Raw genomic sequence first — 57671 nt, forward strand, 5'->3', positions numbered from 1 at the left:
GCTCTGCCGCCGGATTTCTTCGCCAAACTGACGCCCCACTGGCAGCGCCACAACGCTCTGCGCAGCGACTACGCCCGCCGCCAGGCCCTGGTGGAGATCGACGTTCTGGTGGCCCAGGCCCTGGGCCTCACCCTGGAAGAGTTGCTCACCATCTACCGCGTCCAGTTCCCCGTCATGCGCCAGTACGAAGCCGAAACCTTCTACGACCAGAACGGCCGCATCGTATTCACCCCCAGCAAGGGTCTCACCGGCGTCGGCTTGCCCCGCAAAGCCCGCCCGGCGGATTTGAAGGCGGACATTCACTACGCTATTGACAGTCCAACCCGTCAAGAAAAGGGTATTGCCCTCGGTTGGGAGGATATACAGCATTTGCAGCACGGTTGTGTCAGTAAAACGTATATGGATGACACCCTGCCGCCTGCCAACGGCGCACCTGAAGGCCCGGTTGAACGTACAGTGGAATACCAAGCCCCGTTCTTCAAACCCGACAGAGAAGAAGACTATCGGATAGCGTGGGAAGTGTTTGCGAAATAATGGTTTCGATATCGTAAAAAGTACATGGTTAGACCCCGTTAGGGTTTATAAACAGATAAGGATATTTTAAATGAAGAAGGTCGTGTTTATTGAAGACCACGTTGTGCCGCAGCTCTTTACCAGTGCCTTGGAAGCCTACTCTTTCGAGCATAAGGTGAGTAAAGGTGGGAAATCATATAAAAATTTAGAAACGTTTGGTCTTTTGTGGGGCTATGTCATTCCAGAAAAATTGGATAGTCCTGCTAAGGTGATTGCAACCATGTGCACAGTTGAAACTTCAGCGACACGTCATAAGGAATGGGTGAGTCCGAACTTTGAATCTCTTGCTGCGAAGAAAAAATTCTTTCAATCATATTGGCCAAACATCGAGTTGGTAGGCACCTTTCATTCACATCCCTATGCCAGCTTCAGTGAAGTAAAAGAGCTTAAAGGTTGGCGAGCCTCCGATGCTGATGAACAATTTTTTCCCTATATTCATGAAGTCATCGCTCCGGAGCAGGATGCCTTGGCTCACCTGATTGTTACGGTTACTGAACTTCAAAAACGAGGCTGGGCCTACCCTGATCGTTTGTCTGGTAGTGAGCGTAATAAAGGATTCGCGCTGACGGCTGATGATTACAAGATTTGGATACGCGGTTATACCAGTGACCGTATTTTAGACGAAGAGTCAGAGGATTTTTCTTATAGCTTTGCTGACGACAGTGATCTTGATATTCCGTCACTACAAAATCGGTTTATATGATCATCTTTAATCATCGCGAAGATGAAGTCGATAGGATGTATTTTGAGCCGCCATGGTTAGCTATAACTCACTAGGTATGAATACAGGCCTTGAACTTAGAAATCCCCTCTTGATGAGAGGCCTACTGATTGGTTTTCTCGCTTGGATAAGTTGGCCGTGAGCATTAACTCAAACGCTATTGAGAGGCCAATTGTCCTTGCACTGAGATCTCGCCGCTGAGTGTTTTAGAAAAATACCTGGATGCTTGCTACGGCGAGTTTTATGTTGAATTTTTGTTTTTTAAAGGTGGTATACCTATGTTCTCAGCTCCTTTGGAGAACGCTGTAGCCTCAGTTGAAATTGGTATGGTAACTGATGGTTTTATTGCGTTGTTGTTGTTTGTTTTTTTATTGGCGTGTTTATTGAAAAGAACCAATAAGCTGCATGCTTTTACTCAGTATGCGCCGACGCTGCTGACAACTCTGGGTATTTTGGGCACCTTTTTTGGCATTGTTTCAGGTTTGCTTGCATTCGATGTGACAAATATTGATAGCAGTATCGAGGGGCTGCTGGGAGGGATGAAAACAGCGTTTATCACTAGCCTTGTCGGTATGTTCCTCTCGATTTTATATAAGGTATTAGTCTCTATCGGTATTCTTTATGTCGTTGATAGTAAAGCGATCGATGAAGACCAAATTGGAGCAGCGGACTTATATCGCGTGTTGCAGGAACAGCGGGATGGCATAAGTACCCTAAACCAAGCGATTGGCAGTGGCGATGAGTCAAGCCTTACCGGTCAGCTTAAGTTGTTGCGCTCCGATATGAATGATGCTCAAAAACAGTCACGCAGAGAGTTTGAAGAGTTTCAGGAGAAGCTTTGGATCAAGTTGCAGGACTTCGCCGATATGCTTTCTAAATCGGCCACCGAAGCGGTGATTGATGCACTTCGGCAGGTGATTACCGATTTCAATAACAACTTAACTGAGCAGTTTGGTGAGAACTTTAAGGAACTCAATAAAGCGGTTGAGAAGCTGGTCCAATGGCAGGATAACTATAAAGGCCAAATCGACGATATGACACAGCAATATGCTCAGGGCGTGACGGCGATTACAGAAACTCAGATGGCGGTGTCTAAAATTCAGGAACATACCCATCAAATTCCAGAGTCGATGAACAAGTTGGGCGATGTGATGACGGTTAATCAGCATCAGATTGATGAGTTGGGCCGTCACTTAGAAGCTTTCCAAGATGTTCGCGATAAGGCTGTTGAAGCCGTACCACAGCTGAAAGAGCAGATTGGTTTAACGGTTGAAAGTGTTAATGATGCTTCTAAACAGCTCGTTGAGGGAATAGGAAAGGTTAGTGAAACATTGCAGACATCTATCTCTCAGAGTGCCACTGAGTTTCAAGAAAGTGCGTTTAGTGCCAACCAGTCGTTGGTCGGTGCGTCGGATGTCATACAGAAAAGTACCGAAGAGACAGGTGTATTGCTAAAAGATCTCAGTGAGGAGTTGAACAGCACTTTCCGAACCCTTGCCGCCGATATGAATGAGCAAAATAAATCGATCAGTGATGCGTTGCGAGAATCCGGGAAAGCGGTTGTTGAAGAGGCGGCCACTAGCCGTCAATTATTTGAATCTGGTTTAGAGTCAATGCGCAATCAACTGACAAATAGTCTCGAACAGATGGCTGATCAACAGTCTACCCAGGTTCAAGGACTGATTGCGGGCCTTAAGGAATCAATGGAAGAGGCGATGCGTAAGAGTGCAGAGTCTGTGGAAGGCGGTGTTGAGATCCTTGATCAGGCGTTACAGTCTGAAATTAATCGAGCGATGGAGCAGATGGGGGCTGCACTGGTGTCTATCACTGGTAAATTTACCGACGATTATCAAGCTCTGGTGAATCAGATGGATCGTGTGATTCGTACTTCAGTTGAATAAGGAAATAACATGGCTGATTTCTTGAAATCACGTGCGTCAGAGCAGGAAGAAACCCATTGGCTGTCCGTCTCTGATTTGATGGCGGGGCTAATGGTGGTGTTTCTGTTTATCGCCATTGCACTAATGCGCGATGCATTGGAAGAGAGTCGCAGAGCCGAATATCAACGAGATCGTATCAAGGAGGTAGCTGTCGCTTATCAGGAGACTCAGGTTGATATCTATAATGCCTTGGTGAGTGAATTCTCTGCTGACCTTCAAAAGTGGGATGCGGAGATTGATAAGGATACTTTGACTTTCACCTTTAACTCTCCAGAGGTGCTCTTTGCACAAGGTAAACAGGAGTTGAAAGATGAGTATCGCGAGTTGCTAGCTGATTTTTTTCCAAGGTATATGGATGTCTTGGATCAGTATCGTGACTCCATTAACGAAGTCCGTATAGAAGGGCACACCAGTAGCCGGTGGAATAATACGACAACACCGACTGAGGCTTATTTTCTTAATATGCAGCTGTCGCAAGGGCGCACACGCAGTGTGTTGGAATATGTTTACAGCTTAGCGGAGGTGACTCCTTACCAAGGCTGGATTAAATCGCATATTGCCGCCGTCGGTTTCTCTTCATCCAAACCGGTGCTTGATGAGTATAACAATGAAGATTTCGGTAAAAGCCGCCGTGTGACATTTAGAGTGATCTCCAATGCGGATATTCGCATCAAACAGATTTTGGAGATTGATGGATGAGGCTGCATTTTCCCGTTGATGCCATTTGGCGGCAAGTTAGCCGGATGGGGGCTTCAAAACGTGAATATACACTGGATAGCGTGATTCAGGAGCCTTTGCCACCGATTGTAACATCGACGGGCGGGGTTGATGTCACCATTGATGAAGTGGATACCGCTGGCGGCTTGTTGAGTTGTCACGGAGCACAAGTTGTTCTGTATATACCAGATCATGGAAAAAATGTAGATCGTGTGCTGCACAAGGGTAGCGATGGTCGGCGAGTTCATATTGCTGACTGTATGACTTTAGAGCAAATGCGCCAGAAAAACCGTTTTCAACGCTACCGTGCGGTGGTTAATGTGACTGGTGATTTTGATGTCTTTGGCTATTCGGCGGAACAGGGTAAGAAAGTTGAGAGTACTGCTCGATTGCAAGTGTGCATTAATTGCTTGAAGCATCTCAATTATAAAGGCTATATGACAGAGCCTAGACGTCAGTTAGAGATACGTAAGAACTTTAATTTAAAAGGTTTTTTTGCTGAAAGCAGTACGCTCTTTCGTTATCTTCCAACATCGTTTATTGAAAAAAAGAGTGGCTATACCGACGATTGGAAATTGATCTCGGATAAGTATCGAGCGAGTAAAAATTTTCAATGTGAAAGCTGCCATGTTGATCTTAATGCGCATAAAAATTTACTGCATACCCATCATATTGATGGTGTTAAACGTAATAACCAAAGCAGCAACCTGATGGCGGTTTGTGCCGATTGCCATCGAAAGCAGCCGCTACATGATCATATGTTTATTAAAGCTAAAGATATGGCGCTGCTACAAAGGTTAAGACGATCACAGGGGATTATTGGTAGTAAAGCGCAGTGGTCTGATCTGTTTGAGTTAATTGACCCACCTTATAGTGGTCTTTTGCGTCTATATCAAAAAGATGGTGCTGCCAGGCCCGAAATTGGGTATGAACTTGCGGGCGCTCATGGTGAAGTGGTGGCCGAAATCGAAATCGCTTGGCCTGATGCCAAATTTGCCGTGGTGGGGGATGATAATGTGAAAACACTTTTATTTGGCATGGGTTGGAAAGCCGTAACGCTAGAAGATGCTTTACGCAAATTTAGGGATAAGCGGTAATGACGTAAATAACATCCCTAAACTAATAGGATTAACCCGTTACAAGGACAAGCAGAAATGCATACAAAAAATCTAGAAATTCTAAAAAATGAAGCTTCCAGACTGATTGAGTTGGAAAGCCGCTTACTAACAAGTATCAGAGATACTCCAGGGTTGGTTTCGGGGGAGCGTCATTCGGTACAAACATTCGATTCTAAATCAATTCTGCAAGGTCTAGAGGTTCTATCTGGAGAGCGTCATAAACTCGAAACGATGGACATGGTAGTTGCTGTTGTTGGCACAATGAAAGCAGGGAAGTCCACGACAATTAATGCGATAGTTGGTAATGAGATTTTACCTAACCGCAATGGTCCGATGACCTCTATACCCACACTGATTCGTCATACTAAAGGCAATATTACACCTACGGTCAGTTTCAAGAATAATGCGCCGATTAATGATCTTTGTATGGCATTATTCGATGTTTTTGGAAATAAACCAGATGTTGTGGCGCGGCTCTATGAAGAGTCTACTGATATGGCCGATGTCATCGATTTTGTTAAAAGTAGGGAGAAAGTTAAAACGAATTACCAAGGTCGAGAAGGTATTTTTGAACTTCTTAAAATGGTTAATGACTTGGTCCGAATTTGTCGTGAACTTGGGCAGGAGTTCCCATTTTCTGATTACGATGAGATGCATGAGTTGCCGGTTATTGAAGTAGAGTTTACCTCTTTGTCCGAAAAGGAAAGTGGTCTAGGTAATCTAACCCTTCTTGATACCCCAGGACCAAATGAGGCCGGTCAGCAACACCTTAAAGCTATGATGCGCGATCAATTACGTAAAGCTTCTGCTGTTATTGCAGTATTGAACTATACCCAACTAAAGTCTGAAAGTGATGAGGATCTACGTAATGAAGTCAATGCTATCGCTGACATGGCAAAGGGGCGGATGTACGCCTTCGTAAATAAGTTTGATCAACGCTCCTACAACGATCCGGATGAAGAGGGCGTAAAAAAAATGGTTAATAATCTATTAGCAGGCTCAATTCCAGAGGACAGTGTTTTTGCTGTCTCTGCTCAGCAAGCGTTCTTGGGCGAGGTGATTCAGAAGTTTATTCGTGACAACGGAACATTACCTGATCCTGATGAGTATCCTTGGGTCGAGGAGTTTGCCAGGGATTGTTTTGGTCGTAATTGGCAAACTAATCTCAATAATATTGACGAGGTTCTAAAGGAAGCTAGAAGTTATTGGATAGATTCAGGTTTCGAATTGCCATTGGAAAAGGTAGTACATGCTGCACATCAGAGTGCCGCCTATTATGCCCTTGACTCAACCGCATCCAAGTTAGTCTTCTTATCGGAAAGGATATCTAACTTCGTCAATGGCCGCGAAACTGCATTACAGAAGACAACTCTCGAACTTCAGGAGTGTATAGCTGCTTTAAAGTCAGATGTTGATCGTATTTCTGCATTGAGAGAAAGCAAAGAAAAACAATCAACTGAACTTTTTAATAACCTTAAGGCTTATATTGAAACTTGTTTAACTGAGGCTATCAGAGAGGCTACTAAAATAGTAAATCAGCTATTTACTGATGGTGTTATAGAGCACAAGAAGGAAAAGGAAAAGACAGATAGTGCCTCCGCTGCTAAACGTGCAAAAGCTGGGAAAAACAGTACTCATAGCCAAGTAAAAAGAACACTTGGGATGGCTGAACTTTTTGAGCCTATGCGCAATCTTAAAAACAATGAAAGAATAAAGCAAAGTAATGGAAGTAATGGAAGTAATAAGGAAAAACTTGATATAGGAAAAAGAAAAATTGAGTTCCCAACTAGGGAGGAAGCGAAGAAATTCGTGTCGAATTTTGAAAAGGCATTACAGCCACCAACCTTGAAGCTTAATGAAAATATGTCAGTTGCTGTTGATAACGCATTAGGGCGCTTTGAGCACGAACTTAAGTCTGAAATCGTAGTACAAGCAGGTGAAATATTAAATGAAGTGAGCGACCGCCTTGGTCGGGAAGGTTTCGATATTTCCTTGAAAATACCGTCAGATGTCCAGGCTAAATCTTTGGGGCTAGCCATTTTTTCAATGGGCAGTGGTATTCGTGAAGATACTAAGACAGTTACCCGTCTTAAGGAGCAAGGTAGTGCTTTTGGAGGAGTGAAACGATTCTTTGGTGATTTTTTTGGTGCTGATTGGGGATACGATGAAGTTAAAGAAGTTATCGACGTCTACAAGGTTTCTTTGGATGACCTTAACACACAAACTCAGAAGACTATTAAAAAGCAGGGTAATAATTGGCGTTATGAAATAGAGAAAGAGGTTGAAGAACCGGTGAGAGCGGTACTGGGTAGTTTCTTTGATGAGCTTGAGAAAAAGGTCGAAGTAGTAAGAGGTGATCTCCTTCAGGGAATTCATGATAAAGAAAAGAGTCAAAGTGAACAGGACGAGTTACTGAGTGGACTCAAAGCTATTGCTAAGAATGTACCAGGTATAATAGAAGATTCTGAGGAGTTAAAGGGGGATGCCCTTCAGAATCTTGAGGAGAAGTCTGTATGACCAAGGGGGTCGCTACAGCAATCGAACTATTTCCTGCGTTAAAGGATAAATGCGCAGTTAGGCTAATTGGTCGACTGAATAATGTTAAGGAGCAAAGTCGGGTACAGCAGGAAAAACAGGGTTTCATTAATGAGGTCGTGAGTTTTTTTACGGGAGAAACGCGTCGCCGACAAGACTACATTAATAAACAGTTGGTAGATGTAGTTGAAGATACTTTAGACCAGTTAACTGATGTGATGGGTTCTGTAGCCCTGAATAGTCGCGTTCTGTGTATGGTGCTTGATGAACTGAAGAATCTTCAGTCACACACTGAAGCCATCGCGAATGAAGTCATTGACTTGAGAAGCAAGTTTGCTGAACTGGAGGATACATTAAATTTACGTTATAGCTTATTGAAAGATGCTGTTGAGGAAATGGATAGTCGTATGAAAGCTCATCAACAGTTGGATATGGTGATTCATCGCTGGAAATCTAATGCACTGAATACTTTGCCATGCAGTTTACGTGGATATAGCGTGCTTGATCAGTTGTGGTGGGGAGATCTGGGCTTTTATATACAACAGTATCCAGGAGGGGAAGCAGATAAACTGATCCAATATTTGCATGATCAAGTGGTTGCTTGCTTTGCCAATGACCTGCAGGTTGAGGCTAGAACTAGAATATCTAGGGATGTTTGGATGGAGGAACCTTCAGGTTCTGTAATGGCTATGCCAAGTGTTATTCAGAGTATTAATTTACTGTCAGACTGGGCTGTTGAAGATAGCGCTCCTTTTGTTACTTTGATGTGTGGTCAGTTTACAGATAGTCAGCAGATTTTGACGGTGCCACATCTCATGAGCGCTGAACGATTAGGTCGAGCGCTTGTTGGCGAATTTTTTGTAACGAGAGTAACGGCATGAAAGTTGGATTAGTTCTTTCTGGTGGTGGGGCTAAAGGAGCTTATCAAGCGGGTATCATTGAAGCATTTGCTGAATACAATCTTGAAGTGACAATGATTTCAGGGGCGAGCATCGGTGCTTTGAACGGAGCCCTTGTTTCTGCTTCGGGAAATATTGCTATAGCAGCAGAACGTTTGGCGATAGTTTGGGACCTCATCGCTACTAAAGATATACTAAAAATAAACTCGGAGCTTTACCCTCGATATTTAACTATGCTGGCTGCCGCAGGGCTTACAGGGGTGGGACAGTTAGGTCTTGGTCTTTTAGCTGGATGGGCCGAGGGAAGTAAAGCTGATATTGGTTTTGTGGATACATCACCTCTGACTGATGTTCTTAACCACTATATAAATCCTCAAGAACTTTCCCAAGGAACCCCTCTTTATGTTGCGTTATACCCTTATCGTGGTCGCTTGCACGCGATAAAAGAATTTATAACGGGCGAGGTGATGAAACGATTTGACACCCAAAATTCAGTATTCAAGCATGTTCAGTCTCTGAGTTTTGAGGAACAAAAAGAAGCCCTTTTGGCTTCTGCTGCTATTCCCGTTTTGTTCTCACCTCGTAAGGTCGGAGGTAGGCTGTATTCTGATGGTGGACAAGGTAATTATAAAAAAGCACAAGGTAATACACCGATAACACCGTTACTTGATCAAGGTTTGGATGTGATTTTAGTTTCTCATTTGGAGAATGGTTCACTCTGGAATATAGATGATTTTCCTAATGAAAATATTATTGAATTGAGACCGTCAAAGAAGATAGCAGAGAAAGGTATTAGGGATACATTGGGTTTTGATGCTGGGTCGATTACTCGATGGCGAGCGCAAGGAAAAGCCGACACGGTTCAGTTGCTAGAAAAGCTTGTTCGTTTTGCAAGAAATCGGACTCATCTTATAGAGTCGCGAACAGTATTACAGGATAAAGTTGGACTATCGAATGGCAGCTTGCAGAGCCGATCTTTAGAGCAAACTATGGCGAAGTTGAAAAAAAAGGAATAACTTTAATGCATCTTTAATGTGCTCTTAAGTTAATGTAGGTCTTTGATAGATGATTTTTTAATCGAAAGGGACTACCGAGTATAGTTAACAGCATATTTGAGATAGGAAATATGTAATAACTTGGGGAACTAGGTTGGGTTTGATGAAGGTTTTGTAAACAGCTTGAAGGCAATGACGGTATTTATTGTCGTATTTAGATGTATTAATTTTTAACAATCAGTTTGTAGAAGGATCTCAAATGATTCCAGGCCTATTAGCCAGTGAAGTATCCGCCGCACTGAAAGAGTTTATTGTTACCGGTTATGAAACGGAAACTGCTCCTTTTAAAGGGGAGTTTGGTCGTTTGGTACAAGAGCAGCAAGATGGAGAGGCGTTTATTAAGGGACCTTATGTGTCCATTGGTCTGCCTTTTATTACTGGTACAGCAGGGCGAAACTTCTTCGCCAATATCGAGACTGAATATCCTCCGTTTGTCCATCAGGAACAGGCATGGCAGCGCTTAGCTTCTGATCGACAAGCAGCAAACACCTTGGTGGCTACAGGCACGGGATCGGGTAAGACTGAGTGTTTTCTTTATCCGGTATTAGATCATTGCCAAAGAATTGCAGGATCAGGCATCAAAGCTATTGTTATTTATCCCATGAATGCGTTGGCGACCGATCAAGCGAAGCGCTTTGCTGAGATTATTCATGGGCAGCCTTCTCTAAAAGGGTTGCGCGTAGGATTGTTTGTGGGTGGTGATGGTCACGGTAGTAAAGTGATGAGTGCCGAGCAGGTGATTACCGATAAGGAAACTTTACGTAAGAATCCACCTGACATACTGCTCACAAACTACAAGATGCTCGATTACCTATTGATGCGCCCTCAGGATCAGAAGCTATGGGCACATAATGGACCCGACACATTACGTTATCTAGTCGTTGATGAATTACATACTTTCGATGGGGCTCAGGGAACAGATCTTTCGTTATTAATCCGTCGCTTGCGCGCTCGTTTTGATATGTCTGCTGATCAACTTATCTGTGCAGGTACCTCTGCTACTTTGGGGGGAGATGACAGTGTTAAAGGGTTATTAGGCTATGCCTCGGATATTTTCTCGAGCCCCTTTCGGACAGATTCAGTGATCATGGAGCAACGTGAAACGGATACTGAGTTTCTCGATAACATTGCCTTTCTTAATTTGAATCAGCAAATCGGTACGCAAGAGCTGAATCAGGCTTTGCAACAAGGATTGGATGTTTATTTAGAGCAAGCTTATGCGCTCTTTTTTAGTAAAGAGGCTATAGAGCCATTACATACGGCTGCTGGCCGTAGGTTGTTAGGCTCTGAACTTAAACAGCATGGACAGTTGGCTAATCTATTAAGGCAACTGAAATTAGGGCAGGGCACGCCAACGTTTAAAGAACTTGCACAGCGACTAGCAGGTCAAATCCCGAAACGTTTTGAACGCCAACCGGAACAGGTTCTCGTTGCACTTTTGTCCTTGATGGCCCATGCACGTGATGAGGTAGGACAGCCTTTTGTTCAGTTACGGTTGCAACTATGGTCTCGAGAGTTACGTCGTATTGTGGGTACTCTGCGTGAACCTAGCTTATCGCTCGATGATGTGGATGCTAGCGACGATACTGCTCATGCTATTCATTTACCGCCTTTACTATCGTTTGGCGATGATCAGGCGCCTAAAGATCAGCAACAGATTCGCTTACCTCTAGTGCAATGTCGAGAGTGTCATGGCACTGCTTGGCTGACTCGGATGGAGCAAAGCCATGTAACGGATCAAGTGATTGAAACCGACTTAGGGCAGATCTATCCTGCGTTTTTTGGCAATCATGCAGAAACGTCATTGTTGCTGCCTTGGCAGGAGGGGATGCAGCAGTCACCAGCAGGAAAAGTATTGGAGCACTTTAAAGTCTGTCGACAGTGCGGCAAGACGGCCACTGCTGATTATCTAGGTGAATGCAAAGGCTGTCAGGCAAGTAGTGAGGCATTCGTTAGGGTTAGCAAACCCTACCAACTAAAAGAGGTGAAGCAGGGGCATGTTAATCGGATCGTGCACGAACATGACTGCCCTTGGTGTGCGGCTAAATCGGCGTTAGTTGTATTCGGTGCACGTGCCGCTAGTTTGAGTGCCGTAGCTATACATCAACTGTTTAGTAGTCGTGATAATGATGATCGTAAGCTGTTGGCTTTTAGTGATTCGGTACAGGATGCAACCCATCGTGCCGGCTTCTTTGCCGCACGGACTTGGCAAAATAATGTCCGTATGGCGTTAACTCAGTTGTTTGAAGCACAGCAGCAGCCGATAGAACTATTACAGCTACCTGACCTGTTTGAGCAGTATTGGTTGAATCATGGTGCCCATCAAGGGCGTTTGGGTCTGCTGCATTACCTTCGTGAGTTTATGCCTCCCGATAAACGTTATCGGAGTGATTTTGAATCTTTCGAACAGTGGGGTGAAGTAAAAGCTCCTGCATCACTACTTAAATTGATTCGCCAACGGATGTTGTGGCAGGCGTTGGAAGATCTTGGCTGGCGTTCTCAGGTGGGACGCTCACTGAACCGGCTGGGTCTTGCCGCTCTGGATTGGCCTCAAAGCCTAGTGGAACAGGCTGCATCAAGTTGGGCCGAAAGTGTGGATAACTCCTTGGGTTATCGTATCGAGGTGCTCACTGCAAAGGGGTTTATGACAGGGTTGGTGCAGCATCTCTCAGCACTAGGCGCTATTGGGCTCGATGATCTGCAAGGGTACCGTGAAAAATCAGGTAAGGCCTATCAATTGAGTTTTTTGCCTTACGTGCCACCTCTCGGCCCCAGTTCTCCACGGCCTAAATATCCAGCTATGGTCAAAGGGGAAGGATATGAAGCGCTGAGTCACACGAGTGGAACTCAATCTTGGTATGAACGCTGGCTGGCCTGTTTAAACCCAGATGTAGTGGTTGATAAAAAGCAGCTAGAGGAAGTGTTAATAGAGGCCTTTGAAGCACTATCGCAAACGGGGTTGTTGAATGAAGAGATCAATGATCGAGGTGTGACGCTTTGGGCGTTAAATCCGCAGCAGCTCACGATTACCTCGAAAGTCGCGGCTGTAGAATCACCCGGCTATCGACCTTTGCATTTGCCGTTAACGCATGCGGATAGCTGGTTGGGATTACCTTTATTGAGTGCTTCGGACCTTGATTTACGTTATGAGGATCGTGTACCTGTTCGTGATTCACTTTACCGTAATCTTTTCCGTAAAGGAGAAATTCATCGTGTTATTGCCCATGAGCATACAGGTCTTCTGGGTGCCCAAGATCGAATTCGAGTCGAAGATAGCTTTATCAAGGGTGAGAAGCCTTGGGAATATAACCTGCTGTCGGCAACGCCGACGTTAGAGATGGGTATCGATATCGGCAGTCTGTCCAGTGTACTGCTATGTTCGGTTCCGCCTGCACAGGCCAATTATTTGCAGAGGGTGGGGCGCGGTGGTCGTCGTGATGGTAATTCTTTCGTGCTTACCGTGGCGAATGGTCGCCCCCATGATTTGGTTTTTTATGCCGACCCGAGCCGAATGTTGGATACTCCAGTAGAGCCACCGGCTGTTTTTCTTAAGGCTAGACATGTGTTGCGACGCCAACTGCTGGCTTATGCGATGGATTGTTGGACGCGTACAGCTAAAGGGGATAATCGTATCCCCTCATCTATGCAGCCAGTGTTAGATGCCGTAGAGAAAACTCAAGAAGACCGCTTCCCATATACTCTGCTTAACTTCCTTAAGCACAATATGCAGGAAATCTGGGATGGCTTTGCAGTACATGTTGCTACAGAGTTAGCTGATGAAGATCTTGAGTTGTTGCGGCAGTATTTATTTGGAGGCCCTCAGCATTTAGATAATCATCTACAGTTGTATTTTTTGGGACGGTTAAAGTTGGTTGCGGATGAGCGTAAACAGATGTCGGAGACGATTAAAGTTCTCGATCGTCAATTAGAAAAACTGCTTAAACTGCCGCAAGATGAGCATATTCAAGCAGAGGTAGCTGAACTAGAAAGAGAGGTTGCAGGCTACCGGAGTTTACGTATTCGCCTGAATAAACGTGAAACATTGAATTTTTTTACCGATGAAGGGCTATTGCCTAACTATGCGTTCCCAGAAGAAGGGGCAACACTTCATTCGGTGATCTTTCGCTCGGAAAAGGTCACTGCAGCTGATGGTGCTGAGCGCGAGTTTATTAAGCGAGAGTATGAATATCAGCGCCCAGCTCAAGCGGCCCTAACTGAGTTGGCGCCTGAATCGGTCTTTTATGCAGGCAACCGTAAAGTGAAAATTTCACGGGTTGAAACTGCAAAAGGTCGTAATATCCAAGATTGGCGCTTCTGTCCTCGTTGTCATTATTCAGCACCGGCTGATGATCCTATGGCTGGCTTCTCAGACAAAACGTGTCCCCGCTGTCATACCAACCAATGGGGAGATGAAAGCGCCCGAACCAAAATGTTAAAGATGACACAGGTGTACGCGTTTACTAATGCTAAAGATGCACAGCTGGATGACGGTTCGGATGACCGTGAGCCCGTTTTCTTCAATAAGCAGATGCTAATTGATTTTAAGCCAGATGATATACACATTACTTGGGTGTTGAATGACAAGGATAAGCCCTTTGGTTTTGAATTCATTCGTGCTGCGAACTTTCTTGAGGTGAATTTTGGCCGACGAGAACGGGAGGAAATGTTGTTTGAAGTGGCAGGGGAGTCATTACAACGTACGGGTTTCCCTATTTGTAGAGAGTGCGGCTCGGTACAGTCTCGTAAGGCGGCGTCAGGTAAAGCTGAAGCGAATCATTTGAAAAGTTGTAGCTTCGCTCGCGGCCTGAAAAAATTGGCGAATGGGCAGGATGACTCCGGGCTCGAAAACTGTCTGTACCTTTATCGTCAATTTTCGTCTGAGGCGTTACGTATACTGTTGCCAAGGTTATCAACGGGAGGTACCGATGAGCAGGTTAATTCTTTTGTTGCTGCACTACAGTTGGGATTAAAACGACGCTTTGGAGGCAAAGTTGATCACTTGCGGGTGGCATATCAAAGTGAGCCTATCGGTGAAACGGATGATCGCCGTCACTTTATTGTGCTTTATGACTCTGTTCCTGGCGGTACAGGTTATTTACATGAACTGCTTAGTCGTGCTGAAAATATGCAGTCAGTCTTTCGTATGGCTTATGAAGTGATGAAGGGCTGTGACTGCTATGACAATACGATGGATGGTTGCTATCGCTGCTTATTGGAGTATCGCAATGCTTATGGTATGGAAAGCACACGTAAGTCACTAGCGTTAGAGATGCTGGAGGATATTGTCAACGGTGGATATGAGTGGATTAAAAATGAGGAGTCTCTCAGCGCGCTAAGCGGAAATCCATGGGTTGATAGTGAACTAGAGGCGAGGTTTCCTGAGGCATTAGCTCGTTATTCAGGGGTGGATGTCGTGGCCAACCAGAAGGTTCGAGTGTCTCAAGATGTGGTGCGAGGTAAGCATGGTTACCGCTTAACCATCGGTAATGTAGCTTATGAGGTGGAACCGCAGGTTGATTTAGGGGCCTCCGATAATGTTCAGTTTTCAAGTCGTCCAGATTTTGTTCTTTGGCCGGTACGTTCTGGGGCAAAACCCGTCGCTATTTTTCTAGATGGTTATCGCTATCATGTAGATACAAGTGGAAAAGACTTAATTAAACGTCAGAGCTTAATGCATTCGGGGTTCGTTGTTTGGACGCTCAATTGGTATGACATTAATCGTGTCATGGGGGATAAGGCGATGGAGGTGCCTTTACCGGCAGGAATGACATCGTCGGAACAAAACCATGGTGCGATTGCTGGGTTCGCAAAGTTGGCAGGTATTGCGAACAGTGCGCAACATTTGAATAAAACCACTTTTGATTTGCTGATGTACTTTTTGACAGAACAAGATCCGCAAGCACTGGCATCGCAGGCGTTGTTGTTCGTATTGCAGTGCATGCCAAACAAAGTATTGGCAGATGCCAAGATAAAACAGCAAGTGCTTGAAAATTTGGATGGTTTACCTGCGGCCTTTACCGATCTACAGCCCCATTTAGTCGCTTTGGCTGGTCGTGTTAAGTTGCAGGATAACAAGGGGGGAGCTGCTATATTGCTTGAATTGATCGCCGCTGCTGAACTTTTTAAGGATGCCGACTTAAAACAAGCGATGGTGACGCTGTGTTATGACCGTAATAACAGCAGTAACGAGGCTGCACTGTATCAATGGCAACGGTTTTGGACCGCGGTTAACATGTTACAGTTTTTACCTGTGGTGTATGCCTGGATACCAGAGTCGAAAAACGACGGCACAGCTGCCGGTTTGTTATGGCCAGATAGTAAGCTGACAATGATCGCTCAAAGCCAACAAGAGCATGTGCCCAGTTGGTATGAGCTATTGGATAGTGAGCTTTCAAGTGAATTAATGACTTATACGGTTGATTGGCCTAGTACACCGGTGATCGGTGATGATGTGGTAGATACTCATGACGAGATTGTTGGTGAGGCGGAAATTGTTTTTGAACATGAACATATTGTTTTTTTGTTACCTGACCAACTGACAATCAAACCTCAACTTGATGCTGGTGGCTGGAGAGTGTGTACCAAAGTGACCGACTTGGTTGATGCTATTAATGAACTGGATGCTGGAGCCTAATATGGTAAGCGTTGCCTTCTCTGAGAAGTATTTTGAAAACCTATTAAAGCTGACGCCCAATGAGCAAAGCCAGGCTAATAAATCAGTGATGCTATTTCAGCAGAACCCTCAGCATTCAGGTTTACATTATGAAAAACTGACTGCTTTTAAAGATAGTAAGCTGCGTTCCATTAGGGCGAATCAAGATGTACGCATTATTCTAGCGGCTGCTGAAAAAGAAGATCTCTATTTAATGTTATATGTTGATCATCATGAGCAGGCTTATGCTTGGGCAGCTAAACGCAAGGTAGAGATTAACCCTAATACTGGTTCTTTGCAGGTCTTTACAGTTGAAGAGCGAGAACAGCATGGGCCATCGTCTCACCGAGCGGCTCCTGTTGCCTCTTGTTTATTTGATGCTGTTCGTGATCGACAATTGTTACAGTTGGGCGTACCCGAGGAGGCATTGCCGCTCGTGCGCAGTATGACGATAGAGGCTGATCTTGAAACGGCTCGCAGTAATGAACAAATACCGACGGATGCTTATGAAGGGTTGTTTATGCTAATGGCAGGCGCATCTTTTGATGAAGCTTACAATGAAGTGGTGCCTGCAACCCCTGAAAATATTGATATCAATGACTTTAGTACAGCCTTAGCTCGGCCTGAATCTCGGGCTCATTTTGCTGTGGCTGATAATGAGCAGGCGTTGCAGGAGGTGCTTAATCAATCGATCGAAAAGTGGAGAGTGTTTCTGCATCCAGCACAACGTCGGTTGGCTGAGGGCAAAAAAAATGGAGCAGTGCGGGTACTTGGTGGTGCGGGTACAGGTAAAACAGTGGTTGCTATGCATAGAGCTCGATGGCTGGCTGAGCATGCCGCTCAAGATGGCGATACAATACTGTTCACGACCTTTACTCGTAATTTAGCGACTGACATCAAACAGAACCTAAACAAAATTTGCTCCCAGTCTATGTTGTCACGCATTGAAGTTATGAATTTGGATGCGTGGGTGATGAGCTTCTTAAAAAAGCAGGGATATGATTACGGTTTACTGATGGATACTCAGGAAGAGCGTCGACTTTGGGAGCTTGCATACTCGGAAAAACCAGCTGGCTCTGATTTGAGTCAGGCCTTTTTTCAAGAAGAGTGGGCACGAGTGATTCAGCCTCAGTCTGTAAATAATCTTGATGAGTATAAAAAAGCCTCTCGAATAGGGCGCGGGACTCGATTAAATCGGCAACAGCGAGTCGATATTTGGCCGGTTTTTGAACGTTTTCGACATCTGCTAGCCAGTAATCATCTTAAAGAAACAGACGATGCCTACCGTGATGCTCGCCAATTGATAGAAAGCACGCCTGAGCTGCGACCTAAACTCTGTAGTGTTATTGTCGATGAGGCTCAAGATATGGGAACTCAGGCGTTCATGTTAATCCGTGTATTGGTACCAAAGGGGCCAAATGACTTATTTATTGTCGGTGATGGTCACCAGCGTATTTATGGAAAGAACAAAGTAGTGTTGGGGCAATGTGGCATTGATATTCGTGGTCGCTCATCTCGCTTAAAAGTAAATTACCGTACAACGGATGAAACGAGAAAACTTGCCGTTAGTATCCTAGAAAACGTTGAAGTTGATGATCTCGATGGCGGTCAGGATAGCCAACAGTTTTATCATTCATTAATGCATGGTCCTGCACCTGAAGTTTGCAGCTTCAATACTGCTGATGAGCAGGTGGATGCTATTTTAGCGGCGATTACAACACAGGGACTGACAGCGGAAGCCTGTTGTGTTATTGCTCGTACACACCGTGAATTGAATGATATTAAGGCTATTTTGGAGGGCAAACAGCAGCTTTGTCATCAGCTTGATGGTCGTGGTGCAGTAACTCCAGATGGAGCCTTAAACTTAGCAACAATGCATCGAGTGAAAGGTTTGGAGTTTGATGCTGTATTTATTTCCTCCGTGAATCGAGGTTTAGTTCCTTTGGACTTTGTCATGAACAGTGCTGCTGATATTGTGACAAAACGCCAGAAAGAAAATGAAGAGCGTGCTTTAGTTTATGTAAGCCTGACCCGTGCGCGTAAGCTCGCGTTTGTTTATGGATATGGTGAGATGAGCGAGTGGTTTTTGTAAAGCGATATTGTAGGGTTTTAAAAAGTAGTCTCTTTTTACTGCATTATTATCGTGTCTTAAAATAGTGTTCAATATGATGATTTTTCTGTCACGGGTATAGCCCTTCGAACAGGGCTTATGTCATCATTTTGACAATGGAACAATAAATGGATTTTTCAAAGAAACTTAAAATTAATATTCAATCCTCTGCTGCCCTAAACCAGATTGTCAGTCATGAGACTTTACGCATACGAGCTGCGTGTTCACGCGTAGCTAACGAGTTAGAGCAAGATCTGTTTATTTGGAATTTTCCGGAGGGTTTAGTTAAATCTACAGATGGGGGACAAGAGCTTTTTGATGAATGTGACGGCGCTGACTCAGTGCTAGAGTGGTTACTGGATCAGAGTAGAGAATCTAGCCGAAAACCGTTCATTTTATTACTTGAAGATTTCCATCATTACCTGACACCGGACAATCCTGCTTTAATTAATCGTTTGAGGGCATTTGCTATTGCGGTTGCTACTCGTAAGGTCTCAGGTTGTGCAGTCGTATTATCCCAACCAATCTCATTACTACCTCCAGAGCTTGAAAAAGATACCCAAGTTTTAGAGATGCCTTTACCTAGTATTGATGATCTTAAGAAAATCATGCTACAGGCGAAACAGCGTTATGCTATTGATGATCGTGATTACCAAGAATCGCCAAACTTACTTGAGGCAGCACTGGGGTTATCGACAAGCGAAGCCCAACTTGCATTTTCTAAAGCGGCTCTTGAATTTAAACGTCTGACGGAGTCTGAGATTCCTTTCATTGTTAAAGAAAAAGAGCAGGTTATCAGAAAGAGCGGTCACCTTGAGTATTTCCATCCTAAATTGACGTTGGATGATATTGGTGGCCTGGATAATTTGAAGTCTTGGCTAAAGCGCCGACGTGAGGCTTTTACTGCAGATGCTCGTGAATTTGGTTTGGAAACTCCGCGAGGTGTTTTGCTACTAGGTTTACCAGGGACCGGTAAAAGCCTTGCTGCTAAAGCGGTTGCGAGCGCGTGGCAACTTCCCTTGTTAAGGCTGGACATGGGGAAAATCTATGGAGGTATTGTTGGCCAGTCTGAAGCAAATATGAGGTCAGCCTTGCAAATGGCTGAAGCACTTTCTCCGAGTATTTTGTGGGTGGATGAAATAGAAAAAGCCCTTGCGGGTATGCAAAGTTCTGGATCGACTGATGGTGGAACGACTGCTCGTGTATTAGGTAGTTTTTTAACCTGGATGCAAGAAAAGGAGAAACCCGTGTTTGTCGTTGCTACGGCAAACCATATTGCTCAATTGCCGCCAGAATTATTGCGTAAAGGAAGGGTTGATGAGATTTTCTTCGTTGACCTGCCGGTGCAGCAAGATCGCAAAGAAATTATCTCTATTCACCTTAAGCGCCGACAACGACTAGATGAGTTTTCTTTAGATGAGTTAGATGAATTGGCTGCGGCAAGTAAAGGTTTTACCGGTGCGGAGTTGGAAGAGGCGGTTAAGGAAGGCATGTTTTTAGCTTTTGATGAAGGACATCAATTGAATAAAGACGATATTCTTAAAGCCATTAGAGCGACGATGCCACTTTCACAGACGATGTCCGAAATGATAGGTAATACTCGTCAATGGGCGAAAGGTCGAGCAGTTGCTGCAAGTACATCCGAGCCAGAAAAGCTAGATCCGGTGTCTAATCAAGCGCCGAAACTAAAGCAAGAAGGCGAAAACCCCTTTATATAAGTTGAGCTGTAGCGAATGGACAATCCTTTTTTTACTGCCCTGGAGGGCGACGGCTTTACGGCGTCTGATTTAGCATCGAAAACCAGAAGTGTTTTAACGCCATTTATTCATTATCTTAACAACAGTATCAAGGCCCTGGAAAATAAAGAGGTAAGCTGTGAGTGGAAGTCGATCGCTGATAAACGGTATCGTTTGACACCACAAAAACGGATTTACCGGCTTGTACCTGTTAGTGAAATCGAAATTATCTCTGGGGAGGAGGGCTGGTATGAAATCTTATGTGAATCAGATGAAACTCCTCTTGATGAGAGCTTTTTACCTGATTTAGCAGACCCTGTTATCGTAGGAAAAGGGGCTGATCGACAAAAATTTCCTTTGGAAGAGGATCATTACAAAGCTACGAATGAATTATTCCGAATTTACCTGCCTGAACTATCAGGTCAGGATATTATTCAATGGAGTGGTTATCAACTAAAAGTACGTCCTTTATCTGCTCCTCTTAATAACTTGACGGACGTGCATATTGATAGTCGTGCTTGTAAGGTTGTGTCTATTAATGGCAGATGTATTCGTTTGCAGGGCTATGTTAGTAGCCAAAGTGGATTATCAATTTATGGTAAAAATACCCGTTTTAGGTTGATATCTTCTTTGGATAAAGCGCAAATTGATACTTTCTCTCCTTGCGAAGAAGGTAATGGCTGGTTGCTATTCTCGAGCAAAAAGCCTGTTATTGAACCTCATCATGTTAGTGATGTAACTGCTGTATGTTTACAGAAATTAACGCTCGAGCATTTCATATTAAATGGACAGTTGTTGAGTCACGATCAGTGGAGTTGTGTAACTGATAAGGATAGCTTAACACTGGAGGCCAGAGAGACATCGGAGACCATTAATAAAGAGAATGCTAATGTTGAGTGCATTCGCTATCCAGCTCTACGGTTTGGTTTGAGTGAAGATAAAATTAAGGACAAATGGATTCAGTTGATCGAACCAGATTCAGGAGATGATACGGGGAAATCCGTTCTGGACTATTTCTTCGGTGATAATATTAAAGTGCTGGATCACACTGAAGGTAAATTTGCTGAAGGGTTTCGGGTTTTAAAATCGCGTCCTGATGAACGTCAGATTTTACTTGCACGAAATAAACGAAGCCCAAATCAACAGAGCGTATACCCGTCGACTGAGCAGAATAGGAGAGTGATACGTGTTAGCGTAGATACATCGCAGTTAAAAAAACAAAAGGATGCTATCAATCAGTTAATGTCTCGTCCATCGACTGGGCATAAATCCTTGATTCATTTGTTACAGGAAAGAAAGAAAACACACTGGCCAGATCCAAAGCCTTATGCGGACGTTGAGTGGCAGGTGTTGACCAATTTAGATTTTGATGGCTGTGACCGGCAGCGTGATTTTGTGGCTAAGGCATTAACATCACCTGACTTCAGTATTTTAGATGGGCCACCCGGCACTGGTAAAACAACCACGATTCTGGAATTGATTGTTCAACTGGTTTTGCAGGGTAAAAGAGTGCTGCTTTCTGCGTCAACTCATGCAGCCATTAATAATGTGCTTGAACGAGTAGATGAAAATTCTGTGTTAAGTGATGCTATTTTTCCGTTGCGTATCGGTGATGAGAATAATGCTATCGGCGTTGAGCACTTTCAGTTTGATAAATTACATCAGGAATTAAAAAAAGAATCGGGTTGTGATGATTTTAGCTTGCAGTTGATGGTAGATGCTTCAAATTTAGTTTGTGGTACTACTATTGGGATTCTACGTTTATTTAATAATCGTAACGTTACTTTGGATAGAGGAGAGCCTCCATTTGATGTGATGATAATAGATGAGTGTAGTAAAACGACGTTTCAAGAATTCTTAGTGCCTGCTCGTTTTGCAAAGCGCTGGGTTTTGGTTGGAGATGTTCGTCAGTTATCGCCTTTTACGGATCGTGAGCAGATCGTCGCTAATCTAGATAATTTAATGCTGGTACCTCCTAGGGGTAAAGAGCCCGCACAAACGTTACCTCACTCTTTGCAGCAAGCGTGTTTTCTTCTGGAAGAGCTAAGAGGTAATCCTGAAGAACCTTATCAACAGCCTATGTTAGTATCAGTTTCCTCTAGTGTGCTCAAAGCCATTGGCGATGAAGTTTCTGCACGTATTGGTTCGAATAGCTTGAGTCAGGGGCTAGATAAACTTTTGCTAGTTCAGAGTAGGAGTAAAAAGAATCAAAAGATATGTAGATGTATTGATTTAATAACCTTGACGCAAGAGCCTTGGCACTTATATGGCTGCACGCTGTGTTTTGTAGATGAAAACGCTATGGAAAAAATACAGCAATATATCCCTGATGATATGCTGGTTGTACATGGTGGTTGGCAGAGAACCGACCATGCTTTTATTCATAAAGGTGGAGGAGAGTCTTCCGTTAAATCTTTCAGAGTGAAGGCAATTGCGCATACCGTTACAGGTATGATTTCTGAAAATCTGTTAGAGCGTTTTGAGGAAAGTAAGTGGTCAGAAGAGGTGTGTTGGCGATTGGAGCGGGAATACTGGTTACGGCTATCCAAAAATCAAAATAAAGCTAGATTTTATACCAAAACTCTAGAGCGGTTGTTTCCTCAGTCTGTTAATGCGACGGGGCGTATTCATGTTTTAAAAAATATAGCTTTCCCTTCGGTTTTAGAAGCGTTGTCAGGTGATGGTCTTGTGAAGCGAAAGAACGATGATCCTACGACCCTAAATCAAGGTTTTACAGTACATGAAAAGGCGCAGCGGCATTCAACACTGAGTTATCAGCATCGGATGCATCCCGACATTTCGGTGTTTCCACGGGAACAATTTTACTCTAAAGGTGTACTAAAAGATGGTCGCCAAACTAGATCAGATCGTCAGTGGAGTTTTACACGTTATGAAACTCGAAATGTTTGGCTTGATGTGCAAGGTAAGATTAACAAAAATGTTAATTTAGCTGAAGTTACAGAAATTATTCAAGAGCTAAAGGCTTTTTGCGATTGGGCCGAGGGTAAATCTAAAAATGCTAAAGGTGATCTTTTTGATGTGGCTGTGTTGACCTTCTATAAGGGGCAGGAAAAAGCGCTTCGAGATGCCATGCAAAAAAAACTTCCTGGGAATAATAGACGCTACGCTCGATTTAGTTATAAAGGTATTTCTATTAAATTAGCAACAGTTGATTACTTCCAAGGGCAGGAAGCAGACCTTGTTTTTCTTTCTATGGTTAATACTGCGCGTGATGGTTTTATGGATTCTCCTAACCGGCTCAATGTTTCCATTACCCGTGCTCGTTACCAGTTGGTTGTTGTTGGATGCCATGATTATTTTAGCAAACGTTCTCGTACTGTAGAACTTAAAGGATTAGCTAATTCGTGTTGTGTGAACAAGGCGAAAAGGAGTGCTGGTGGGCATGCCAGAAGGAATAATAAAAGATGAATAGTAAACAAGTGTCTTGGCAGGACGAGTTGAATAAAATAAAAAAAATCCCATCAGATAAGAATCATATGACTGATGATTTCTCTGTGAACAATGGTGTTGGGTTAAATGTCGTTTTGACGCGTCAAGTTGAAGTGAAGCGTTATCCAGTCATTGCAGAATTAACATTTAAGAGAAAAAGGCCTGATCTAGTTTCGTTACTCAAGGCTGCTGAGCAGAGATATGATGCAATGCCTGCTCGATTGATAGCATATTTGAAACGAGAGCAACTATTGGATACGGATTCTGCTTCTGTTACTCCCAAAGGCGAAGAGGTCATCAGTACTGGTTGTATCGATGTAAAGGAACGAGGCCTTTATCATATTTGGTATACAGCTAATGATCCATTATTAGGTATTCGTCCTTTAATGATACAGAGAGATACAGCTTTTTTTGATCCGAATATGAAGAGTTGGAAAAAAGGAAGTGATGCTCGAAACTCAGGATTTGGAGTCTCGTCGACTTCTACTGTTGATGTGATTGATGAAGTACTTGCAGGTAAAAATTCTAAACAATCCCAAATAAAATTATTGTTAACGGCCTTAAAGCCAGAAGTAATATGCTCTTCTAATCAATCTGCTAAGCTAGTTTTAGAGTGGAAACTGGGACTTGAAAAGTCGGTTGTTTCTCTAATAGGGCAATTAGAAACACTGGATTTTTCATCAAATAAAAATAAATCAAAACCGTCTAGTCTCGACTTGAAAATCGAGCAATATCATGACTCTTTAGATGATGTTATGGGTGCTATTGCTCTTGAATTTGATGCTACATGGGATGTAAACGCGCAACGGATGACGGTTTGTCTTGATAAAATTGACCATTATCCGAGCGCGGTTCAGAATTTTGAAGTTAGTAGGGTCGAAGAAATTACTGATTTATCAGTTAAGGGACGATTTAATACTGTGCAAGTCAATCAATTGCCTCTTCAGCCTAAAGATCGTAGAGATGCAGTGCAGTGGCATAAAGCGTGGTTGAATCACTTTCATGCTAAAAAATATCATTGCAGCGTAGATATGTATCAACGACAGGCGGAATGGCTAGATCATGAGGCCATGGCGAGCTTTAACCTTTCTCTGAAACAAGGTCAGGAGCTGTTGGCTAATTTTAGTCGAGAGGGGCAGGCGGAGGCTTATTGGCATGTTGCAGCAATGATTGACTTATCGCCTTCTCAGAGTAAAAAACTTAATTTATCCATTACTTTAATGGATAAAGAACAGCTAAGTTTAAAAGAATTTATTAGGCAGCTTTGCGGTGAAGAGCCTATTAATAAAATGATTTACTCTGACCGATATGTGTATACCAATAAACAGCTAAGAAACTTGGAGGCTATTGCTCGCTGTACTGGCAATGCGGAAGGCATGTTAATGACATTGGATCATTCAAAGGGAGTTGGAAATTTAGATTTACCTGCTAGTTGGGAACGGCAAATTATACAGAAGAAAAATACCAATCATGGTCGTTACTGGGTATTCATTGGGTCGTCTCACCATTGGTATTGGGAATGTAGCAGTGGGCTGGATTTTATTCAAAATTATGATGGAGAGACGTTTACTGTTGCAGGTATACCTACCTTTACGCCCAAAGAAGAAGCTGAACTTCCACAATATTTACAGCATGCTATAAAAGAAATAGTTGTAGAGGAGGGATTGTAATGGCCATTATAAACGCAAGACAGGAACGCTTTTTAGTTAATTATCGTCATGAAATTTTGTCTTCGTTATTTCAACAGCACAATGGTGATTGTGATTTCTCTGAAGACCTTGCTCAAATTGATTGTGATGGCGTTATTGAACTGTTTGATAGCGCTCGTTTAACGTTGTTAATTGCGGTAGATAAGATTACGAATCAAGATTTAATTCGGTCCTTACGTGAGAAGGCTGACAGTGGTGTGCGTATTTACCTGTTATTAGGTGATGAAAAGCAGAACCAGACCGTTATTGATTCGTTGTCTGGGCGCTGTCTTATTCGTACAGGCGTCAATCAAAAAGGAGCAATGATTGCTTCAGACCATTCGACAAGTAAAGCTTTGGGGCTCTTGGTTATGAGTCAAGAAACCTTTGCCAAACAGGGCCTCAATAGCTGGGCTGTACAACTTGATTCGACACAAGTTGAAGATGCTTTTCGTAGTTTCTGTAAACTATTTTGGGAAGATGGAAAAAATGAATATCTTAAGCAAAATCAGCGAAATAAAGTAACCTCTCACCCGAATGGCAACATAGTAACTAATCATTCGTATCAACAGCCGGGTGCCTTGGGTGATTCTTTAAGCCTTACCTTATCCAGTTTGCAAGGGGCTAGTCGTTCATCATATGAGTCAAAAAGTTCACAATATACATTATTGCTCAATAGTAATTGTCCGCTGATTAACGCTGGAGAAGGGGTTGCTCTAACTGATTCTTCGATCCCTTCATTATTATTTTCTGCTTATGATAATTGGTTATTGCCGGATGAAGTGGATTTTGAACTAGTAAATTGGTGCTTGAAATTGTCAAATGAGCAACATAAAAAATTATTTTCTGGGTATCAACAGGCTGTAAAAGAAGCTGCTTGGCAATACAGGACATCAGTATGTTTAGGTGAGCTTAATTGCCACCAATTAATACGTTTTGCTGATCAGCCGGACTTAGTTCGTAAGGTCGAATCGTTTCGTAAAATAGAGCTTGAACCCATATCGACACAAACGATTGATTCCTTTCTTGAGGATAATGCTGAAGAATTGGCTAAATCAAAAGTCGAGTGTCAGCGTGATTCTCTAGCGCATGATATTGAATATTCGGTCATAATTCATCCACCGTATTGTCCTAAAGAGGCTAAACCTGATGAGCTATATCGTCAGTGGGAATTAGCAGAGGTGGATTGGAAAAATAGGCTTGTAGAGATAAAAAATCATCAAGAAAAAGTCGATCAACATCAGGCAAATATTTCAAATAATCTGCAAAAATTCCTTAGGGGGTTCCTGCTAGGGCAAGGTCAATCCGTAAAAAAAATGGAGCAAGAGCTTGAAGCGTTAAACCGTTGGTCTGTGACGCAGGCGACCCCCGCCGAGCGTCTGGCGTTTAAACAGCGCCTCGAAGCCTTATTTGAGGGAGCTGAGGCACGTAGTCAAAAGACAGTGGCGGCTATGGATGAGGCGAAGCAACATTGTGTATGGCAAGAGAAGCGTAAAAAACTTGAGGCAGAGCGAGATAAAGCAGCATCTTTGGCGGAAGAGAAGAAAGTGGCCATTAATCTATTAGACTCAGAAAAAAATAAACGAGAGCTTGAGCTCAGCACTCGATTTATTAAGAGCTGGGGGGACGCTGTTAAGTCGCTCACGGAGGAGAAATTAGAAAAAATTAAGTTACCGAGTGACCCAAGTATTGTTGCTTCTAGAAGTATCCAAGCAATACTTAGTGAAATGGATTTTTTAGCGGCGGATAAGTGGCGTAAATCAGTTAATGAAAAGACTTTTAAAAAGCATTATAGCAACTTTAATCGTGCGCTTACTGATTACCAGCTCGGCTTTCAGAAAATTGAACGAGATTACAGGCAAGTTAATGATGAGCTAGACAATGCATTGAGAGAACTGAAAAATTCAAAAAGTGCTTTAAGTGAGTACGGTGAACGCTTTATATACAAACCGTCTGCTTCAGAAGGAAGTCTAGAGCGGCAACTTGGACTAAATGCTACTACTAGTATTAAGTCTCAATTTAAATGGCCTAAAGATGACTTACCTGAAAAAGGCACCAAGTTAAAAAATGATGGTAAACACCGTTGGTTGGTCATTGAAGATACTGATCAGTTAGAACAAGCTCGTAAAGATTCTAAGCGTTTGAATGCCATTATCTGTGTAAATAATTTTGATATATAAGGGTACAAGTATGCCTGAGCAAAGAGTTGTTATTACAATCGATGAGGAAGGTAGTATTACAGCGAAAACGAGTGGCTTCAAAGGAGAAAGCTGCCTCGCTGCGTTAGATGACTTATTAGATTTAGACGGTATTATCACAAACTTGAAGAAAACCGATGAGTATCATCAACGGCAGACAGTTCAGTTAGCACGCCGTCAGGAAATTAAAAGGACGTAATCATGAGTGCGGTTATAAAGACCAATACCCCGTTTATTATAGAGTCAGTACTAGTTGAAGCATTACAAGCTGTCGGTGCTGAGCCTGTGAAGGTCACAGAGAATATACTTCAAGACCAGAGACATTCTGGTGGTTTATTAGTAGGTGATATTCTGACTAACCGTTCCGATTATTATGGATTACAGCATTTTAGGTTAATCAATAACCGCTGGGTGTTGCGGCATGATTCTAGTGAGATGTCTGGACGTGTTAAAAGTGCTAAGTCAGCAGTTTCGAAAGGATATAGTCGTGTAGGCGCTTTCTTGGAGTTAGTAGGCCAGGCTTATGAAAGCGCTTATCAGCAGTATTTAGGTATGCTAGCGGAGCAAGAACGTATTCGTCTTGAAGAAGAACGTAAGGCTCGAGTTGAAGCGACTCGGCAACAAGCTATTGCTAAGGCTAAGGCTCAAGGGTACTCAGTAAAGGAAACTAGAAATAGCAAGAATCAGATACAACTCGTCTTAACGCGAACGGTGTAATTTAGTGACTAAAGATTATGGAGAGTATTTTAACATTGCTCATATTGAGCCGCAGAGTCAAATCTATGGGCCCGGTGAGCGTTTCGTTGTTTGGTTCCAAGGTTGCTCTCTTGCGTGTGATGGTTGCTGGAATCAGGATATGTGGTCGTTTAAAAGTAAGGATCTAGTACATAGAGGGCATCTGCTTCATAGTATATTGAATGCTTCAGGTATCAAAGGCGTTACCTTTTTAGGAGGAGAGCCTTTACAGCAGTCTGAAAATTTTTGGTGGTTGGTTCAGAACATTAAAGACCAGTCGAATCTTAGTGTTTTTTTATTCACTGGCTATGAAAATGATGAGTTAACTCAATTAGGCCATTTTGAAAATATAAATAAGTTCTGTGATATTGTCGCTATTGGTCCTTATCGTTCAGATAGAAGGAACGTAAATCAACAATGGATAGGTTCGGATAACCAAATTATTTTATATCCTGAAGGCTCTCGAGAATTAATAAAGCCGCAACAGGTTAATCAAGTAGAAATTGTTATAGAGAGTGATGAACGTATTCGTATTTTAGGTTTTCCGGATGAAAACTTAAAAATTTAATATAGCTTTATTATGACAGTATTTAAATTTCGTTGTGCTTAAAATACAGTGATAATGATTATTTTTTTAAGACTTAGACATAATTTAGGAGTTGCAGGGATGGGTAAAAAAATATCAACTTCAGCACTTGCCAAATCTCGATCTATTTCTGGTAAGGAATTATTTTCTCAACTTGAAGCGTGTAGTTTTATCAAGCGAGAAGAGAATGAGTGGAAACTTCTACCCAGTGGTGAACGCGCGGGTGGTCAATATGTTGAGCATCCGAAATATGGTAAATATATTGCTTGGCCAGAAGATCTTTCTCTCGATGCTGTTAAGCTTTCTACACCAAAGTCAACTATTAGTAAGTATGTTACTGCTACGGTGATTGGCAAGGCATTTAATCTGTCAGCCAACCGAATGAACTCTATTCTGTCAGAATTAGGATGGATTAATAAAGCGTTAAAAGGCTGGGTTATTACAGCCTCTGGAAAGTCAGCGGGGGGCGAGCAAAAAGAAGATTTCAGGTCTGGTGTGCCTTATGTTGTTTGGCCTGAGTCTATCGCTGAGAATAAAGCCTTGAAGACGACTATCAGCGAGGTGCAGGGCGAGGCATCATCAGAAGAAGCTCAAGAAGAAACGGATGAGAATCCAGGTTTTAGAGATAAATTCGAAGCAAAGCTTCGTACAACAGACGGGCATTATGTGCGCTCTAAAGCTGAAATGCTCATTGATAATTGGTTATATATGGCTGAAATCGTCCATGCATATGAACGAAAGCTACCTATCGAAGAAGAAGTATACTGCGACTTCTACATACCTACAGGTAAGGTTTATATTGAATATTGGGGCTATGAGAATGATTCAAAGTATTTACATCGTAAAGCTAAGAAACAAGAGATTTATAAAAAATACGGTTTTAAATTGATCGAGCTGGAAGATAAGGATGTTCAAAATTTGGATGATATATTACCTAGGCTTCTTTTGAAACACGGAGTCCAGTCTTACTAGGTTCTGAAAGTGGTGGTTAACTAAGATGAATTTATTATCTCTAATCATAGGTCTAAATATTGTTTAATTACGATTATATTGTTATTTGAATTAAATGACATAATCGATAAACTTTTAAATGAATTTGTTGTTACACAAGTAGCTTAGATTACAGATTCGTTATTTTGACGCTAATAGATGGCCACTATTATTGTGGCTTAAATATTCATCTTTAACACTTAACTTGCGTTATCTCCGTGTTGAAATAGAAGTGTCTCTATTCAACATGAAGAAGGGGCGCGCGCATTATGTTCCGAAGTGTGACACAACTATCAGCCTGAAGTAATTCAACAAAATGGGGTAAAGATAAGTGGTGCCGATAAAATAGTAGGCTTTGCTACCTTACAGTACAAACGCCATATCTCGCGTGGTTTGTCTGGCAGACGCGCTACTTGAAGCTGGTTATCATGGGTGTTATGTTTTTATGCCCTATTTTTAATGATGGCTGAGCAGTTGGTACTACTCCAGATTCACCTAAAATAACGCCATCGGCCGATACCTCTACGTGCATTCCTTCCGCATATACAAACCGGTATTTTTGTATATCTCCCCACATACCTAGCTGACCACTATGTTGTTCATAGTGGTTTTTAACGAGGTGTCGAACAGTCATAATCTGTTCACTGATAGGCTTAATTCGAGTTTCATATTCAAGCTGTATATATCGCTGTGATGAGCATAATGCTAAGGCAAATATTGGCTGAGTGGTTCGTACAAATCCAGTATCAACAAAGACATATGATTTAAATCGATTGCGTCTATCTTCACGCTCAGCATGGATTGCATCTAAGTCTGCTTGGTATTCATTGAGATCAATCCCTAAAACTGAGCATAGCTTTGATAAGAATTCAGCATCACTGTACTTGAGATCATAAGCGCCTTGAAACAAACCAAGGCTTCGATCTGACATTACATTTTGAATACGTGAACTAGCTCGGTCGTCCTTGTAACCCATCCAGTGGCAAATATCCTCTAAGTTACAGTTAGATAATCGTAGTTGAATTTCTTGATGTAACGTCATGGCTTTTCCTCCGAGATAGAACCCGTGTAGTGTACTAAATAGAAGCGTCATTACTTGACGCATAATTTAATATCATGGCACATTAACGCTATCAGGTCTGGCGACTAAATCTCATATAGGTGACCCTAGGTGGGCTGTGCATTACTGGCATATTGTGCTGAAGGTACATCTATATCAGAAAACTAGAGTGAATGGCGATGAATGCTTTGTATAGACAGTGGCAGATCCTATCGAGGATTCCACGCGAACCAAGAACCGTCGGCACTCGAGAATTAAAAGAGCATCTTGAGTACCAAGGTTGCGAGGTGAGTGATCGCATGATCCAGCGTGACCTTGAGCAACTCACCACCATGGGCCTTTTCCCTTTGGCTTGTGAGCAAGAGGGGCGAAGCAACCGCTGGTTTTGGCCCAAGTCAGCCAAGCTTATGTCCTTCCCTGGTATGGATGTGGCATCTGCTTTAGCGTTGTCGTTGATTCAGCGTCATCTAACCGGGGTTTTACCGAGTCATGTTATCAATGACCTACAGTCTTATTTCGATGCCGCTGATCGCACTTTGTCCAATACTTCCAGCTTGGGACAAGAGTGGTGCCAAAAAATCGCCATCATACATGAAGGGCCAGAGCGAGTTCGCCGAAGTCTGGATGCCGATGTTCAAGCTGCCATTTACCTAGGGCTGTTTACCAACAAGCAACTTCAGGTTGTTTACAATGCACGTGGTGGGGAAGGGTTAGCCTATCATATTCACCCTTTGGGCCTGGTGTCTAAAGCTGATGTGATCTACCTAATTGGTACTATCAATGACTATGAAGATATCCGGCAGTTTGCCATGTCGAGATTTATCTCTGTGGTGGTTTTGGATGAAAGCAGCAAGAGACCTAGCGGGTTCGTACTCGCTGACTATATCCATGAGCAGGCTGCCTTCCAGTACCCTATTCACCAAGAGCAAGAGCTGTTGCGACTAAAAATCATGCCTGAGTTTGTTTTTTACTTTAATGAAAGTGCTCTTGGCCAAGATCAACAGGTCAGTGGTAATGATGATATAGGTTATGAGGTCTGTGTGACGACGACTATCACTGAAGAGCTTGAGTGGTGGTTGATGGGGCGTGCTAATTTGATTCGAGTCATTGAGCCTCTCAGTTTAAAAGAACGGTTGTTAGATGCATTAACGCGCTCTGTAGAGTATTACAAACAGCAACCATAATGACTGCACAGAATATAAGAACATAAGCGTCATATTTACGGATCCCTCAAGTCGCTCTTGCACGCTTTTTAACTGTTCTTTCTTCTCCCTATTCATTTAGATCATCCCTTTTCTGCATTCGATAATGTATCACTTCATATAGTGAAAATTATCATCATTTATTTTTTGCTCTCCTGACCAACGATAAGCAACTAGCTTTCCTCCATTTGCAACTGAGTAGTCCAAACATGCAACATTAGAAGCCAGTTTTGCAGGATGATTGTCCATCCAAAAGTGCCCTAGGAATACAGGTTTGTCCTCTGATGGATATCCAAGTAATTCAGCCTCGAACACTTGATGCTCGAAAGCATGAACATTTTCTTCACTTACTAATAAGTCAGCGGGAAGAGTGATTTCACCTAACTTTCTATTCCCATTTTTCCACCACTGAATTCGAGCATTTGTCCTAGGAGTTCCATCTTTATCAAGAAACGAATGATCACCAGGCAAAGCATATTCCACCCCTTTTAATAACGTTTCAATCGCATCAAATTCAGTAGTTTTTATAGTACTAGCTGCGATGAGAAGTTCAGGGGTTACTTTATTACCAGGTCTTAACAAAGGTCCTAACTTTCCAACAAAACGTGGGTCCCAACAGGCATGGACAACCCTTAAACCGTCTAAGTCTAGCCACAGCGGTAATGATTCAAAAAAGGCTAAAGCGTCATCCAATGTTGGCCATTCTTTTCTACCGACAAACTCATCTAGAAAGGCTTGATGCTGTTTAATGTTTTTATTAGTGTGAGGCCTTAACCACGTATCGGGCTGATCTGGACAGGGAGTATGAAATGCCAAAGCATTGAACTCATGATTACCCATCACAGAGAGTGCCGAACCATGGTTAATCATAGGCATAACAATTTTCAAAACTTTTACTTGCTGCTGCCCTCTATCTATAAAGTCTCCAAGAAATATGACTTGCCGGGTAGGATGGCGATAGTACCCATCACTTAACTGATATTCCATACTTTCTAGAAGCTCCGAGAGAGCATCTGCGTGGCCGTGAATATCTCCTATAAGGTCATACCCTGATAACTTTAAATCATTCATTACGAGTCCTTGTATGGTTAATTCTTTTCCATTTCTGGGTAAAGTAGAGGCCTGCCCTCAATTGAGAGACCGGTAACAAGTGTATAGCGCTACATGGCTCCAAAGTCATCACTCGAACAGTCATTGGGGCCTCCAGCCCGCATAGCAAGGCAGAGTCAGCTTATTATGAACACTAAGGAAAACCAAATTGAAATCAACGTCGGCGATGTCGGTAAGTCGAAACTGGATATTGTCCTTCATCCACTTGATCTCCATTTTTCTGTACCCAACAATCAGGAGTAGATACAGAAAATCGTTCAGGTACTTAAAATACATCAGGTTAAACATATCGTAACCGAAGCCACCGGACGTTACGAGCATGCTTTTGTCTTTGCCTGCGATAAAGCCGATTTACCTATTGTGGTTGTTAACCCAATCAACATCCGACGCTATGCACAAGCCATGGGGGTGCGGGCTAAAACCGATAAAATTGATGCTTTTGTCATTGCCCGGCTTGTAGCTACTATCAAACCCAATATTAAACCTATCCCTGAAAAACAGTCACTTTTAATCAAAGACTTACTGATCCGGCGGACTCAACTCGTAGAGATGCAAACCATGGAGAAAACCGCCAATAGACCATGCCAAAGGAGTTACATATATCAATCAAAGCATTACTTAAATCACTGCAAAGTCAGATAGAAAAACTCACTCAGAAGCTTGATCTTCTGGTCGCTGAAGCAAAGCATTGACGTACCAAAACAGAAATTCTCACCAGCGTTCCTTGTGATGGTAAAGTTCTGGCCTACACGCTGCTCAGTGAACTTCCCGAACTAGGAAAACTGAACCGTAAAGAAATAGCCGCTCTCGTCGGTATTGCCCCAATGAACCTTCCATTTTCCGAGTATTGATAAAATAATTAAGCGAGCCGTCGGTGTGATGAGTTATCCCGCCGTGATTTTATACAGAAAAAAGCCTGCGTTGGGCGCAGGCTAGGGAACGTTTCCCCTGAAGTGGATGCTAAGGTGCCCATCCATAGATCCTAGTGACGGGAGTCAGAGCTAGGATCGAACCGTGAACATTAAGGGGTACTTTTTGGCGGGGTTGGTACACCTTCTGTGATTCCGCCGGGGTAATCACCTATCAATGTCAGATGTGAAACCAGTCCCGTGTTCTCAGACCAGTAAAAGAGTCGGCAGATACCCGGTTCAAATACTGGATCGATATCGGGTACTTCATCCATCAATAGATCGTAGGAAAACGCTGAACTACCGGTGACAAATAGTAACGTATCCGCCCAATTTACCGTGGCGTCACGGTGCAGGTGTCCACAGGCAATGGCTTTTACTTGATGGTGCTGTTCGATTATCAGTTTCATCTTGTCGCCATTTTTACAATTCATCGCATCCATATAAGGATATTGAACTGGCGCAGGGGGATGATGCATAAATATTAAAGTTGGTTTGTTCGGTTGTTCATTTAGGGTTTGTTCTAGCCACTGTAATCGTTCATTACACAGCAGGCCATGATGCTGACCGGGGTCGAGAGTATCTAATGCAATCAACCTTAATGGCAATCCTTCGATCGTGTAGTTAAGAAAGTGACTATTGCTCTGCAGATAGCCGTGATCAGAAAATATATCTCGAACACGCTGGCGGTGATCATGGTTTCCCGGAACGATCAGGTATGGCATTTTCAGAGTATCTAGCGCAGCTTTCGTGCGAATATAATCCTCTTCTCTGCCGTGGTTGGATATATCGCCTGTGATGACGACCAAATCAGGCTTCGTATCTAGAGCGTTAATGTGATCGACAGCTTCTAATAGGCGATGATATAGATCAATTGGGCCTGCAGTGGTTTCAATGATTCGTCCGACATGAAAATCGGTAATTTGTGCAATTAGCATAAGTATTCCCACCTGTGATTAATCAAGCGCCGGACTGCGCTAGAAGGAAGATTGAGAACGCAGCGCAACCGACAGCCGCTAGTTTGCGTTTGGTTAAATGTTCCATTTTCATCATCACAGAAACCGCCATTGCAACAATAAAGCTCATATTGGCGATAGGAACCAATACACTGGCCTCTCCACGTTCTAAGGCGGCGATTAGGAAGTTGACGATCATGAAAATGAGTACCCCAGATAAAGCGGAGTAGCGCAATTTATCTAGTGAAATACGGACACGTTTTTCTCGTATTAAGGCGTAAAGAAAACCGCCTATGATCCAGCAAATTGAAGAGATCAACATCATCGTGGCCGGTTGAGCTCCTTCAGATATACCTGCTTTGGAGATAACGCCATAACTTGCACGCACGATAGCTGCCAGCATGGCGACCACGAGGAATACTCGCGCCATGCTGGCCGCTTCATCAAGAGAAACATGTTTGTTACGTTGATAGAGAATCAATACGCCAATAACACCACATAGAACCCCTATGCCTTTCATCCAACCTAAGGACTCGCTTAGGAAGATAAATGAAAGCACAACCACGCCAATGGTATTTAGGCGGTAGATAGTAGACCCGAGGCTGACATCAAGATGTGTAAGGCTTTCCAGTAACAGAATATTGGATAAAGCAACGGCGATACCTGCTGCAATGCCATAATACAATGTGGCTTCATTCAATATGATTGCTTGGTCATTAACCACGAACATTGTTAGCTGTAACATTGTCCAGATAATGCCAATACCACAGATATACATGCCCCGTGAACGTTCTTTTCCACAGTACTTCTTGAAGACTACGTCGCTAAAGCCTGCTGCTAACAGGCTAAGTAACGCAAAAAAAACACCACTAGTCATGGGCTTCGTTTCCTTTGATCTTATTGTCAATAAATTGGTGAAATGGACCCGCTGGGACCTATTGTTAATCTAGATTAAGGAGAATAGCGGTTAGCATAAATGTCCAATAAATAGATTGTGATAAGGCCGCTTTACCTCTGGGTGTAGGGGAATGCCGATCCCAGTGTGCGGGTTCGGCTATAGCATGCTTCGAATGGCGTCTGCTAGGAGGGAAGCTGCTGTAGGCATTGATTCCGGATCGATGCAGCTGAAACCAATGAGTAGCCCTGGTGGTTGAATGCTGTTTACGCAGTAGATTGATAAAGGAATAACATCGACGCCAAATTCTCTAGCTCGGATACTCACAGCGCGATCGTCGAGATGCTTTGGCAACCAGCCGATTAGGTGCATACCTGAGTTTGAGGGGGCAGGGGTTATTAGGCCTTGGCAATATCGTTCTAGAACCTCGAGCAAAGCCTGTTGGCGTTCAAAATAGAGATTACGCATCTTGCGTATATGGGCGGTGAAATGTCCTTCACTGATTACATCAGCCAGAATCGCTTGAGGCATGGTTGGTGCGGCTCGGTCGAGTAAGCTGTAAACGTTAGCAAAGCTTTCAATCAGGGGGTTGGGGACAACAAGGTAGGCTAGTCGGAGTGAAGGAAACAGTACTTTACTGAAGGTGCCTATATAAATTACGTGGTTATATTCATCTAGACCTTGCATGGCGGTTAATGGGCGGTCTTTAAAACGAAACTCACTATCGTAGTCATCTTCAATCAGCCATGCGCCTGTCTTATAAGCCAATTGTAGTAGCTCTAATCGACGCGAGAGACTAGTTGTTATGCCAAGCGGGTGTTGGTGAGAAGGGGTCACCATAATCATTTTAGGCTGGGCTTCGAGTTTTAAGCCTGCTTTTATATCGATACCTTCATGGTCTACTGGGACCGGTACTATACGTGCTCCGGCACCTTGCATTACTTGGCGGGCGGCGATATGCCCTGGGTCTTCAACCCAAGCGCTATCACCCTCATTCATTAGCGCCCATGTACAGAGACAGAACGCTTGTTGTGCACCACTGACGACCAGTACTTGTTCTTCATCACAGTTCACTCCACGGGCATCGCGTAAGTATGCAGCGATCTCTTTGCGTAAGGGTAAATATCCACGCGGGTCTCCATAGTTGAGCATGTGGCTTCGAGACTGGCGCCAGTGTTTACCGGATATTCTCGTCCAAGTTTGAATTGGAAACTGATCCAATGCGGGTGTTCCTGGATGGAATGGTCGTGGGGTTTGATGATGGACTATCTTATCGCTTGGCTGTAGTGCCCGTCCTCGATCTGATATTCGGCCTAGCAGCTTTTCCTCACTGTTGACTGGGATGATGTTAGGTCGGTCGGGAGAAAGGTCGCAGGAATTTAAGTGGGCAACAAAGGTTCCGGAGCCTGTTTTAGCTTCAAGATAACCTTCTGCGATCAGTTGCTCGTAAGTATTTTGCACGGTTAGACGAGAGACGCTTAAAGTCGTTGCTAACTCTCGCGTTGAAGGTAATCGTGCGCCCGTTTTCAATTGGCCGGAAAGAATCGCTTCACGTAATTGTGTGCCAAGTTGACGAAACTTAGGTATAGCTGAATCCTGAGATAGCTGGATCATTGATAATAAAGCGCTACGAGAATATCGAGCCATGTCATGTTCCTGTATTTACTTTAGTGTGCGGCTATCCCTGTTATGTCTTTAATTTGCGATGACTTTTAACGTTTATGTTTTGGTCCGTGTTACTTAGTGTACTTGATTAAAAAGATATAGAAACACGTTGAGTGTTCTTTCATATGTATTCTGTGGTCAGAATCAATACAGATAAAACGAGGCCAGCACTTGTCGTTCAAGCGCTGGCCCATCGGTCATATTACCGAGCTAACACAGCCTCTTTTTCTTCTTCCTGAGAGAGTGTGTGGTTTGAATTAATCTCAGCGTCTAGGATCGCTTTCACTTCACTTTCACTGTGTTGTGCAGAGGTCATGACATAGAGCAGTATTCCAAAAAGAACCCAACCGACAACAATAGCCCATTCAGGAGGCGTCAACGCTGCAGGGCTACCCGGTAGGTACAACGCGCCAATTCCTGCAGATAAAACAATAGCAGACCAGCCAACCAATCTACCCATCGGAGCTCGGAAAGGACGTTTCATTTCAGGTGCTTTTTTCCTCAAAATAAGAAAGCTTAAGGCAACCAGCGCATAGGCGACGATGATGCCAAGCCCGCCAGCGTCAACCAGCCAAACCATGGATTTTCGGCCCATTAATGGTGCTAATGTGCTGATAATTCCAATTAAGATGATGGCATTCACTGGGGTGTTATAAACAGGGTGTAGTTTGGCCAGGAAAGAGGGAAGCATGCGGGCACGTGCCATAGCATAAATAGCTCGGCTACCACCGACATAGAATGCATTCCAGCTAGTCACAATTCCGCCTAGGCCGGCCAGAACAATCAGTTTTCCACCCCATGTAGCACCCACGAGAGCAGACATTGCATCAGCTACCGGAAGGCTTGAATTCTTTAACTCTTCAGTGTCGAGTGCGACAGCGACCGACAGTGTGATAAAAGCGTACCAGCATGTAGCGATAATCACGGATACGATGAGAATTTTACCTATCTCTTTATAGGGGAGATCGATCTCTTCAGCGGCCTGTGGAATAACGTCAAAACCGATAAACATCAGTGGTACCATGACGATGACACCCATAATGCCTTTATAACCTTCGGTAAATAATGGATCAGCTTTGGCGGTATCGCCTTCGAGTAGTGCACCTGACATTAGCATCGCACCGGCGATTAAAATAAGAATAGTGACCACTTTTTGAAATAGTGCGGCACTCTTTACTCCGCGGTAGTTTATCCACATCATCACGATTGAACCGATAATGCCGACGAGAACCCAAGTGGCGTATACATCCCATCCGGCAACGGTATATAAGTAGCCGACTTTATAATGGGGGAAGATATATTCCAGCACCGTAGGCAATGCAACGGCTTCAAATGCAATCACTGATATGTATCCGAGTAACATTGCCCAAGTACATATGAAAGACCATTTAACGCCCATGGCACGATAGCTATAAACATGCTCGCCACCGGTAATCGGCATGGCGGAAGCAAGCTCTGCATAGGTCAAACCGATAAGAATGACCGCGATGCCCCCGATTATAAAAGCACTAAAAGCACCTAATGCACCGGCAGAAAGTACCCAGTTGCCAGCCAAAGCGACCCAGCCCCAGCCGATCATGGCACCAAAGGCGAGTGCCATAACGTCTTGTCGACCCAGCACGCGTTTAAGCGAACCTGAGCTTTTCTTAGATGAATTCATAATGTCTCCAGTTAAGTTATTGTAATTTATGTGGCTATATTAAGATTGAATTTTTCTAGACTGCTTTCCAAGGAGGGCTCAAACAGTAACCAGTGCTGTTTTGGGGAAATACCGGCTAGTTCTAAAGCTTTACTTGGTTGAGGTTGTAAGTCGGCGAGTATGAGACGAATATCGCGATGACGCATTTCCTGGATTACCGCTTCAAGGCAAGTGATACCGGTCGCATCGATGATAGGCACCGCCTCGAGATAAAAAATGATGGTGTCCAGTTTGCGATCCATCATCAGTACGTTTTGTAGCGTTCTTTCCGCGCCAGCAAAGAATAAGGGGCCTGAAAATTTCAACACACAGACATTCTCTGGCAGCTCATAGGGCAGGTTTTGGCTCTTCTGTTTTAATTCCCGTACCTCTACGGTTGTGTCCATTCTGCGGATGAAAATCAGAGCACCTAACACAACACCAATCCCCACGGCCGCCACCATATTGACGGTTACAGTCAACAATAAGGTGATGAGTAACAGAGCTTTGTCCCCTCTGGACGATATTCTTAATAAGCGTAGTAGGTGTGGCAGTTCGCTCATGTTCCAAGCGATCATCAGTAATAATGCGGAGAGTGCTGCCATCGGTAAATATGACAAGAACGGGGCTAGGTACAGAATGCCCAGTAGTACCACTGCGGCATGTATAACAGCAGATAATGGAGAGCAAGCCCCCGCTTTATAATTGGCAACGGTTCGTGCTATAGCGGCGGTGGCGGTAATGCCGCCAAAAAATGGGGCGATGATATTGCCTAATCCCTGACCAACCAATTCACTGTTTGCATGATGGCGATGGCCGCTCATTCCGTCAGAGATAACAGCGCACAGCAGAGATTCAATGGCGCCCAGTAGGGCGATAGCAAGTGCGGGTATAAATAATTGCTGCAATAACGATAAGCTGAGTATGAGTGGCTTGCCGTCAGGGCCGGGTAAATCCCAAGGAAATAGAAAGGAGGGGGCTAAAGGCGGGATTCCGGGTAAGGTTTGTCCTTGATCTTGATAGCTGAATAATGTGCCTATCGTGGCAATGTCATTGCCGTTACTACTTAGCCATTGTGCGACGGTAGCGCCTGCCGCTAGGGCAAAAAGATGCCCCGGGATACGTAAGGGTAAGCGGGGCCAGATGATTAATACTGCTAGGGTGGTTAACCCTATTAATAGATCACTACTGTTGTAGCTTGGCAGTGCCTGCCAGAGTGTAATGACTTTATCGATATATCCTGCAGGCATATTTTCGATATTTAGGCCGGCAAAATCTTTTATCTGTAAGGTGGCTATAACGATGGCGATACCCGCCGTAAAGCCGATAACAACGGGGGCGGGAATAAATTCGATCAATTTTCCCATCCGCGCAAGGCCCATCAGCAACATCATCATGCCCGCCATGATTGTTGCTATCAATAAGCCTGCAATGCCAAATTGCTGTGTAACCGGGTAAAGAATGACCACAAATGCTGCGGTTGGTCCGGAAACACTAAGACGGCTACCGCCGGTTAAAGCAATAACCAAGCCTGCGATCACGCAAGTATAGAGTCCATATTGGGGTGGCACACCACTGGCAATTGCCAGCGCCATTGCGAGAGGAATCGCTATGATACCGACAGTCATACCAGCGACTAGATCCCGGCGTAAATGGGACACGCTATAGTCGGCTGCAATTGACTGACGCAAACCAGCTGCAAACGGTATTTGTAAAAGCCAGTTCAGCATAGAAAACTCCTAAGCTTGATGTAATAAAAGCGGGTAAAAACATTATTGCTATGCTTGGCTGCGCCTCCCAGGAACGCTCTTGCAGGTAGAGCAGAATGCAGCTCTTGAATATGGGAGGGGCAGCCAGAACGGTGCTTTATAAATCTCCTCTTATTGCGGCAGTAAAGATGGCGCTATATTGATCGGCAGTGAAAGGAATAGGGTTACCTCCGGCGCTCGGGTCTTCACTGGCCATTTGACCTACTTTAACGGCATCGTAGCTATTGATACCAATTTCCGATAAAGAGTGTGGAATGCCTAGACGTTTGCGCATTTCAAGCACCCAATTAAGGAAGCCATTAAATGAGGCGTCCTCTAATCCCATGTAGCGGGCACATCGTTCGATTCGTTCATCAATAGCATGACGATTTGCTTTGAGTACATATGGCATCAGGATAGCATTTAGCATTCCGTGATGAGCGTCGTATAGTGCGCCTAGTGGATGAGCTAAGGCATGCATGCCGCCTAGCCCTTTTTGAAACGCGGTGGCGCCCATTGCTGAGGCAACAATCATTTGCATACGTGCTTCAACATCATGACCGTCGCTGGTGGCGCGTGGTAGATATTCCTGTACCAGTCGAATACCTTCGATTGCGATGCCTTCAGCCATTGGATGATAAAAAGGTGAGCAGAGTGCTTCTAGGTTATGTGACAAAGCGTCCATACCGGTCGCTGCCGTGATATTAGAGGGTAATCCTACGGTCAGTTGTGGATCGAGAATGACGACTGACGGTAACATCTTAGGGTGGAATATAATCCGTTTGATGTGATTTTCATCATCGGTAATGACCGATGCCCGGCCCACTTCAGAACCCGTACCTGCGGTGGTGGGCACGGCGACAATAGGTGCAACGCCTTCCTCTTTTACATGAGTCCAATTATCGCCGACATCTTCAAAGCTCCACAGAGGTAAATCTTGGCCTACCATGAGGGCTACTGCTTTAGCTGCATCCAGTCCGGAACCACCGCCAAAAGCAATGACGCCATCATGGTTACCCTTTTTATAAGCGTCAACACCATCCATAACATTCTGTCCGGTTGGGTTGCCTTTAATGTTGCTGAATACTTCGCAGCGCAAATCAGCATTGCGGCAGCTTGATACTGCATCAGCGACCATCGGCAGTGCGGCTAGGCCCGGATCCGTAATTAGTAACGGTGCTTTCATGCCTAGGTCTTTACAGACGTCAGCGAGTTCAGCAATACGTCCGGCTCCGGCACGGATACTGTTTGGATAGTTCCAGTTACCATTCAGGTTTGTATATGTCATTTTTATGCTCCAAAAGTTTGGCTGTGTTAGCAGCCCCGCTTACTCATTCTTGTTATGCCGGAGTCAGGCACTCCGATTCTGGTTTGCAGATATTTATTAGGCGAAAACCTCTCGCCTAATAAACCATCGTGTGCTGTTTAGTTTTTAATATGAAAGGACTTTGGTCGGGTCAGTGACTCGAAGCCTAACTTGGACAAAGTACAGCCGCGGCCGGAGTTTTTGATTCCCGTCCAGGCGAGGGCGGGATCAAGATAATCACAGCGGTTAATGAAAAAAGTACCGGTTTCTACTTGTTCGCCCAGCTCTGTTGCATAAGCAACATCTCGGGTGAAAATTGATGCTGTGAGACCGAATTCAGAGTCATTCATCAAAGCAATAGCTTCTTCGTCACTACTGACTTTCTGAATCCCAACGACTGGGCCGAAGGATTCTTCTGTCATGAGGCGCATATCATGATTGACGTTAGTGAGTATTTGCGGCGCAAGGTACGCCGTGCCAGGCTGATCCATCTCGAAAGTATCGGGTGAGATTTGTGCAATCGCTCCTTTTTCAACCGCATCCGCGATCTGCTCTCGTACGAAGTCAGCAGCGGCGGCACGCACCACCGGACCCAACGTAGTGTCAGGATCATCCGAGCGGCCCAGCTTGTACTGTTTGACTAACGCGACGGCTTTAGCCACAAAGTCATCATAAATAGATGCATCGACGTAGATGCGTTCGATACCGCAGCAAGACTGTCCTGAGTTAAAGAAGGCGCCATCAATAGTCGTTTCTACCGCGTAATCAAGATTCGCATCGGCACGAACATAGGCTGGATCTTTTCCGCCAAGCTCAAGGCCGACGCCAATAAAGCGTCCAGCAGCAGCCTGTTCCACCATGGCTCCACCAGGCACGGAACCTGTAAATGCAACGTAGTTAACTTCTTCTGCTTGAATCACACTCTCTGTATCAGCATGACTAATATGTAGGTATTGGAAAACACCTTCCGGTAAGCCCGCAGCAACAAAAGCTTCGGCAATACGCTCGGCGCAGAGTGGGGTTTGAGCTGAATGTTTCAGCACGACGGTGTTGCCTGCCAGAATCGCTGGCATGATGGCGTTGATCGCGGTCAGGTATGGATAATTCCAAGGGGCAATAACAAATACTACGCCGAGTGCTTCACGTTTTATGTAGCGCTTAAATCCGGCTTTTTCAGGTACGGTCACCGGCTGCAGTGCTTCTTCTGCCACCTCTATCATATAGCGTGCGCGTTCTTCGAAGCCACCGACTTCGCCTGCGGCATAACGGATGGGTCGGCCCATCATCCAGCAAAGTTCTTCACCGATTTGTTCTTTATTGCTGACAAATGCATCGACAGCTTTGCTGCAAATCGCTTGTCGCTCAGCTAATGACACTTTTTTCCAAGCCTTTTGGGCCTGTTGCGCTCGTTGCAGGGCTGAGCGTATTTGCGTTTGATCGGCGTATTCACGTTCAACATAAACTGATCCGTCGATAGGAGATAGGGTACGTAGTTTGTGGCTCATATTCATATTCTCATTACTCGTATTGAGTCAGGTTTTTATTGTCGAGTTGTCGTTTGAATTAGCATCAACGGTTTGATTGCAAGCGTGGCAAGACAAGCTCGGTAATCCAGTTACGAACTTCTGTCTGGCGAACTTCTTCAAAGGTTAGGTCTGTGCTGATACCTAAGCGCCATGCGATATCTTTACGTTCGGGATGGGTATAAAGCGTTTCTAAATCTTCGACAAAGAGCTCTGCATCTTGAAGTGAATTAAAGAAACCAAGGTCGGTAAGACGTTCACGCCGGGCATAACACAGGCGGGCAAGTTCATGCAGGTTATATTCAGGGTGGTATTGAGTGGCCCAGAAGGTCCCCTTTTTATGGACCACGCTGACCGCTTGTACACGGGTGTAATCATTTCCCGCGAGGATCTGTGCGCCAGATGGAAGGTGGGTGATTTCATCATAATGACTGATAAATCCGTCAAACACTGTTTTCTTGTCGCGATATAACGGATGACCACGGCCTGCTTCTGTGAGGCATATATTTCGAGCAATACCAAACTCTATGCCATCGGGATGGGCTGCACACTTGCCTCCTGCCGCTGTTACAGCCACCTGAGCTGCCCAGCAACTTCCGAATTGAGGAATACCCGCAGCATATGCCAATTGGGCTAGCTCAATTTGACGGGTCACTTGGGGTATATCGTCATAAATGGTTAAGTTTGAGCCCGTCCAAGCGATACCATCGTAGGTGTTAAGTTGATCGATACTTGGCAGTTCATTTTCTAAATCGGCAATATACAGAATTTCAGTGTTTGCTCCTTCTGCAACATGCTTTAGTAGCTGACTGTAGAGTTGTGATGCATTAGATGCCCCGTATTGGCCAAGCTCTTCGCGAGCTGTTTTCGGGTAGGCCTCTACGACCAGAAAGGAAGGTTTGTTAGTCATGGGTCATCTCCTAATTTTTTGCCGCAGTCGTTTTATGATCAAAGCCCGATATCGAAACTCGGGTTTAAGTTCAGCAAAGTCTAAGAGACAAGTGGTATGTGTTTTATAGCCATTTGAATCAATCTTATAAGTCCGATTTTAAATGGTTTGCTTTCGCCTCTATTTTGGTTGAGAGCAATAGTCTTAAGCATAATGGACTTATTAAAGTGAATTAAATGGACCTTAAATAAGGCCAGAGGAGCGATTAGTTTTAAGTGGAGCTGTTTTGCAGTGGTGAATAATTAAACCTTCAAATTTAGATGCGTTCTCGATAGGTGTTATTTCACCTGTTATTGGGAAGCTCTTTATGCCGATGTGATTAAACCTAGTCTTTTGGAGAAAACGTTATGGCTAAAGATCAAAAATTAAATGTAGCTCGACGGTCCTTTATTAAGAAAAGTGCAGCCATGGGCGTGGCCGCCTCTGTTGCACCTTGGATTATTAGTCGGGATGCTTTGGCTTCATCTGGTGAGTTAAAAATTATGAACTGGGCGGGTTACCTGCCTGATGAAGTAAAAGAGCAGTTTGAAAAAGATACCGGAATACAGGTTAAATTCACTCAGTTTGGTTCTAATCAAGAACTGATCAATAAAATGAAAGCGACCCGGGGACGGGGTTTCGATATTGTCGGGCCGACCTCCAATATGATGCCGCAATGGCGTGATCTTGAGTTGTTAAAACCTTGGGATATGAGCCGGATACCAACGGACAAAATTCTTGCTCCGATGTTAAAAACATCTATGGAGCACGGTGGTTGGAATGATGAATACCATCATCTGCCATACCTTTGGGGCACCGAAGCGCTTGCCTGGAATACCGAGAAGTTGAGTCGAGAATATAAAGACCTTAGTTATGGCGATCTATTCTCGCCGGAGGTAAAAGGTTTTGTTATGGGACGCCCACATTCAATGATGCTGGGCGTCGGTTTATATTTGGACTCAACAGGCGTCTTACCATCTAACCGGATGCTGGATGCTTATAAAGATGAAGAAAACATGCGGCGTATATGGGGAGAAATCACTAAATACTGCATCGAGCGTAAAGAGTGGGTTAAACAGTTCTGGGCCGATGCTGATGCGCAAAAAAATGGTTTTACACAGAATGATGTGATGATTGCGCAAACGTGGGATGGACCTGCGATGCAGCTTAAGAGTCAAGGTAAGCCGATCCAGTATATGGCACCTCAAGAAGGGGCACTTACTTGGCTAGATGGGCTAGCAATGCCTGTAGGCGTTCGTAACACCGATGCTGTTTATGCGTTTGTTGAATATCTATATTCAGCAGAAGTTGGCGGGCTATTAGCGAATACTACGGGTTATAACAGCTGTGCTGCCGGGGGAGATCAGTTTGTGACTGATGAAGCTAAGAAAAACTTCCGTGAAGCATATCCTGAAGATGCGTTGGAGCGCTTATGGTGGTGGCCAGCTGAACCTTCTTGGTACGCAGGTATCCGAGCTCAATACCGGGATAAGTTTGTAGCAGCCTGATTTTATCAGTTGTTATGAGGCGGCGAAGCTCTTTCGCTGCTATATCGGTTGGGGGTTAATGCTTCTGGGTTCGCTGTTTTATCGTACATATTACGTATCTAGATAGGCCTATCTATGTGATTACATTTGCTTAGATAAATGTTTATTTTAGATTCAGTGTATCAAGCTTTGATTGTTTCAGGATATTACCGTTTTAGTCCATCTTGGAATATCGGCCTTTAAAAAGGCCGCCTCTATTTATCTGTTTATCATGGCCCTAAATAGGGCCGATATTAACCAGTTGCCCATTTGTAAAGTGCGGTAATCATACATATTTATTTCTATTGTTCTGTGTAGTTGGTTCTGCGCGTAAATTTGGAAAATTAGTGAGAGAATTATCCCATGAGTTCTAATGTTGAATTGGAAAACCTGAATATTCGTTTTGGTGATTTTCACGCGGTTAAAAATATAAATCTCAATATTCGAGATGGTGAGTTTTTTAGTTTTTTAGGACCATCTGGTTGCGGAAAAACGACCATCTTACGGGCTGTTTCAGGGTTTAATGATCCTTCTGATGGTCAGATTCGTATTGGTGGGGAGGATATGCTGGGGTATGGCCCGAATGAGCGGCCAACAGCATTGGTTTTTCAAAACCTAGCGTTGTTTCCTCTGATGAGTGTTGCTGAAAATATTAGTTTCAGCCTGAAGGTGCGGGGGGTAAGTAAAGCGCAAAGACGTAAAAAGGCTGATGAGCTGCTTGATATGATCGCGTTATCAGGCCAAGGAGACAAGTTGCCTAGTGAGCTCTCCGGTGGACAACGTCAGCGAGTCGCTATTGCCCGTGCTTTAGCCGTTGAGCCTAAAGTTTTATTACTTGATGAACCTTTGTCAGCACTGGATCTTAAACTCCGTGAGCATATGCGGGTTGAGTTACGGCGTATTCAACAAAAGGTTGGCATCACCTTTATCTATATCACCCATGATCAGGGTGAAGCGCTGACGATGTCGGATCGAATTGCAGTGATGAGCCATGGTGTTATGCAGCAGGTGGGTACTGCACAAGAGGTTTATGATAATCCGGCAACGCCGTTTGTCGCTTCGTTCGTTGGCGAAAATAATTCTATTTACGGTACCGTTACCCGCCTAGAAAATGGATATGCCCAGATAAAAACTTGCTTTGGTGAGTTGACTGGGCGGAATGAACAGAACCTTGCGGTGGGGGATTTCGCAACACTGTTTATACGACCACAAAACCTCAGTTTGATGGCTGATGAGCCTTTTGAAAATATAATTGAGACGCGGGTTAATGATCAGGTATTCGAGGGTGAGTTCGAACATCTACACCTTGTGGGTGATCGTCGTAATTTGGTGGTCTCACTGGTCAACGATGGGAATATTCCGGCGTTTGAGAAAGGCGCGTTGATTAGTGTCGGGTTTAAGTCTGAGTGTGCCGTCGTATTGCCTGCGGGGGATATGGCCTATGAATAATTATCTACTACCGCTGGCCTCGTTAATCGGCGCAGCCCTTGTTATCGTCTTACTGGTTGTTTACCAACGCAGTTCATTAGCGACAAGCACTGGTTTCGGACGTTTTCTTCGCCGAAATGGGATTGTCGTCTCGTGTTACCTCATTCTAAGTTTGATCGGCTGGCTGTTTTTCATGATCATTCTTCCTCAGCTCTATATGGTTGATTTTTCTTTCAGTCAAAACTTACCCCCGAGCAAAATAGGCGGGCCTGAGGATGTCTATACCACGCAGAATTATGAATACCTGTTATTTGGTCCGCAGGGGGGAGAGGAAAGCTTTAACTGGCTTCATTTGAAAATCTTCTTGCGTACGATTATTGCAGCAGTCGTTGTAACTATTATTGATTTAGCAATTTGTTATCCCGTTGCCTACTACATGGCGCAAGTTGCCAGCTCTGGAAGATTGCGTCTGTTGGCGCTTTGTTTATTGTTACCTTTCTGGGTGAATGAAATTTTACGTGCGTTTGCCTTTAGGATTTTGTTTGGTAGCGGTGGGGTGATGAATTCGGTACTGATGTGGTTGGGTTTGACTGACCAGCCTGTTGACTTCATTCGTGCTGATGTTGCGCTATATTCCGGCTTATCCTATGCCTATCTTCTGCTGATGATTTTCCCTTTATATAACGCTATCGAAAGCTTGGATCATAATCAGATTGAGGCTGCGAAGGATTTGGGCTGTTCTTGGTGGCGAGTGCATTTTGAGGTTGTTATGCCTTTTGCTAAACCTGGAATCGCTTCTGGTTCGACGATGGTATTCATGCTTTCCTGCGGTGCTTTAGCTGCGCCACAGATTCTTGGAGGCCCAAGTAGTCTTTGGTTTACGCAGATAATCTATCAGTGGTTTAACACCGGGGGTAATTGGCCACAAGGAGCCGCTTATGCCTTTGTATTGCTATTGGTTTGCATCATTTTTGTAATGGCCGTGATGAAGCTTTTCAAAGTGAGCTTTGGGGAGATTGTAAAATGACTAGTGTTACACAAATCGCACAGCCCAGCGGTAAAGCTAAAGTGGGTTTTCAGCTGAAGTCGACACATATACGACAGTTTATGATGGCTTTTTATCTGCTGTTGTTTTTCGCTTACTTGTTTGGTCCGTTATTGATGATGAGTGCTACGGCGTTTAACGATAATGCTTATCCGCAGGTAACGCCTTGGGGCGGATTCACATTAAAGTGGTTTAAGGAGCTGCTGAATGATGGGTTTATGATCGAGGGCTTTATCAACAGTTTGATCATTGGTGTTGGTGTTATCTGTATGTCGATACCTTTTGGCTTGGCGGGTGCATTGATGTTAAACCAAGTACATCACCGTGTACGGGGCATTTATTATGTCATCGTGTTGTCTCCGATCTTAACCCCAGGTCTGATTATTGGTATTTCGACATTAGTGTTTTGGGACTGGATGGGAATGATGTTGGATGCTGACTTTGAAAGCCCTTTTTATAATGGCATCTGGCTAACCATTCTGGGGCAGGCCACTTTTATAAGCTCGTACACGATGTTGATATTTCTGGCTAGATTACAGCGTTTTGATACAACACTAGAGGAGGCCGCCCTAGACTTAGGCGCAACGAGAAATCAGGTGTTTTGGCAGATACTCGTCCCATATCTTAAACCTGCGTTGATCTCTGCAGCGGTATTGGCTTTCCTAACATCGTTCGAAAACTACAATACGACCGTGTTTACTATTCAGGCTGAAAGTACCTTAACAACGGTGCTAGCGGCAAAAGTGAGGCTAGGTATTACACCTGCCGTCAGTGCCTTGGCCGTGTTGATCATTGGTTTGACATTGATCGGCGCTACAGTGCATGAAGTGCTTAGACGTCGTGAAAAAAAGATGGTGAATGTCACTTAGTTTAAAAAGAGACGAACTTAATCCGTATGTACTCATGGCTATTTTTTGTCGGATATTAAACGATGCTGTTTGGTTGTTTAATGATGGTTGGTAGTCATGAGCTATTTTCAAACTCATTTATTGCTAATAATGTTTTGGCTTGAATATTAAGCTTCGTTATTTGTCTGTTTAGGTTTTTTAGTTTGTTCAGATTAAGGTTTTAGTTAGAGCCTTAACCTGAACTAATTTAAAGGGTCTATTATGAAAAATATTGTCATTGTTGGAGGGGGCGCTGGTGGACTAGAGTTGGCGACCCGATTGGGTCATAAATATGGTAAAAACAAGCAAGCTAATATTATTCTGATAGATCGTAATAGAACACATATTTGGAAACCATTACTGCACGAGGTTGCAACAGGCTCACTTGATATTAACTCGGATGGTGTCGTGTATCGGGCACATTCTCACGCGCACTATTACCAATTCCAAATTGGAACCATGATCGACTTAGATTCTCAGAATAAACGGATAACTTTATCTGCGTTGCTTGATGATGAGGGTAAGGAAGTCTTGCCGGAAAGGACACAGTCCTTCGATATCCTTGTGCTCGCTGTGGGGAGTGTTAGCAATGATTTCGGTACTCAGGGTGTTTCTGAGAATTGCTTTTTTCTTGACTCGAATAAGCAAGCTGAACGTTTTCATCAAGCACTCATAAACCATTTTATGCGTATTAACCAGCAGTCCTCTAAGGGTGAGCTACGATTGGCTATTGTGGGAGGAGGGGCCACAGGCGTTGAGTTGGCCGCTGAGCTTTATCATGTTGCTAGTTTGATCAATATCTACGGGATGCCGGATATGTCAGCAAAACGGCTTAAAATTGACTTGATCGAAGGTGGCCCCCGTATATTGCAAGCTTTGCCAGAGCGTATAGCTGTTAAGGCTAAGCAAGAGCTAGTTAAGTTGGGTGTGAGTATTCATGAAAATGTACGAGTCACTCAGGTCGATGAGAAAGCCGTGATTGCTGATGACCTGCGTATAGGCGCCGATCTGATTGTATGGGCCGCGGGTGTTAAAGCGCCCAGTTTTATTCAAGATATAGACCTTTTTGAAACGAACCGAAGTGGTCAGATTGTCGTCAAACCGACGTTACAGAGCACTGTTGATGATAGCATTTATGTCATTGGTGATTGTTGCGCATGTCAACAAAAAAATGGATCTTGGGTGCCTCCTCGGGCACAGTCTGCGCATCAAATGGCTGGTTTAGTCTATAGAAATATTATCCAAAATAGACAGGGAGAACCATTGAGTGAGTACGTTTACAAAGACCACGGATCACTGGTTAATCTGAGTAAATACAGTACCGTTGGGAGCTTAATGGGTAACTTATCTAAGGGCTCTATGTTTGTTGAAGGGCGAATTGCGAGGTTCGTTTATATCTCACTTTATCGCATGCATCAGGTGGCCATCCATGGTTTGCTTAAAGCTTCGACAGTCATGCTGGCTCAAAAAATTGGAGGCGCTGTAAAACCGAAAATAAAACTTCATTGAGCATGATTAGTAGCCTTTTTTTAAAAAAGGCTACTTTTCTGTCAACGGTTAGGGAGTTTATTGCCTCCGGTCAGGTGGAACAAATTTATTGTGTCACGTATAAGTCGGTCAGAGTGGGGTAAGTCCGCCTGCATTCAGGGGAATCATTATGCAGACGGTGGGATTAGAGAGCTGTTTGGCCGAAGCCTAGGTTTCCTAGGTTCTGTTGTTCAATGATCATCAATCTAGCAGAAGACCTACAGACTGAACAAAGTCGAATTCAAAACGCTAAGCCAAGCACTTAATCCAAGAATACTCAGGAGAGTGTATAGAACATTCCAGCGGTAGGTGATTATCCTTGGTAGGCAGCCCGTTATTTTACTTATTAGTAGTGTCGGGATAGCAACTGGAGATGAGTTCATGGCAAGGCACCATCCTGACATTAACCCAATCGCCAGCAATTCTGGGGATAGTTCAAACGATTCGGCAGGGGTTAGTACTGACGCGATGATCGTTACCGTGACGATAGGGTTCAGCCCGATATGTGACAAGAGTGTTATCAAGACACACGCCGTAATGGCTAGTGGTGTGCCTGTAATGTGCAGCACTTCGACCAATTGCACTAGCGTATCGTGGGGGAGAGTGTCGGCAATGATGATGCCAAAGAAGCAGGCGCCAGTCATTATGCTTATCTCCGAGCGCAGTCCTGTTATCTCATGTGGTAGCTCGAGTTTGACCTGTTGATAGGTGTGCTTATATACCTTGCCTTCTCGATAGTGTCTTAAGTAAATCCATATGATGCCAAAAACCGGGCTTAAGATAATAATTGCCAGTGATAGGTTTGCAGGTGTGAATCGTTCTATCAGCGCCGCTAGCGAGAAAATCGAGAGGATGAGCGCTAAAAATTTCCAAGCAGGTAGCCAGCTGAGGGTCGAGCCTTTGTATTGAGCTTCGATGGGGGCTGGGTGTGGATTTTGAACGTAATCAAGAATCCAGCCGAGCAAGATCAGCATGGCAGCCGTAGCGATGCCGATAGGCAATAATTTCAGCCAGTTTAAATCAGGAATAGCGGCTAGCATTAACGTCATAGTAATGGAGAACGGAGATGCTAGAGGGAGAACAGCAAAACCTCTGAGAAGGGCAAGGCTCATTCGCTGGCGTCGCTTCTCTTGTATACGGATGAGGTTACCGGCCGATTCCAGCGTGTTGCCTTTAGCGATCATCTGTCCGAGAAGATGAATAACACCAAAATTTAGGACAATACCAAAGATATAACTGGCATATGAAATGATGCCATAGCGCAGTGCGGGTGGTTGATTGACAACCAGTTCACCACAGCGGCTCACCATCATTGAGTGCTTAGCCGCAAGGCGTAAAAAAGTGAGAGCAACTAAAAAGGTCGCGAAATAACAGGCTCGAGACAGTGCGGTTGCGGCGGTATTGAGTGGATCTTGAGTCAAGCTAAGTAGTAGAGTTGAAGACGCGGCAGCACCTAACAAAATCCGGGCAGTGGTGTTCATCTGTGACCATTGCATTGCGAAAAAGGCGATGGTCGCTATGGCCGCGCAAAGCATATAGAAGGTGTCACCAAGCAGTTGATAGCAAACCGTTGCCGCCATTGTGAGTATCAGACAGAGTGCTGACAGGCTATTAATCATTGGCTCTATCCCTCCAAGCGGGCTAATTATTTTAATACTGGGCCGCATCCAGTGTGTGGTTGCCGTTCGCAAAGCCACACATCGAAATAGATGTTGAGCAACATTATCTTAAGGTGATGGGAGACGTTTTCTCTAAGCCCTGACGGATAGGTAGGGCTGCTGACGTGGTTAACGTCAGCGAGTATCAATGGCTAGAATCTTTCATGCCACTGCTTGATTTTTTAACTTACTTTTCAGTATCTTACCGGTTGCCGTTGCCGGTAGTTCCGACATGATGGTTATTTGAGAGGGGCATTTATAGGGGGACAATAGTTGTCGACAGTGCTGCTTGAGCATTTCGACGGTGAGGTCGCCTTCTGCGGAAGGTTGTACGAATGCCAGAACCGCTTCGTCCCCTTGCACCTGTCTACCAATAACTGCTGACTGGACGACCAAAGGGTGTGTGTTGAGGGCTGCTTCAACTTCGGCTGGGTATACATTAAAGCCTGATTTTACGATCATCTCTTTGGTGCGGCCAATAATATAAACATTATCTAATTCATCGGCCTGAGCGAGGTCTTTGGTGTTAAGCCATCCGTCACTATTAATGATTTCTGCTGTTTGTTCCGGCTTACGAAAATAACCTTTCATTACGTTTGGCCCTCTGATCCAAAGCTCACCCACTTCTCCTTTGGCGACATCAGTACCATCCTTAGCCATAAGGCGAATTTCAACCCCGGGGATTGGCCGGCCGGTGGCACAGCTTTCTAATGGCTCATCAATTCTGGTTTGAGTAATGGTGGGGCTTGTTTCGGTCATGCCATAGCCGTTGTTCAGTGGTATTTTGAAAAACTCTTCGGTAAGCTTTTTTGTTTCCGGGTCAAGAGGTGCACCACCGCAAGAAATATAACGAAGGTGTAAATCATTAGCACTCATTCCCTTGGTGTTCTTTAGATAATCGACCAACGCGCAGAACATCGGGGGAACTCCCTGTAATACGGTAATGCGCTGTTCTAATAATGCCTTGATACATAAGGAGGTATCGAAGCGAGGCGCTAAGTAAAGGCAGCCGCCAACAAACAGTGTGCCTAAGCAAGTTGACGCGAGACCAAAGACATGGGAAATAGGCAGTACGGTATAGACTCGGTCTGATTGAGACAGATCTCGCAGTTCACCGGAGATGGTTGCGACAAAAGCAATGTTCTGATGAGTGAGCATAACGCCTTTCGGTTGCCCAGTGGTGCCTGAGGTGTAGATCATAGCGAAGACTTGATCTTTACCGCTTTCTGAAACGGGTTCAGGGGTTGATTCAAGAGTGCCACTGTAGGCGATCTCACCCAGAAGAGGATGCTGTTGAAAAGTGGCGTTTTGTCCTTGGGCATGTGACTTAGCTTCGCTTGAGCACTCCGCCGTGTAGATGATATGGCGAGGTTCGCAATCGAGTTTTATGCCTTCTATTTCGTGCTTAGATAGGCGAGCGTTGATGATCGCAATCCAAGCATCCATTTCACTCGCGGCCATGATAAATGCAATGAGGGCGCAGGAGTTTTCACCAATGATCATAACCCGATCACCCGGGCGTACTTGATGCTGTTCAAGGTGTAATCGAGCGGCATCAATCGCTTGCCCTAGTTGAGCAAAAGTCCAGCTGCGTGAATGTTCATTGAGAGCGAGTGCATCTGGGGTTTTCTTGATCCATTGTTTGATTTTATGGCTGACTCTAGCGGGAAGAGAGTTTGTTATCTCGTTGGCTGGTTTACCCATGAATATGTCATCACCATGTATCATTGTTCTTATTTCCTATGGCCATTATTCGTCAATAGCAAAATTTACTCGTCTACCATCTATATCTGTCTGATAGGTACGATATGAATGGTTTATTAAGCTATATCAAATGAATCTTAGGGTCAATATGCATAATTAAATTCCGCCATGCGAAATTAATGTTGATTTTTTGTTAGTAAAAGGCTTTATTGTTCTCTGTGATGACGGGGATGTTTCCTAGACAAGACTATTAGACGCTTCGATAGGTCGCTTAGATACTTAAGGGGTTCAGGGGGTGTTTGACGAGAAAGCCTGAGGCCAGGAAAAAGGCGGATAAGCATCTACTTCTGTTGTTTTTTGTAAATAGAGGCGTTATTTCGACAACAGGGCTTTTTAAGGAAGCGTAAGCACGCTTAGAACCTACCTATTCATCATGAATGGAACTATAATTCACTAATCACGGGATCTGTGGGCTTAAATGGAATTGGTTGTTTAAATAATTTTAATTTAGATATTTTTAAGGTGTACGAACAATATGATGGACTTTCCCAGAGAAAAAGAAGAAGTCAAAAATCGGAAGTTTGTCGAGGCGTTAGCCCGAGGCTTGGATATCCTTCGAGCGTTTAGTTATGGCGGCGGCGTACTCGGTAATCAGGAAATTGCAGCGATTACAGGCTTACCGAAACCGACAGTATCCCGAATGACATATACCCTTATGGAGTTAGGCTACCTTAGCTATTCACCTCGGTTGGAAAAGTATCAACTTGATGCGGGTGTTTTAGCGCTCGGATATGCCTACACGTCCAATTTGAAAGTGAGACAAGTTGTTAAGCCATTGATGGATGATCTCGCTCATCGCACAAAGGTGTCGGTTGGGTTGGTTGCTCGGGAGCGACTTTCAATGATCTATGTTGAAAACTGTCGCGGTGATAACTCTCAATCTTTGCGTATGGAAGTCGGTTCTCGCTTACCGATGGAAACCTCTTCTGCCGGTAGAGCATATCTAGCCGCTCTAAATGCAGATGAACGGCAAGTTTTCCTTAATTTGCTGGAAAGTAAAAGCGGTGATAAGTGGCCGGGAATCGCGGCGGGAATTGAAGATGCTGTCACCTGTTATGAAGAAAACGGTTATTGTCTTTCATTAGGTGATTGGGACAAAATGGTTAACGCCGTGGCCGTGCCTTTCCGTCTTCAAGATGGTAAAACAATGTGTTTGAGTGTTGGTGGGCCGAGCTATCTGGTGACTGCTGAGATGGTCACAGACTTGTTTGCACCACAGTTAATTCATGTTGTCCGTGATATTGTAAACATGGGTGTTTAAGCACTTAACCGTTAGATTGCTTAATAACATTATTGTTACTTTGAGTAGAGGTCTTGTTGAAAAAACTGTCGATTGGTTGAAAGCATTTTAGCGTTATTTATCACGACATTGACCTTCATATCTGTGCAGGCGTTAACCCTGACAACCAGATTGCTGTTGAATTTTCTGCTTTGACGATAAGCGTCTATTAAAGAAAGATAAGACGTTGTTAGAGGCAACCTAGGTCTTAAACACTCTAATGTACTCAACTTGCCTGACGGCCTCGCGGAGATAGGGCATCGCTATTTACCGCTTTATGCTGTTGAGTTGCTGCTGAGTACTTCTTTTGTAACCGATGTGTTGTCGATATGTTTTAGGTAATCGACAAGAGGATCTGCTGCTGAATTTTCGGTCATCGTTCTCAATGAATCTAAAAATAAATGGAACACCTCGACCTGAGAGCTAACGTCTAGTTTGGTATAGAGGTTTTTGCGGTGATGCTTAACCGTTTCAGGTTTGATATTTAGTTTTGTGGCTGTTGATGTAATGTTGTGGCCGCGGAGCATCATTTCCAGTGTTTCGCATTCGCGTCGTGTCAGCAGCGAGTGTCCAAAGTTCTTTAATGCACTATCCAAATGAGGGCTGAGCAACGGTTGTTTTTCGCTCTGCTGGAATGCTTGATACCACTTCAATGATATTTCTCGCACAATCGAGAATACACTGCGACAAAATTCGCATTCTGCTGCTGTAAAGCTTGAGCCACCCTTCGTGCGTTTTACAGAAATTTGAATACTGGTGCTTTTCTCTGTCGGAATAAGCATGCAGATCTCATCTGTCAGGTTGAACCGGCGGCCATAACGATAGTGATTAGACTTGCTCTGCCTGTGTTCGCCCGAAACGACTTCTGACAAGGTATATACCCCTTCTGCCGAGCCATTCATGGCGAGTCGGTAAAAGGGGCTGTGGTGATCAGTATTGTTAATATAATACTGATGACTAGGTTGAGTGCTGTCGTTGTCAGGGTATTGACTGCAGATATGTCTTGGTCGAGCATCTTTGTGAAAGATTGTAATACTGCTGTTGCCACCGTTAATAATGGAGCGAATAGTATCGACCAAATAGCCAACTGATTGCGTATTAATCCCCTGTTTAACAATGCTTGCTATTGCGTTGTGCCACTGTTCGAGGGATGGGGCCGTTTCTCTGAGTACTTGAGGCAGCATATCTTAATCCTGTAAAAGCAAGTGGTTAGGGTTATGGCAGTGCTGTTAATTGCCTAGTTTTATTGAGAATCTTAGCTAGAGTATATTGCTTTATAAATGAATTTCAATTCCGCTTGATGAAATGCTATTATGTTTTTTTGTATAAAAATGGTGCTATTGAAATGCGTAACAATTTAAGAGAAGTAAGCTCTGGAGCGGAACAAGAGGTCGTGAAAGTTGATATTGACAATTTTCCAGCTTCTCTTGGGTACCAGGTTGTGGAAAGAGATGAAGATTCTGCCGTGCTTGAATTAAAGCTAAAACCTCAACATCTTAATCGTGCAGGGATTATGCATGGAGGAGTTATTTCCTCTTTGCTGGATGTTGTTTGTGCGGAAGCGGGGCTGTTTTGTCCTGACCCTGAGCGTATTCGTATGGCCATTACTCTGTCTTTAACAATTACCTTTACAGGGCAATGCGGTGAAGGTGTGGTGCGAGCGGTTGGTAAGAAAAGGGCGGGGGGACGACGCATATTCAATAGTAGCGGTGAGCTTTTCGATCAGCACGGTAAGTTGCTGGCTATAGCAGAAGGGACTTTCAGACTTCGATCGGGTTCTGATTCGCCTGAGGGTGTTCTGCTCAGCGAATTGAATAACTGAAAAAGATGAGTCGTGATCGTTCTAGCCTCAGCCAGTTTTACTGCTGAGGCTTG

Annotated in this window: 40 protein-coding genes; 27 read left to right on the top strand and 13 right to left on the bottom strand. The window is 44.1% G+C overall.

Annotated features, from left to right (window positions below; all coding sequences use genetic code 11):
- The 18 genes from KO512_RS01015 to KO512_RS01100 all read left to right on the top strand — a co-directional run.
- A partial coding sequence (locus tag KO512_RS01015) for a hypothetical protein (RefSeq protein ID WP_436792253.1) occupies positions 1–534 on the top strand: 534 nt, incomplete at its 5' end.
- A 70-nt stretch (positions 535–604) separates the two neighbouring features.
- Positions 605–1276 carry a hypothetical protein gene (locus KO512_RS01020; protein WP_215950474.1) on the top strand — a complete coding sequence of 224 codons (672 nt, stop codon included), beginning with the start codon at positions 605–607 and terminating at the stop codon, positions 1274–1276.
- Between the two features lie 296 nt (positions 1277–1572).
- Positions 1573–3195 carry a MotA/TolQ/ExbB proton channel family protein gene (locus KO512_RS01025; protein WP_215950475.1) on the top strand — a complete coding sequence of 541 codons (1623 nt, stop codon included), beginning with the start codon at positions 1573–1575 and terminating at the stop codon, positions 3193–3195.
- Positions 3196–3204: 9 nt separating this feature from the next.
- Positions 3205–3933 (top strand): OmpA family protein, encoded by a 729-nt coding sequence (locus KO512_RS01030; protein ID WP_215950476.1) that lies wholly within the window; start codon positions 3205–3207, stop codon positions 3931–3933.
- On the top strand, positions 3930–5048 hold the full coding sequence (locus KO512_RS01035) for an HNH endonuclease (RefSeq protein ID WP_215950477.1): 1119 nt from the start codon (positions 3930–3932) through the stop codon (positions 5046–5048). The genes KO512_RS01030 and KO512_RS01035 overlap by 4 nt, the downstream gene beginning before the upstream one ends.
- Positions 5049–5105: 57 nt before the next feature.
- Positions 5106–7586, top strand: coding sequence for a dynamin family protein (locus KO512_RS01040; protein WP_215950478.1), 2481 nt, complete (start codon positions 5106–5108; stop codon positions 7584–7586).
- A complete protein-coding gene (locus KO512_RS01045; protein ID WP_215950479.1) occupies positions 7583–8485 on the top strand; it encodes a YjcZ-like family protein in 903 nt (300 codons plus the stop codon). Before KO512_RS01040 ends, KO512_RS01045 begins: the two co-directional genes overlap by 4 nt.
- A complete protein-coding gene (locus KO512_RS01050; protein ID WP_215950480.1) occupies positions 8482–9519 on the top strand; it encodes a patatin-like phospholipase family protein in 1038 nt (345 codons plus the stop codon). The genes KO512_RS01045 and KO512_RS01050 overlap by 4 nt, the downstream gene beginning before the upstream one ends.
- Before the next feature lie 238 nt (positions 9520–9757).
- Positions 9758–16192, top strand: a complete 6435-nt coding sequence (locus KO512_RS01055) for a DEAD/DEAH box helicase (RefSeq protein WP_215950481.1) — start codon at positions 9758–9760, stop codon at positions 16190–16192.
- Position 16193: 1 nt separating this feature from the next.
- Entirely contained in the window at positions 16194–18302 is a 2109-nt protein-coding gene (locus tag KO512_RS01060) for a UvrD-helicase domain-containing protein (protein ID WP_215950482.1), read from the top strand.
- 146 nt (positions 18303–18448) lie between these two features.
- Positions 18449–20038 carry an AAA family ATPase gene (locus tag KO512_RS01065; RefSeq protein ID WP_215950483.1) on the top strand — a complete coding sequence of 530 codons (1590 nt, stop codon included), beginning with the start codon at positions 18449–18451 and terminating at the stop codon, positions 20036–20038.
- A 15-nt stretch (positions 20039–20053) separates the two neighbouring features.
- On the top strand, positions 20054–23485 hold the full coding sequence (locus KO512_RS01070; RefSeq protein ID WP_215950484.1) for an AAA domain-containing protein: 3432 nt from the start codon (positions 20054–20056) through the stop codon (positions 23483–23485).
- A complete protein-coding gene (locus tag KO512_RS01075) occupies positions 23482–25176 on the top strand; it encodes a hypothetical protein (protein ID WP_215950485.1) in 1695 nt (564 codons plus the stop codon). Before KO512_RS01070 ends, KO512_RS01075 begins: the two co-directional genes overlap by 4 nt.
- Complete coding sequence (locus KO512_RS01080; RefSeq protein ID WP_215950486.1) at positions 25176–27374, top strand: hypothetical protein; 2199 nt, start codon at positions 25176–25178, stop codon at positions 27372–27374. The genes KO512_RS01075 and KO512_RS01080 overlap by 1 nt, the downstream gene beginning before the upstream one ends.
- 10 nt (positions 27375–27384) lie before the next feature.
- Positions 27385–27591: a DUF2997 domain-containing protein gene (locus KO512_RS01085; protein ID WP_215950487.1), complete on the top strand. Its 207-nt coding sequence runs from the start codon at positions 27385–27387 to the stop codon at positions 27589–27591.
- Positions 27592–27593: 2 nt separating this feature from the next.
- Positions 27594–28109: a hypothetical protein gene (locus tag KO512_RS01090; protein ID WP_215950488.1), complete on the top strand. Its 516-nt coding sequence runs from the start codon at positions 27594–27596 to the stop codon at positions 28107–28109.
- A gap of 4 nt (positions 28110–28113) precedes the next feature.
- Positions 28114–28695, top strand: a complete 582-nt coding sequence (locus tag KO512_RS01095) for a 4Fe-4S single cluster domain-containing protein (protein WP_215950489.1) — start codon at positions 28114–28116, stop codon at positions 28693–28695.
- A 99-nt stretch (positions 28696–28794) separates the two neighbouring features.
- On the top strand, positions 28795–29685 hold the full coding sequence (locus KO512_RS01100) for a hypothetical protein (protein ID WP_215950490.1): 891 nt from the start codon (positions 28795–28797) through the stop codon (positions 29683–29685).
- Between the two features lie 427 nt (positions 29686–30112).
- Here KO512_RS01100 and KO512_RS01105 read toward each other — a convergent pair whose 3' ends face one another.
- Positions 30113–30745, bottom strand: coding sequence for a hypothetical protein (locus KO512_RS01105; protein ID WP_215950491.1), 633 nt, complete (start codon positions 30743–30745; stop codon positions 30113–30115).
- Between the two features lie 197 nt (positions 30746–30942).
- On the opposite strand from KO512_RS01105, the gene KO512_RS01110 reads away from it, so the two are divergent.
- On the top strand, positions 30943–31947 hold the full coding sequence (locus KO512_RS01110; protein ID WP_215950492.1) for a helix-turn-helix transcriptional regulator: 1005 nt from the start codon (positions 30943–30945) through the stop codon (positions 31945–31947).
- Positions 31948–32076: 129 nt separating this feature from the next.
- Here KO512_RS01110 and KO512_RS01115 read toward each other — a convergent pair whose 3' ends face one another.
- Positions 32077–33036 carry a metallophosphoesterase gene (locus tag KO512_RS01115; protein WP_215950493.1) on the bottom strand — a complete coding sequence of 320 codons (960 nt, stop codon included), beginning with the start codon at positions 33034–33036 and terminating at the stop codon, positions 32077–32079.
- A gap of 327 nt (positions 33037–33363) precedes the next feature.
- On the opposite strand from KO512_RS01115, the gene KO512_RS20400 reads away from it, so the two are divergent.
- A complete protein-coding gene (locus tag KO512_RS20400; protein ID WP_354667725.1) occupies positions 33364–33717 on the top strand; it encodes an IS110 family transposase in 354 nt (117 codons plus the stop codon).
- A gap of 379 nt (positions 33718–34096) precedes the next feature.
- Here the strand turns inward: KO512_RS20400 and KO512_RS01130 are convergent, their stop codons facing one another.
- From KO512_RS01130 to KO512_RS01165, 8 genes are all read right to left on the bottom strand, one after another.
- Positions 34097–34921: a phosphodiesterase gene (locus KO512_RS01130; protein ID WP_215950494.1), complete on the bottom strand. Its 825-nt coding sequence runs from the start codon at positions 34919–34921 to the stop codon at positions 34097–34099.
- 22 nt (positions 34922–34943) lie between these two features.
- On the bottom strand, positions 34944–35816 hold the full coding sequence (locus KO512_RS01135) for a DMT family transporter (protein ID WP_215950495.1): 873 nt from the start codon (positions 35814–35816) through the stop codon (positions 34944–34946).
- A gap of 177 nt (positions 35817–35993) precedes the next feature.
- Positions 35994–37481 (bottom strand): PLP-dependent aminotransferase family protein, encoded by a 1488-nt coding sequence (locus KO512_RS01140; RefSeq protein WP_215950496.1) that lies wholly within the window; start codon positions 37479–37481, stop codon positions 35994–35996.
- Positions 37482–37701: 220 nt separating this feature from the next.
- Entirely contained in the window at positions 37702–39159 is a 1458-nt protein-coding gene (locus KO512_RS01145; protein WP_215950497.1) for an APC family permease, read from the bottom strand.
- Positions 39160–39185: 26 nt separating this feature from the next.
- A complete protein-coding gene (gene dauA, locus KO512_RS01150) occupies positions 39186–40907 on the bottom strand; it encodes a C4-dicarboxylic acid transporter DauA (protein WP_215950498.1) in 1722 nt (573 codons plus the stop codon).
- Positions 40908–41043: 136 nt separating this feature from the next.
- Positions 41044–42213 carry an iron-containing alcohol dehydrogenase gene (locus KO512_RS01155; RefSeq protein WP_215950499.1) on the bottom strand — a complete coding sequence of 390 codons (1170 nt, stop codon included), beginning with the start codon at positions 42211–42213 and terminating at the stop codon, positions 41044–41046.
- Positions 42214–42350: 137 nt separating this feature from the next.
- The gene (locus KO512_RS01160) at positions 42351–43736 is read right to left on the bottom strand and encodes an aldehyde dehydrogenase family protein (protein WP_215950500.1); all 1386 of its coding nucleotides are present in this window, start codon (positions 43734–43736) and stop codon (positions 42351–42353) included.
- A gap of 64 nt (positions 43737–43800) precedes the next feature.
- Positions 43801–44664 carry a type 1 glutamine amidotransferase gene (locus KO512_RS01165; RefSeq protein ID WP_215950501.1) on the bottom strand — a complete coding sequence of 288 codons (864 nt, stop codon included), beginning with the start codon at positions 44662–44664 and terminating at the stop codon, positions 43801–43803.
- A 386-nt stretch (positions 44665–45050) separates the two neighbouring features.
- Here KO512_RS01165 and KO512_RS01170 point away from each other — a divergent pair, with 386 nt between their 5' ends.
- The 5 genes from KO512_RS01170 to KO512_RS01190 all read left to right on the top strand — a co-directional run bounded on the left by KO512_RS01170 (position 45051) and on the right by KO512_RS01190 (position 51077).
- Positions 45051–46190: an extracellular solute-binding protein gene (locus tag KO512_RS01170; RefSeq protein ID WP_215950502.1), complete on the top strand. Its 1140-nt coding sequence runs from the start codon at positions 45051–45053 to the stop codon at positions 46188–46190.
- A gap of 381 nt (positions 46191–46571) precedes the next feature.
- Positions 46572–47657, top strand: a complete 1086-nt coding sequence (locus tag KO512_RS01175) for an ABC transporter ATP-binding protein (RefSeq protein WP_215950503.1) — start codon at positions 46572–46574, stop codon at positions 47655–47657.
- Positions 47650–48663, top strand: coding sequence for an ABC transporter permease (locus tag KO512_RS01180; RefSeq protein WP_215950504.1), 1014 nt, complete (start codon positions 47650–47652; stop codon positions 48661–48663). Before KO512_RS01175 ends, KO512_RS01180 begins: the two co-directional genes overlap by 8 nt.
- Positions 48660–49550 carry an ABC transporter permease gene (locus KO512_RS01185; protein WP_252734723.1) on the top strand — a complete coding sequence of 297 codons (891 nt, stop codon included), beginning with the start codon at positions 48660–48662 and terminating at the stop codon, positions 49548–49550. Before KO512_RS01180 ends, KO512_RS01185 begins: the two co-directional genes overlap by 4 nt.
- Before the next feature lie 240 nt (positions 49551–49790).
- Complete coding sequence (locus KO512_RS01190; RefSeq protein ID WP_215950505.1) at positions 49791–51077, top strand: NAD(P)/FAD-dependent oxidoreductase; 1287 nt, start codon at positions 49791–49793, stop codon at positions 51075–51077.
- 236 nt (positions 51078–51313) lie between these two features.
- Here KO512_RS01190 and KO512_RS01195 read toward each other — a convergent pair whose 3' ends face one another.
- On the bottom strand, positions 51314–52714 hold the full coding sequence (locus KO512_RS01195) for a hypothetical protein (protein ID WP_215950506.1): 1401 nt from the start codon (positions 52712–52714) through the stop codon (positions 51314–51316).
- 201 nt (positions 52715–52915) lie between these two features.
- Positions 52916–54481, bottom strand: coding sequence for a class I adenylate-forming enzyme family protein (locus KO512_RS01200; protein ID WP_215950507.1), 1566 nt, complete (start codon positions 54479–54481; stop codon positions 52916–52918).
- 511 nt (positions 54482–54992) lie between these two features.
- Here KO512_RS01200 and KO512_RS01205 point away from each other — a divergent pair.
- Complete coding sequence (locus KO512_RS01205; protein ID WP_215950508.1) at positions 54993–55778, top strand: IclR family transcriptional regulator; 786 nt, start codon at positions 54993–54995, stop codon at positions 55776–55778.
- 293 nt (positions 55779–56071) lie between these two features.
- On the opposite strand, the gene KO512_RS01210 is transcribed toward KO512_RS01205, so the two are convergent.
- Positions 56072–56980: a helix-turn-helix transcriptional regulator gene (locus KO512_RS01210; RefSeq protein WP_215950509.1), complete on the bottom strand. Its 909-nt coding sequence runs from the start codon at positions 56978–56980 to the stop codon at positions 56072–56074.
- 161 nt (positions 56981–57141) lie between these two features.
- Between KO512_RS01210 and KO512_RS01215 the strand changes: the two genes are divergently transcribed.
- Positions 57142–57618, top strand: coding sequence for a PaaI family thioesterase (locus KO512_RS01215; RefSeq protein WP_215950510.1), 477 nt, complete (start codon positions 57142–57144; stop codon positions 57616–57618).
- The last annotated feature ends 53 nt before the right edge of the window (positions 57619–57671 follow it).

Source organism: Amphritea atlantica (assembly GCF_018860855.1).
Lineage (GTDB): Bacteria > Pseudomonadota > Gammaproteobacteria > Pseudomonadales > Balneatricaceae > Amphritea > Amphritea atlantica_A.

Excerpts from the sequence above, each read along its gene's own strand:
- KO512_RS01175 (WP_215950503.1), top strand. The coding sequence starts at position 46,572 with ATGAGTTCTAATGTTGAATTGGAAAACCTGAATATTCGTTTTGGTGAT.
- KO512_RS01180 (WP_215950504.1), top strand. The coding sequence starts at position 47,650 with ATGAATAATTATCTACTACCGCTGGCCTCGTTAATCGGCGCAGCCCTT.
- KO512_RS01115 (WP_215950493.1), bottom strand. The coding sequence starts at position 33,036 with ATGAATGATTTAAAGTTATCAGGGTATGACCTTATAGGAGATATTCAC.
- KO512_RS01105 (WP_215950491.1), bottom strand. The coding sequence starts at position 30,745 with ATGACGTTACATCAAGAAATTCAACTACGATTATCTAACTGTAACTTA.
- KO512_RS01130 (WP_215950494.1), bottom strand. The coding sequence starts at position 34,921 with ATGCTAATTGCACAAATTACCGATTTTCATGTCGGACGAATCATTGAA.
- KO512_RS01090 (WP_215950488.1), top strand. The coding sequence starts at position 27,594 with ATGAGTGCGGTTATAAAGACCAATACCCCGTTTATTATAGAGTCAGTA.
- KO512_RS01135 (WP_215950495.1), bottom strand. The coding sequence starts at position 35,816 with ATGACTAGTGGTGTTTTTTTTGCGTTACTTAGCCTGTTAGCAGCAGGC.
- KO512_RS01110 (WP_215950492.1), top strand. The coding sequence starts at position 30,943 with ATGAATGCTTTGTATAGACAGTGGCAGATCCTATCGAGGATTCCACGC.
- KO512_RS01050 (WP_215950480.1), top strand. The coding sequence starts at position 8,482 with ATGAAAGTTGGATTAGTTCTTTCTGGTGGTGGGGCTAAAGGAGCTTAT.
- KO512_RS01205 (WP_215950508.1), top strand. The coding sequence starts at position 54,993 with ATGATGGACTTTCCCAGAGAAAAAGAAGAAGTCAAAAATCGGAAGTTT.
- KO512_RS01160 (WP_215950500.1), bottom strand. The coding sequence starts at position 43,736 with ATGAGCCACAAACTACGTACCCTATCTCCTATCGACGGATCAGTTTAT.
- KO512_RS01210 (WP_215950509.1), bottom strand. The coding sequence starts at position 56,980 with ATGCTGCCTCAAGTACTCAGAGAAACGGCCCCATCCCTCGAACAGTGG.
- KO512_RS01170 (WP_215950502.1), top strand. The coding sequence starts at position 45,051 with ATGGCTAAAGATCAAAAATTAAATGTAGCTCGACGGTCCTTTATTAAG.
- KO512_RS01085 (WP_215950487.1), top strand. The coding sequence starts at position 27,385 with ATGCCTGAGCAAAGAGTTGTTATTACAATCGATGAGGAAGGTAGTATT.
- KO512_RS01060 (WP_215950482.1), top strand. The coding sequence starts at position 16,194 with ATGGTAAGCGTTGCCTTCTCTGAGAAGTATTTTGAAAACCTATTAAAG.
- KO512_RS01155 (WP_215950499.1), bottom strand. The coding sequence starts at position 42,213 with ATGACATATACAAACCTGAATGGTAACTGGAACTATCCAAACAGTATC.
- dauA (WP_215950498.1), bottom strand. The coding sequence starts at position 40,907 with ATGCTGAACTGGCTTTTACAAATACCGTTTGCAGCTGGTTTGCGTCAG.
- KO512_RS01140 (WP_215950496.1), bottom strand. The coding sequence starts at position 37,481 with ATGGCTCGATATTCTCGTAGCGCTTTATTATCAATGATCCAGCTATCT.
- KO512_RS01020 (WP_215950474.1), top strand. The coding sequence starts at position 605 with ATGAAGAAGGTCGTGTTTATTGAAGACCACGTTGTGCCGCAGCTCTTT.
- KO512_RS01065 (WP_215950483.1), top strand. The coding sequence starts at position 18,449 with ATGGATTTTTCAAAGAAACTTAAAATTAATATTCAATCCTCTGCTGCC.
- KO512_RS01145 (WP_215950497.1), bottom strand. The coding sequence starts at position 39,159 with ATGAATTCATCTAAGAAAAGCTCAGGTTCGCTTAAACGCGTGCTGGGT.
- KO512_RS01055 (WP_215950481.1), top strand. The coding sequence starts at position 9,758 with ATGATTCCAGGCCTATTAGCCAGTGAAGTATCCGCCGCACTGAAAGAG.
- KO512_RS01030 (WP_215950476.1), top strand. The coding sequence starts at position 3,205 with ATGGCTGATTTCTTGAAATCACGTGCGTCAGAGCAGGAAGAAACCCAT.
- KO512_RS01215 (WP_215950510.1), top strand. The coding sequence starts at position 57,142 with ATGCGTAACAATTTAAGAGAAGTAAGCTCTGGAGCGGAACAAGAGGTC.
- KO512_RS01080 (WP_215950486.1), top strand. The coding sequence starts at position 25,176 with ATGGCCATTATAAACGCAAGACAGGAACGCTTTTTAGTTAATTATCGT.
- KO512_RS01025 (WP_215950475.1), top strand. The coding sequence starts at position 1,573 with ATGTTCTCAGCTCCTTTGGAGAACGCTGTAGCCTCAGTTGAAATTGGT.
- KO512_RS01200 (WP_215950507.1), bottom strand. The coding sequence starts at position 54,481 with ATGATACATGGTGATGACATATTCATGGGTAAACCAGCCAACGAGATA.
- KO512_RS01040 (WP_215950478.1), top strand. The coding sequence starts at position 5,106 with ATGCATACAAAAAATCTAGAAATTCTAAAAAATGAAGCTTCCAGACTG.
- KO512_RS01195 (WP_215950506.1), bottom strand. The coding sequence starts at position 52,714 with ATGATTAATAGCCTGTCAGCACTCTGTCTGATACTCACAATGGCGGCA.
- KO512_RS01070 (WP_215950484.1), top strand. The coding sequence starts at position 20,054 with ATGGACAATCCTTTTTTTACTGCCCTGGAGGGCGACGGCTTTACGGCG.
- KO512_RS01045 (WP_215950479.1), top strand. The coding sequence starts at position 7,583 with ATGACCAAGGGGGTCGCTACAGCAATCGAACTATTTCCTGCGTTAAAG.
- KO512_RS01100 (WP_215950490.1), top strand. The coding sequence starts at position 28,795 with ATGGGTAAAAAAATATCAACTTCAGCACTTGCCAAATCTCGATCTATT.
- KO512_RS01165 (WP_215950501.1), bottom strand. The coding sequence starts at position 44,664 with ATGACTAACAAACCTTCCTTTCTGGTCGTAGAGGCCTACCCGAAAACA.
- KO512_RS01190 (WP_215950505.1), top strand. The coding sequence starts at position 49,791 with ATGAAAAATATTGTCATTGTTGGAGGGGGCGCTGGTGGACTAGAGTTG.
- KO512_RS01185 (WP_252734723.1), top strand. The coding sequence starts at position 48,660 with ATGACTAGTGTTACACAAATCGCACAGCCCAGCGGTAAAGCTAAAGTG.
- KO512_RS01035 (WP_215950477.1), top strand. The coding sequence starts at position 3,930 with ATGAGGCTGCATTTTCCCGTTGATGCCATTTGGCGGCAAGTTAGCCGG.
- KO512_RS01075 (WP_215950485.1), top strand. The coding sequence starts at position 23,482 with ATGAATAGTAAACAAGTGTCTTGGCAGGACGAGTTGAATAAAATAAAA.